Source organism: Staphylococcus parequorum, from assembly GCF_039237145.1.
Taxonomy (GTDB): domain Bacteria; phylum Bacillota; class Bacilli; order Staphylococcales; family Staphylococcaceae; genus Staphylococcus; species Staphylococcus equorum_A.
Genome location: NZ_CP150682.1, coordinates 1095757 through 1152669 on the forward strand (window position 1 = coordinate 1095757; position 56913 = coordinate 1152669).

The 56913-nt window shown below is 33.8% G+C and carries 72 protein-coding genes (2 of these 72 cut by a window edge); 60 read left to right on the forward strand and 12 right to left on the reverse strand.

Annotation, left to right across the window (positions count from 1 at the left end):
• Positions 1-160: the final stretch of an MBL fold metallo-hydrolase gene (locus AAA453_RS05040; protein ID WP_427706713.1), read on the forward strand. It extends 671 nt beyond the left edge of the window; 160 of the gene's 831 nt are visible here — the last part of the coding sequence; the start codon falls outside the window, past its left edge; it ends in the stop codon at positions 158-160.
• 96 nt (positions 161-256) lie between these two features.
• Here AAA453_RS05040 and cudC read toward each other — a convergent pair whose 3' ends face one another.
• A complete protein-coding gene (gene cudC, locus AAA453_RS05045; RefSeq protein ID WP_046465843.1) occupies positions 257-811 on the reverse strand; it encodes a choline uptake/conversion transcriptional regulator CudC in 555 nt (184 codons plus the stop codon).
• A gap of 272 nt (positions 812-1083) precedes the next feature.
• Here cudC and AAA453_RS05050 point away from each other — a divergent pair, with 272 nt between their 5' ends.
• The gene (locus tag AAA453_RS05050; protein WP_046465842.1) at positions 1084-2088 is read left to right on the forward strand and encodes a ThiF family adenylyltransferase; all 1005 of its coding nucleotides are present in this window, start codon (positions 1084-1086) and stop codon (positions 2086-2088) included.
• Positions 2089-2100: 12 nt separating this feature from the next.
• A complete protein-coding gene (locus tag AAA453_RS05055) occupies positions 2101-2601 on the forward strand; it encodes a MogA/MoaB family molybdenum cofactor biosynthesis protein (RefSeq protein ID WP_046465841.1) in 501 nt (166 codons plus the stop codon).
• A 190-nt stretch (positions 2602-2791) separates the two neighbouring features.
• Here the strand turns inward: AAA453_RS05055 and moaC are convergent, their stop codons facing one another.
• Positions 2792-3277: a cyclic pyranopterin monophosphate synthase MoaC gene (gene moaC / locus AAA453_RS05060; protein WP_046465840.1), complete on the reverse strand. Its 486-nt coding sequence runs from the start codon at positions 3275-3277 to the stop codon at positions 2792-2794.
• A 64-nt stretch (positions 3278-3341) separates the two neighbouring features.
• On the opposite strand from moaC, the gene AAA453_RS05065 reads away from it, so the two are divergent.
• The 7 genes from AAA453_RS05065 to AAA453_RS05095 all read left to right on the forward strand — a co-directional run bounded on the left by AAA453_RS05065 (position 3342) and on the right by AAA453_RS05095 (position 8217).
• On the forward strand, positions 3342-4601 hold the full coding sequence (locus tag AAA453_RS05065; RefSeq protein ID WP_427706715.1) for a molybdopterin molybdotransferase MoeA: 1260 nt from the start codon (positions 3342-3344) through the stop codon (positions 4599-4601).
• Positions 4598-5080 carry a molybdopterin-guanine dinucleotide biosynthesis protein B gene (mobB, locus tag AAA453_RS05070; protein ID WP_427706717.1) on the forward strand — a complete coding sequence of 161 codons (483 nt, stop codon included), beginning with the start codon at positions 4598-4600 and terminating at the stop codon, positions 5078-5080. The genes AAA453_RS05065 and mobB overlap by 4 nt, the downstream gene beginning before the upstream one ends.
• A gap of 5 nt (positions 5081-5085) precedes the next feature.
• A complete protein-coding gene (locus AAA453_RS05075) occupies positions 5086-5538 on the forward strand; it encodes a molybdenum cofactor biosynthesis protein MoaE (protein WP_427706719.1) in 453 nt (150 codons plus the stop codon).
• Positions 5535-5768: a molybdopterin converting factor subunit 1 gene (gene moaD, locus AAA453_RS05080; protein WP_046465836.1), complete on the forward strand. Its 234-nt coding sequence runs from the start codon at positions 5535-5537 to the stop codon at positions 5766-5768. Before AAA453_RS05075 ends, moaD begins: the two co-directional genes overlap by 4 nt.
• A 7-nt stretch (positions 5769-5775) precedes the next feature.
• Entirely contained in the window at positions 5776-6384 is a 609-nt protein-coding gene (gene mobA / locus AAA453_RS05085; protein ID WP_427706721.1) for a molybdenum cofactor guanylyltransferase MobA, read from the forward strand.
• A gap of 15 nt (positions 6385-6399) precedes the next feature.
• Positions 6400-7422: a GTP 3',8-cyclase MoaA gene (gene moaA / locus AAA453_RS05090; protein WP_046465834.1), complete on the forward strand. Its 1023-nt coding sequence runs from the start codon at positions 6400-6402 to the stop codon at positions 7420-7422.
• Between the two features lie 444 nt (positions 7423-7866).
• Positions 7867-8217 (forward strand): SarA family transcriptional regulator, encoded by a 351-nt coding sequence (locus tag AAA453_RS05095; RefSeq protein ID WP_427706723.1) that lies wholly within the window; start codon positions 7867-7869, stop codon positions 8215-8217.
• Between the two features lie 78 nt (positions 8218-8295).
• On the opposite strand, the gene AAA453_RS05100 is transcribed toward AAA453_RS05095, so the two are convergent.
• Both AAA453_RS05100 and AAA453_RS05105 read right to left on the reverse strand, forming a co-directional pair.
• Positions 8296-9495 carry an MFS transporter gene (locus tag AAA453_RS05100; RefSeq protein WP_427706725.1) on the reverse strand — a complete coding sequence of 400 codons (1200 nt, stop codon included), beginning with the start codon at positions 9493-9495 and terminating at the stop codon, positions 8296-8298.
• A 1-nt stretch (position 9496) separates the two neighbouring features.
• Entirely contained in the window at positions 9497-9931 is a 435-nt protein-coding gene (locus AAA453_RS05105) for a MarR family winged helix-turn-helix transcriptional regulator (RefSeq protein ID WP_427706727.1), read from the reverse strand.
• Positions 9932-10151: 220 nt separating this feature from the next.
• On the opposite strand from AAA453_RS05105, the gene AAA453_RS05110 reads away from it, so the two are divergent.
• From AAA453_RS05110 to AAA453_RS05120, 3 genes are all read left to right on the forward strand, one after another.
• On the forward strand, positions 10152-10913 hold the full coding sequence (locus tag AAA453_RS05110; protein WP_046465830.1) for a VOC family protein: 762 nt from the start codon (positions 10152-10154) through the stop codon (positions 10911-10913).
• A gap of 367 nt (positions 10914-11280) precedes the next feature.
• The gene (locus AAA453_RS05115) at positions 11281-12531 is read left to right on the forward strand and encodes a lipid II:glycine glycyltransferase FemX (protein ID WP_046465828.1); all 1251 of its coding nucleotides are present in this window, start codon (positions 11281-11283) and stop codon (positions 12529-12531) included.
• Positions 12532-12740: 209 nt separating this feature from the next.
• Positions 12741-15941 (forward strand): efflux RND transporter permease subunit, encoded by a 3201-nt coding sequence (locus AAA453_RS05120; protein WP_427706729.1) that lies wholly within the window; start codon positions 12741-12743, stop codon positions 15939-15941.
• A gap of 212 nt (positions 15942-16153) precedes the next feature.
• Here the strand turns inward: AAA453_RS05120 and mspA are convergent, their stop codons facing one another.
• Together mspA and AAA453_RS05130 are read right to left on the reverse strand one after the other, a co-directional pair.
• Positions 16154-16471 carry a membrane stabilizing protein MspA gene (mspA, locus tag AAA453_RS05125; RefSeq protein ID WP_046465826.1) on the reverse strand — a complete coding sequence of 106 codons (318 nt, stop codon included), beginning with the start codon at positions 16469-16471 and terminating at the stop codon, positions 16154-16156.
• 64 nt (positions 16472-16535) lie between these two features.
• Positions 16536-16712 (reverse strand): SE1832 family protein, encoded by a 177-nt coding sequence (locus AAA453_RS05130; protein WP_002511448.1) that lies wholly within the window; start codon positions 16710-16712, stop codon positions 16536-16538.
• A gap of 149 nt (positions 16713-16861) precedes the next feature.
• Here AAA453_RS05130 and AAA453_RS05135 point away from each other — a divergent pair, with 149 nt between their 5' ends.
• Positions 16862-17770, forward strand: coding sequence for an AEC family transporter (locus AAA453_RS05135; protein WP_427706731.1), 909 nt, complete (start codon positions 16862-16864; stop codon positions 17768-17770).
• A gap of 75 nt (positions 17771-17845) precedes the next feature.
• Here the strand turns inward: AAA453_RS05135 and AAA453_RS05140 are convergent, their stop codons facing one another.
• The 3 genes from AAA453_RS05140 to AAA453_RS05150 form a co-directional block, all read right to left on the reverse strand.
• Entirely contained in the window at positions 17846-18637 is a 792-nt protein-coding gene (locus AAA453_RS05140; RefSeq protein WP_427706733.1) for a glucose 1-dehydrogenase, read from the reverse strand.
• 168 nt (positions 18638-18805) lie between these two features.
• Positions 18806-19663: a RhaT/GlcU family sugar-proton symporter gene (locus AAA453_RS05145; RefSeq protein ID WP_427706735.1), complete on the reverse strand. Its 858-nt coding sequence runs from the start codon at positions 19661-19663 to the stop codon at positions 18806-18808.
• Positions 19664-19909: 246 nt separating this feature from the next.
• The gene (locus AAA453_RS05150) at positions 19910-20779 is read right to left on the reverse strand and encodes a GNAT family N-acetyltransferase (RefSeq protein WP_427706737.1); all 870 of its coding nucleotides are present in this window, start codon (positions 20777-20779) and stop codon (positions 19910-19912) included.
• 121 nt (positions 20780-20900) lie between these two features.
• Between AAA453_RS05150 and AAA453_RS05155 the strand changes: the two genes are divergently transcribed.
• Both AAA453_RS05155 and AAA453_RS05160 read left to right on the forward strand, forming a co-directional pair.
• On the forward strand, positions 20901-23039 hold the full coding sequence (locus AAA453_RS05155; protein WP_427706739.1) for a DNA topoisomerase III: 2139 nt from the start codon (positions 20901-20903) through the stop codon (positions 23037-23039).
• A 110-nt stretch (positions 23040-23149) separates the two neighbouring features.
• The gene (locus AAA453_RS05160; protein WP_046465820.1) at positions 23150-24484 is read left to right on the forward strand and encodes an NCS2 family permease; all 1335 of its coding nucleotides are present in this window, start codon (positions 23150-23152) and stop codon (positions 24482-24484) included.
• 314 nt (positions 24485-24798) lie between these two features.
• Here AAA453_RS05160 and AAA453_RS05165 read toward each other — a convergent pair whose 3' ends face one another.
• A complete protein-coding gene (locus AAA453_RS05165; RefSeq protein WP_427706742.1) occupies positions 24799-25185 on the reverse strand; it encodes a hypothetical protein in 387 nt (128 codons plus the stop codon).
• A 359-nt stretch (positions 25186-25544) separates the two neighbouring features.
• Between AAA453_RS05165 and rpsJ the strand changes: the two genes are divergently transcribed.
• The 36 genes from rpsJ to AAA453_RS05345 all read left to right on the forward strand — a co-directional run bounded on the left by rpsJ (position 25545) and on the right by AAA453_RS05345 (position 45294).
• Complete coding sequence (gene rpsJ, locus AAA453_RS05170; protein ID WP_002482611.1) at positions 25545-25853, forward strand: 30S ribosomal protein S10; 309 nt, start codon at positions 25545-25547, stop codon at positions 25851-25853.
• A 27-nt stretch (positions 25854-25880) separates the two neighbouring features.
• Positions 25881-26540 carry a 50S ribosomal protein L3 gene (rplC, locus tag AAA453_RS05175; RefSeq protein ID WP_021338403.1) on the forward strand — a complete coding sequence of 220 codons (660 nt, stop codon included), beginning with the start codon at positions 25881-25883 and terminating at the stop codon, positions 26538-26540.
• A 26-nt stretch (positions 26541-26566) separates the two neighbouring features.
• The gene (rplD, locus tag AAA453_RS05180) at positions 26567-27190 is read left to right on the forward strand and encodes a 50S ribosomal protein L4 (RefSeq protein WP_002506965.1); all 624 of its coding nucleotides are present in this window, start codon (positions 26567-26569) and stop codon (positions 27188-27190) included.
• On the forward strand, positions 27190-27465 hold the full coding sequence (gene rplW / locus AAA453_RS05185) for a 50S ribosomal protein L23 (protein WP_002506966.1): 276 nt from the start codon (positions 27190-27192) through the stop codon (positions 27463-27465). The genes rplD and rplW overlap by 1 nt, the downstream gene beginning before the upstream one ends.
• A gap of 28 nt (positions 27466-27493) precedes the next feature.
• The gene (gene rplB / locus AAA453_RS05190) at positions 27494-28330 is read left to right on the forward strand and encodes a 50S ribosomal protein L2 (RefSeq protein ID WP_064783527.1); all 837 of its coding nucleotides are present in this window, start codon (positions 27494-27496) and stop codon (positions 28328-28330) included.
• A 64-nt stretch (positions 28331-28394) separates the two neighbouring features.
• The gene (gene rpsS / locus AAA453_RS05195) at positions 28395-28673 is read left to right on the forward strand and encodes a 30S ribosomal protein S19 (protein WP_002482616.1); all 279 of its coding nucleotides are present in this window, start codon (positions 28395-28397) and stop codon (positions 28671-28673) included.
• A 28-nt stretch (positions 28674-28701) separates the two neighbouring features.
• Positions 28702-29055, forward strand: a complete 354-nt coding sequence (rplV, locus tag AAA453_RS05200; protein WP_002482617.1) for a 50S ribosomal protein L22 — start codon at positions 28702-28704, stop codon at positions 29053-29055.
• A 23-nt stretch (positions 29056-29078) separates the two neighbouring features.
• A complete protein-coding gene (gene rpsC, locus AAA453_RS05205; protein ID WP_046465817.1) occupies positions 29079-29735 on the forward strand; it encodes a 30S ribosomal protein S3 in 657 nt (218 codons plus the stop codon).
• 2 nt (positions 29736-29737) lie between these two features.
• A complete protein-coding gene (gene rplP, locus AAA453_RS05210) occupies positions 29738-30172 on the forward strand; it encodes a 50S ribosomal protein L16 (RefSeq protein WP_021338400.1) in 435 nt (144 codons plus the stop codon).
• Entirely contained in the window at positions 30162-30371 is a 210-nt protein-coding gene (gene rpmC / locus AAA453_RS05215; RefSeq protein ID WP_002506970.1) for a 50S ribosomal protein L29, read from the forward strand. Before rplP ends, rpmC begins: the two co-directional genes overlap by 11 nt.
• 26 nt (positions 30372-30397) lie before the next feature.
• Complete coding sequence (gene rpsQ, locus AAA453_RS05220; protein WP_002506971.1) at positions 30398-30661, forward strand: 30S ribosomal protein S17; 264 nt, start codon at positions 30398-30400, stop codon at positions 30659-30661.
• Positions 30662-30691: 30 nt separating this feature from the next.
• Positions 30692-31060, forward strand: coding sequence for a 50S ribosomal protein L14 (gene rplN, locus AAA453_RS05225; protein WP_002506972.1), 369 nt, complete (start codon positions 30692-30694; stop codon positions 31058-31060).
• 41 nt (positions 31061-31101) lie between these two features.
• Positions 31102-31419 (forward strand): 50S ribosomal protein L24, encoded by a 318-nt coding sequence (gene rplX / locus AAA453_RS05230; protein ID WP_002506973.1) that lies wholly within the window; start codon positions 31102-31104, stop codon positions 31417-31419.
• Between the two features lie 25 nt (positions 31420-31444).
• Entirely contained in the window at positions 31445-31984 is a 540-nt protein-coding gene (gene rplE / locus AAA453_RS05235) for a 50S ribosomal protein L5 (RefSeq protein WP_046465816.1), read from the forward strand.
• Positions 31985-32005: 21 nt separating this feature from the next.
• The gene (locus AAA453_RS05240) at positions 32006-32191 is read left to right on the forward strand and encodes a type Z 30S ribosomal protein S14 (RefSeq protein ID WP_002482625.1); all 186 of its coding nucleotides are present in this window, start codon (positions 32006-32008) and stop codon (positions 32189-32191) included.
• A 30-nt stretch (positions 32192-32221) separates the two neighbouring features.
• Positions 32222-32620, forward strand: coding sequence for a 30S ribosomal protein S8 (rpsH, locus tag AAA453_RS05245; RefSeq protein WP_002506975.1), 399 nt, complete (start codon positions 32222-32224; stop codon positions 32618-32620).
• A 27-nt stretch (positions 32621-32647) separates the two neighbouring features.
• Positions 32648-33184, forward strand: a complete 537-nt coding sequence (gene rplF / locus AAA453_RS05250) for a 50S ribosomal protein L6 (protein WP_046465815.1) — start codon at positions 32648-32650, stop codon at positions 33182-33184.
• 31 nt (positions 33185-33215) lie between these two features.
• The gene (rplR, locus tag AAA453_RS05255; protein ID WP_002506977.1) at positions 33216-33578 is read left to right on the forward strand and encodes a 50S ribosomal protein L18; all 363 of its coding nucleotides are present in this window, start codon (positions 33216-33218) and stop codon (positions 33576-33578) included.
• Positions 33579-33598: 20 nt separating this feature from the next.
• The gene (gene rpsE / locus AAA453_RS05260) at positions 33599-34096 is read left to right on the forward strand and encodes a 30S ribosomal protein S5 (RefSeq protein ID WP_002506978.1); all 498 of its coding nucleotides are present in this window, start codon (positions 33599-33601) and stop codon (positions 34094-34096) included.
• Positions 34097-34112: 16 nt separating this feature from the next.
• Positions 34113-34292, forward strand: coding sequence for a 50S ribosomal protein L30 (gene rpmD / locus AAA453_RS05265; RefSeq protein WP_021338399.1), 180 nt, complete (start codon positions 34113-34115; stop codon positions 34290-34292).
• A 16-nt stretch (positions 34293-34308) separates the two neighbouring features.
• Entirely contained in the window at positions 34309-34749 is a 441-nt protein-coding gene (rplO, locus tag AAA453_RS05270) for a 50S ribosomal protein L15 (protein WP_046465814.1), read from the forward strand.
• Positions 34749-36041, forward strand: a complete 1293-nt coding sequence (gene secY / locus AAA453_RS05275) for a preprotein translocase subunit SecY (protein ID WP_046465813.1) — start codon at positions 34749-34751, stop codon at positions 36039-36041. The genes rplO and secY overlap by 1 nt, the downstream gene beginning before the upstream one ends.
• 17 nt (positions 36042-36058) lie before the next feature.
• Positions 36059-36709, forward strand: coding sequence for an adenylate kinase (locus AAA453_RS05280; protein WP_002506982.1), 651 nt, complete (start codon positions 36059-36061; stop codon positions 36707-36709).
• A gap of 172 nt (positions 36710-36881) precedes the next feature.
• On the forward strand, positions 36882-37100 hold the full coding sequence (gene infA, locus AAA453_RS05285; RefSeq protein ID WP_001118443.1) for a translation initiation factor IF-1: 219 nt from the start codon (positions 36882-36884) through the stop codon (positions 37098-37100).
• 31 nt (positions 37101-37131) lie between these two features.
• On the forward strand, positions 37132-37245 hold the full coding sequence (gene rpmJ, locus AAA453_RS05290; protein ID WP_002482634.1) for a 50S ribosomal protein L36: 114 nt from the start codon (positions 37132-37134) through the stop codon (positions 37243-37245).
• A gap of 21 nt (positions 37246-37266) precedes the next feature.
• Positions 37267-37632: a 30S ribosomal protein S13 gene (rpsM, locus tag AAA453_RS05295; RefSeq protein WP_002506983.1), complete on the forward strand. Its 366-nt coding sequence runs from the start codon at positions 37267-37269 to the stop codon at positions 37630-37632.
• A 23-nt stretch (positions 37633-37655) separates the two neighbouring features.
• Entirely contained in the window at positions 37656-38045 is a 390-nt protein-coding gene (gene rpsK / locus AAA453_RS05300; RefSeq protein ID WP_002506984.1) for a 30S ribosomal protein S11, read from the forward strand.
• Positions 38046-38122: 77 nt separating this feature from the next.
• Positions 38123-39067 (forward strand): DNA-directed RNA polymerase subunit alpha, encoded by a 945-nt coding sequence (locus AAA453_RS05305; protein WP_002506985.1) that lies wholly within the window; start codon positions 38123-38125, stop codon positions 39065-39067.
• Between the two features lie 18 nt (positions 39068-39085).
• Positions 39086-39454: a 50S ribosomal protein L17 gene (rplQ, locus tag AAA453_RS05310; RefSeq protein WP_002506986.1), complete on the forward strand. Its 369-nt coding sequence runs from the start codon at positions 39086-39088 to the stop codon at positions 39452-39454.
• Between the two features lie 415 nt (positions 39455-39869).
• On the forward strand, positions 39870-40679 hold the full coding sequence (locus tag AAA453_RS05315) for an energy-coupling factor transporter ATPase (protein WP_427706744.1): 810 nt from the start codon (positions 39870-39872) through the stop codon (positions 40677-40679).
• Positions 40676-41539, forward strand: a complete 864-nt coding sequence (locus tag AAA453_RS05320; RefSeq protein ID WP_427706746.1) for an energy-coupling factor transporter ATPase — start codon at positions 40676-40678, stop codon at positions 41537-41539. The genes AAA453_RS05315 and AAA453_RS05320 overlap by 4 nt, the downstream gene beginning before the upstream one ends.
• Positions 41529-42335 (forward strand): energy-coupling factor transporter transmembrane component T family protein, encoded by an 807-nt coding sequence (locus AAA453_RS05325; protein WP_069817644.1) that lies wholly within the window; start codon positions 41529-41531, stop codon positions 42333-42335. The genes AAA453_RS05320 and AAA453_RS05325 overlap by 11 nt, the downstream gene beginning before the upstream one ends.
• Before the next feature lie 6 nt (positions 42336-42341).
• Complete coding sequence (truA, locus tag AAA453_RS05330; RefSeq protein WP_046466036.1) at positions 42342-43145, forward strand: tRNA pseudouridine(38-40) synthase TruA; 804 nt, start codon at positions 42342-42344, stop codon at positions 43143-43145.
• 207 nt (positions 43146-43352) lie between these two features.
• Positions 43353-43790, forward strand: coding sequence for a 50S ribosomal protein L13 (gene rplM / locus AAA453_RS05335; RefSeq protein WP_002506991.1), 438 nt, complete (start codon positions 43353-43355; stop codon positions 43788-43790).
• A gap of 19 nt (positions 43791-43809) precedes the next feature.
• A complete protein-coding gene (gene rpsI, locus AAA453_RS05340) occupies positions 43810-44202 on the forward strand; it encodes a 30S ribosomal protein S9 (protein ID WP_002506992.1) in 393 nt (130 codons plus the stop codon).
• 213 nt (positions 44203-44415) lie between these two features.
• Entirely contained in the window at positions 44416-45294 is an 879-nt protein-coding gene (locus AAA453_RS05345) for an alpha/beta hydrolase (RefSeq protein ID WP_427706748.1), read from the forward strand.
• Between the two features lie 67 nt (positions 45295-45361).
• Here the strand turns inward: AAA453_RS05345 and AAA453_RS05350 are convergent, their stop codons facing one another.
• Complete coding sequence (locus AAA453_RS05350; protein WP_427706750.1) at positions 45362-46360, reverse strand: LLM class flavin-dependent oxidoreductase; 999 nt, start codon at positions 46358-46360, stop codon at positions 45362-45364.
• A 147-nt stretch (positions 46361-46507) separates the two neighbouring features.
• Here AAA453_RS05350 and AAA453_RS05355 point away from each other — a divergent pair, with 147 nt between their 5' ends.
• From AAA453_RS05355 to AAA453_RS05380, 6 genes are all read left to right on the forward strand, one after another.
• Entirely contained in the window at positions 46508-47515 is a 1008-nt protein-coding gene (locus AAA453_RS05355; protein ID WP_427706752.1) for an NADP-dependent oxidoreductase, read from the forward strand.
• Positions 47516-47536: 21 nt separating this feature from the next.
• The gene (locus AAA453_RS05360) at positions 47537-48556 is read left to right on the forward strand and encodes a zinc-binding alcohol dehydrogenase family protein (protein ID WP_427706754.1); all 1020 of its coding nucleotides are present in this window, start codon (positions 47537-47539) and stop codon (positions 48554-48556) included.
• Positions 48557-48818: 262 nt separating this feature from the next.
• A complete protein-coding gene (locus AAA453_RS05365) occupies positions 48819-50447 on the forward strand; it encodes a BCCT family transporter (protein WP_427706756.1) in 1629 nt (542 codons plus the stop codon).
• Between the two features lie 126 nt (positions 50448-50573).
• Positions 50574-51110 (forward strand): alkaline shock response membrane anchor protein AmaP, encoded by a 537-nt coding sequence (gene amaP, locus AAA453_RS05370; protein ID WP_046465804.1) that lies wholly within the window; start codon positions 50574-50576, stop codon positions 51108-51110.
• A gap of 12 nt (positions 51111-51122) precedes the next feature.
• A complete protein-coding gene (locus AAA453_RS05375) occupies positions 51123-51362 on the forward strand; it encodes a DUF2273 domain-containing protein (RefSeq protein WP_002506999.1) in 240 nt (79 codons plus the stop codon).
• A 68-nt stretch (positions 51363-51430) separates the two neighbouring features.
• Entirely contained in the window at positions 51431-51931 is a 501-nt protein-coding gene (locus tag AAA453_RS05380; protein ID WP_427706758.1) for an Asp23/Gls24 family envelope stress response protein, read from the forward strand.
• 373 nt (positions 51932-52304) lie between these two features.
• Here the strand turns inward: AAA453_RS05380 and AAA453_RS05385 are convergent, their stop codons facing one another.
• Positions 52305-54266: an IucA/IucC family protein gene (locus AAA453_RS05385; RefSeq protein ID WP_427706760.1), complete on the reverse strand. Its 1962-nt coding sequence runs from the start codon at positions 54264-54266 to the stop codon at positions 52305-52307.
• A gap of 430 nt (positions 54267-54696) precedes the next feature.
• On the opposite strand from AAA453_RS05385, the gene AAA453_RS05390 reads away from it, so the two are divergent.
• Complete coding sequence (locus AAA453_RS05390) at positions 54697-56454, forward strand: IucA/IucC family protein (RefSeq protein WP_427706762.1); 1758 nt, start codon at positions 54697-54699, stop codon at positions 56452-56454.
• Between the two features lie 2 nt (positions 56455-56456).
• Positions 56457-56913, forward strand: the 5' end (the start) of a protein-coding gene (locus AAA453_RS05395) for an alanine/ornithine racemase family PLP-dependent enzyme (protein WP_427706764.1). It continues 605 nt past the right edge of the window; the window shows 457 of its 1062 coding nt (coding positions 1-457); its start codon is at positions 56457-56459; its stop codon lies beyond the right edge, outside the window.

Below are 56913 nucleotides of genomic sequence, written 5' to 3' on the forward strand. Positions count from 1 at the left end.
TAAAATTGCTAGAGAAATAAATGCGACACACACTTATTTTACACATATAGAATCCACGGAAGGCCTCACTATGGATGATACTAAAGTGCTAGAACAACGACTATTACATAGTGGATTATCATGCACCATTGCTTACGACGGATTAAAAATCCAAACATAAAAAATTCAGCTTGAAACATTTAGGATTATCATGCATTCTATAGATACAAAAACGCCTCCTATCATGAAATAGGGAGGCGTTTTGTGTTGCTATCGATTATGATTTATTTTCCGGAATTGGAAAATAATCAAATATTTCTCCTGAATTGAGCGCATCAGTTAGAGTAGATAACCAAGCATAATAGAGTTTAGAATGTTCTATTTGCTCAAAAATTTCTTGTGCTTCTTCAATGATTTCAGGTGTAGCAGTTTCTGAATGAATAATGGGATTCAATAAAGATTCAGCTTTATATATTGCTTCTGAATTCAATTTGATTTCACGTTTCCATTTTTGTGAAAAGAAGTTTCCAAAAAACGTAAAAAAGTCTTTTTCAGCAGTAAAGTGTTGTTTTCTACTTCCTCGAACAAACTCTTGTTTTACGCCATCAAATTCTTGCAGTCTTTTAACACCTGCACTCATACTGGGCTTACTCATTTGTAATTCATAACGCATTTCATCTAGTGTCATACTACTTTGTTCAAAAACCATCGTGCCATATAGATTACCTACACTACGATTGACTCCATAAAGATCCATCGTTTCTCCAATTGAATTGATGACGATATCTTTTGCTTGCTCCAATAGTTGTTCATAGTCTTTTGAACGTGCCATTGATTCACCTCCATGTAATAGTTAACTTATTGTAACACGAACATATATTTAAAGGATATGCTTTATAAGTAACGTGCGCCATGATTTAGAGCGTATTAAGTGTATTAATAAAATCTTTAACCATTTCTAGTTATATCGAGCATTGTGAGTGCTCAAAATCAAAAAACTACATAGGGAATTCACTACTTTTTGTAATATTGATGGCAAACCGTTGTTACTATCGCATGCAAGATTTATAATGGATACAATGATGTATAGAGAGGGTTATTGTAGTGACAAAAGACCGCTATTCAAGACAAACGTTATTTAAACATATAGGTCCTGAAGGACAAGATAAAATCATGAATTCACACGTGCTCATTGTAGGCATGGGGGCACTTGGCACACACCTTGCTGAAAGTTTAGTTAGAGCAGGGGTTGGTACACTAACTATTGTAGACAGAGATTATATTGAATATAGTAATCTTCAAAGACAAACGTTGTTTAATGAAGCCGATGCGCTAGAAGGATTGCCCAAAGTTGTTGCTGCTAAAGAAAAATTATTAGATATTCGACAAGATTTGAAGATTCATAGTTATATTGCACATGTAAATCGTCAGTTTTTAGAGGATAATGCTGGTTCAGCTCAACTGATATTAGATGCAACAGATAACTTTGAAACGAGACAGTTGATTAATGATTTTGCTTTTCAAAAAGGCATACCGTGGATTTATGGCGGTGTAGTCCAAAGTACTTATGTAGAAACTGCTTTTATTCCAGGACACACACCATGTTTTAATTGCTTAGTGCCACAGTTACCAGCTATAAATATGACATGTGATACGGTAGGTGTAATTCAACCTGCAGTGACGATGACAACAAGTTTACAGATGAGGGATGCGCTGAAAATTTTAACAGAACAACACGTGCCGACTAAAGTAACGTATGGAGACTTATGGGAAGGGACGCACTTTACATTTGGGTTTAGTAAACTACAACGGAGCGATTGCAAAACTTGTGGCTGCAACCCTACATATCCACATTTAAATGAAACGAAACGACAGTTTGCTAGTTTGTGTGGTAGGGACACAGTGCAATACGAAAACCCTAATATTTCCCAGGAAATGCTAGAATCATTTTTAACTCAGCAAAATATTGCATACCGACGTAATCCTTATATGATTCACTTTGAATATAATGGTTATCGCATTGTTAGCTTTAAAGGCGGGAGATTACTGATTCATGGTATGACAAACCCTCAACAAGCGATTACTTTAATAAACCGATTATTCGGCTAAAGGGGTGTAAAAATGCATACAAATGTTAAGTTAGATCAAGATATAAGATGTGCAGTATTGACAGTTTCTGATACAAGAGATTATAAGACTGACAAGGGCGGTAAATTAGTAATAGAACTGTTATCGGAATTGAATGTTTCAATTGATAAGGCGCATTATAAAATAGTGAAAGATGAACAAGAAGCGATTCAAATGCAAGTTGAGCAATGGTTAAGTGAAGACATCGATGTGATTGTTACTACAGGAGGCACTGGTATTGCACAAAGAGATGTAACTATAGAAGCAGTATCCTCATTTTTCACTAAAGAAATTGAAGGATTTGGAGAGTTGTTTAGATATCTCAGTTATGCTGAGGATGTAGGTACGAGAGCATTATTGTCTCGAGCAATCGCGGGGACAGTAGGTGACAAGTTAATTTTTAGTATCCCAGGATCTACTGGAGCTGTTAAATTAGCATTGGAGAAGTTAATAAAACCAGAATTAAATCATTTAGTTAAAGAAATAACTAAATAAAAGAGGGTGACAAGAATCAAAATATGAAATTTGAAGTCTGTCCCCCTCACAAGGTTTACTAGAAAAAGGAATACAAGAGCTTGAAACAAGTACATTTAAATGTCAGACAGCTACTACAAATATAATAGTTGATGCTGAGATATGTAGTTATGCCCTAGAGACTTTATTCGAGTTGAACGCAAATATTAAATTATGCTTTACGTTGAAAATCACCAGATTTACCACCAGATTTAGAGAGTAAATAAGTTTCGCCAATGACCATACCTTTGTCTAAAGCTTTTGTCATGTCATATACAGTAAGTGCTACAGCAGTTGCAGCAGTTAATGCTTCCATTTCGACACCTGTTTTTCCAGTAGTAGACACGGTTGCTTGGATATTCAAAGTGAAAGATTGCGCATGCTTCTGCCACTGAAATTCAACATCAATACCTGTTAATGGTAAAGGATGACACATTGGAATAATATCAGCAGTGTTTTTAGCAGCCATAATACCTGCAATTTGTGCAGTGTTAAGCACATTTCCTTTTTTATTTGTATGATCAACAATTTGTTGATAGATTTCTGGGTTTACGGTAATGCTTGAATGTGCAATTGCAGTACGTTTCGTAATGTTTTTTTCAGAAACATCTACCATTTTAGCATTGCCCTGTTCATTAATATGTGTAAATTCAGACAAACATATCCCTCCTAATCGTTTTCTAGTATATCACGAAATTAATTAATATAAGGAGTAGATTTAGATGCCAGTTGAGAAAAGAAATCCAATTCCAGTCGGTGAAGCCATTGAACGTGTTGTGAGTCAAAATATTTATATGGATGAGACTACAGTGCCTCTAGATGCCAGCTTAAACCATATATTGGCTGAAGATATTGTTGCTACATACGAAATTCCACGTTTCAACAAATCACCTTATGATGGTTTTGCCATTAGAAGTAAAGATACAACGAATGCAAGTGGTGCGCACCGTCTCACTTTCAATGTGATTGACCATATTGGCGCCGGTACTGTTTCAGATAAAAAAGTTGGTGCGTTTGAAGCAGTTCGAATTATGACAGGTGCAGCGATGCCTGAAGGTGCAGACGCAGTTGTCATGTTAGAACAAACAGTAGAACAAGGACAAAGTTTCACATTACGTAAAGCATTTAAACCTAATGAGAACGTCTCTTTAAAAGGTGAAGAAACTCAAATAGGTGATGTTATTTTACAAAAAGGACAACAAATTAATCCTGGTGCCATTGCAGTATTAGCTACATATGGCTATGCACAAGTTCCTGTTTTTAAAAAACCAAGCGTAGCCGTAATTGCTACCGGCAGTGAGCTATTAGATGTAAGTGATGATTTAGAACCTGGAAAAATTAGGAATTCTAATGGACCAATGATTACTGCATTGGCTAATAAATTAGACTTACAAGTAGAGCGTTATCAAATACAACAAGATGATTTAAAAAGTAGTATCCAAGTGGTTACTGAAGCAATGCAACAACATGATATCGTCATTACTACAGGTGGTGTATCAGTGGGGGATTTTGACTATTTACCACAAATATACGAAGCATTAAATGCTGAAGTCCTTTTTAATAAAATTGCTATGCGTCCAGGAAGTGTGACGACAGTGGCAGTAGCAGAAGGTAAGTATCTATTTGGTTTATCTGGAAATCCATCAGCATGCTTTACCGGCTTTGAATTATACGTTAAGCCAGCAGTTCAACATATGATGCATGCAAATGCACTCTATCCTCAAGTCGTGCAAGCTACATTGATGGAAGATTTTACAAAAGCAAACCCATTTACGAGATTTATTCGCGCTACGGCCACTTTTAACGGGAAAGAAATGACAGCAGTTCCTTCAGGATTTAACAAATCAGGTGCAGTTGTTGCAATTGCACATAGTAATGCAATGATTATGTTACCAGGTGGAACAAGAGGATATAAAAAAGGTTATACGGTAAATGTAATATTAACTGAATCACAAGCTTATGAAACGGAATGCTTTATATGATTTTACAAATTGTTGGATTGAAAAACTCTGGGAAAACGACATTAATGGCACATACAATTCAGGTGTTAAAAGAACATCATCTCACAGTAGCAACGGTGAAACATCATGGACATCATAACTCTGAAGATTATCATGATATCACATTGCAAAATAATCATGTTGACCATATGAAACACTTTTATGCAGGTGCAGATCAAAGTATTGTTCAGGGTAATGCTTACCAACAAAGTGTCACCAGAACACAAAACAAAACGCTTGATGAAATCATAGATGAATCTGTTACAATAGACAGTAACGTAATATTAGTAGAGGGTTTTAAAGAAGCAAGTTACGATAAAGTGTTAGTCTACCGTGATGAAAATGACCGTAATGCACTAAATCATTTAACACATATTAAGTATGCCATTAATATATCAAAACCAGAGGCTTTACGTCAGTATGACCAATGGTTATTATCTTTTTTAATATCAAAGGAATGAATTAAATGAAGCAATTTGAAGTGACAAGCGAGCCAATACAGACAGAGCAATATAGATCTTATGTACTGAACGAACATCAAGGTGCAGTTGTTGTTTTTACAGGTCATGTAAGGGAATGGACAAAAGGAATTAAAACAGAGCATTTAGAGTATGAAGCCTATATACCTATGGCAGAAAAAAAGTTAGCTCAAATTGGCGATGAAATTTCACAGCAATGGCCAGGTACACAAACAGCAATCGTGCATAGAATAGGCCCGTTAGCTATTTCAGATATTGCAGTACTCATCAGTGTTTCTTCACCACATCGAAAAGATGCTTATAGAGCAAATGAATATGCAATTGAGCGTATCAAAGAAATCGTACCTATTTGGAAAAAGGAAATATGGGAAGATGGTGCACAATGGCAAGGACATCAACATGGAAGTTATGAGGATGCGATTGAAGGAGGACAATCATGAGAGTGCTTTATTTTGCAGAGATAAAAGAAATATTAGCAAAACAATCAGAAGACATCGATTTAAGTTATGATATTACTGTAGATGAATTTATTACAGATTTATTTAAACGTTATCCTAGTATTAGCGATAAAAAATTTCAAATAGCGGTAAATGAAGAATTTGTGAAAAATGATGACATTGTCCAACCTAATGACACTGTCGCATTGATTCCACCAGTTAGCGGAGGGTAAAGAAGAGATGAAAGCAATTATACTTGCCGGAGGACAGTCAGAGAGATTCGGTAAACCTAAGGCTTTTGCACAAATTGAATCGCAAGCATTTTATGAGCGAATTATAGATGTGTTAGAAGCAACGAACATGTTTAATCAAATTATTATAAGTACCAATGAAAATCTTGCGACACAATTTGATTACCCTAATATAATTATAGATGAACACCAGAATAAAGATAAAGGGCCTTTGGCAGGTATTAGATCAGTCATGAGCCAATACCTAGAGGAAGAACTATTCTTTGTTATTTCCGTTGACACACCTATGATTACTCAAAAAGCGATAAGTAAATTATACCAATTTATGGTGGAACACCTTATTGAAGACCAGTTAGATATTGCAGGTTTTCAAGAAGCGGGTAGACCGATACCTACACTTGCTTTTTACAGTCCACATACTTTAACTTACATTGATAAGGCACTGGATTCAGATGATTATAGTTTAAAGAATGTTTATACTAAAGTTGCGAGCGACTGGTTAGATGTTAACACAATTGAATCACCTGAATATTGGTATAAAAATATTAATTTCCAGCATGATTTGGACGCTTTACAACATGAAATTATAAATAGATAAAGGGGGGCTAACGATATGGTAGAACAAATCACTGATAAACTCGGGCGTCCGATACGTGACTTAAGATTGTCAGTTACAGATCGATGCAACTTTCGTTGTGATTATTGCATGCCTAAAGAAATATTTGGCGATGATTTTGTTTTCTTACCTAAAGACGAGCTTCTTACATTTGATGAAATGGTACGTATTTCGAAAGTATACACACAATTAGGCGTGAAAAAAATACGTATTACAGGCGGTGAACCGTTACTCAGACGTGATTTATATAAATTAATTTATGAATTAAATCAGATTGATGGTGTAGAAGATATTGGTCTAACGACAAATGGCTTATTATTAAAAAAACACGGTCAAAAATTATACGATGCAGGTTTAAGACGTATTAATGTGAGTTTAGATGCAATCGAAGACAAAGTGTTTCAAGCGATTAATAATAGAAATATAAAAGCTTCTACAATATTGCAACAGATTGATTATGCAATTTCCATAGGATTCCACGTGAAAGTAAATGTGGTTATACAAAAAGGTGTAAATGACAATCAAATTTTACCTATGATTCAATATTTCAAAGAGAAAGATATTGAGATTAGATTTATAGAATTTATGGATGTTGGAAACGATAATGGATGGGATTTTAGTAAAGTGGTAACAAAAGATGAAATGCTAAATATGATAGAAAATGAATTTGATATTGAATCTGTTGAGCCAAAATATTTTGGTGAAGTTGCTAAATATTATCGACATAAAGATAATGGCGCACAGTTTGGCCTTATCACTAGTGTATCTCAATCTTTCTGCTCTACATGTACACGTGGGAGATTGTCATCAGACGGTAAGTTTTATAGTTGTTTATTTAGTACAGTAGATGGTTTTAATGTGAAATCATTTATGCGTGCTGGAGCAACGGATGAGGAGCTATTTGAACAGTTCAAAGTACTGTGGAATGTTAGAGATGATAGATATTCAGATGAACGTACAGAACAAACCGTAGCAAATAGAAAACGCAAAAAAATTAATATGAACTATATTGGTGGTTAGTATCATTAAGTAATTGTAAATCTTACAATTAGGTTCGATATAGTTTTGACACTGATATAACATTTAATACCACGAAACGCTGAGGCAGCTTAATTAAATATGCTTTCAGCGTTTTTTGTATTAAATCACAAGGTAAATAAAAATCACTCTATTTATTTAACAAAAAAGCAGTTAATATTAACAATTTTGAATTTTAAAATAAAGCATTTTTTAAGATAATCTATTAATAAAAAATGTTTATATTTACTTTAGGGATTTAAGTAAAACAAAAAAATGCTTGGTATGTATAAGAAACGATATAAATGAAAGACAATAGTAAAAAAAATTTATCTATTACTTTTAAAATAATAGATTTAATGAAGAAAATGTTATATAATATTTTCGAAGCTTATTCATTATAAAGCCATTAAAACAACAAGAAAAGACGATGAGGAGGCCATTATTATGGAAACTAAAGTATCTTATTTTATAACTTCTGAAAGAGCATTGAGTCAATTAAAGCATTGGTTGAAAACAGTTCATCATTTATCAATTGAAGAATTTGTTGTGTTGTATAAGGTTTATGAATCTAAAAAAATCAGCGGAAAGGAATTGAGAGATACACTTCATTTCGAAATGTTATGGGATACGAGCAAGATTGATGTGATTATACGAAAAATTTATAAAAAAGAACTTATGTCTAAAGTTCGTTCTGAAACAGACGAAAGACAAGTTTATTATTATTTCAATGATGTTCAAACTAAAATTTTTGATGACATTATTCAAGAAATAGAAAATATTAAAGTAGCACAATAATAAAACATACATAAAAAAGAGAGCGGGACTACGAAATCAACATTTGATTCCTTCCCGTTCTCTTTTTATTGTAATGAGTTAAGTTGTTTTAACTTTTCTGCCATGTAAAAAGAAATAAATTATAGCTGCTATGAGTACGATGACGGCCATAATAGCATATAATTGTGCATAAGATACGGAGGATGTCATGAATCCTAAAACATATGGTCCAAATCCAACGCCTAAGTCTAGTCCGATAAAATAGGTTGAAGTTGCTATACCATATTTAGCAGGTGGTGATACTTTAATGGCAATAGCTTGCATACAGGATGAAATATTTCCATAACCTGCACCTAAGAACAAGCCGGCAAGAATGAGTAACCAACCATTATTTGTAATACTTAAAGTAACGAATGTAAGGATTAAGAATACAAAGGCAGGATATGCAATGACATTCTCATTTTTTTGATCCATAAGTCGACCTGCAATTGGTCGAGTAATCAGTGATGCAATGGCATAGAATATAAAGAAGTAACTAGAAATCGTTACTAAATTTATCTCTTGAGCAAAGAATTGCAAGAATGTAAGTATTGAAGAATAAGTTAAACCTGAAATCAACATAATTATTGCAACCGGAATAGCTTCTTTTGCAATGTAATTATTGATGTTGAATTTTTTACTCGTTGTTTTTTGAGTAGTTGTATCAGTCGTATCGAGTTTAAATTGTAAGTTTACAAAGAAAGAAATTAATAAGCTTACTACACCACAAATGAGACAAATTAAGAATAATATCTTAATTGGAAAAGCATTAATTAAAAGTAATCCAAGGAAAGGACCAATAGCTGCACCCATGACAAGACTTAAAGAAAATAAACTAATGCCTTCACTTTTTCTATCATTAGGTGTGACATAAGCGGCGATGGTACCTGTTGCCGTTGTAGTAATTCCTGTAGCGATACCGTTGATTAATCTAGTAAACATGAGTAATGCTAAAGAACCTTCTATAAAATATAATAATTGGGTAATGAGTAAAAATACTAATCCAATTAATAATATACGTTTAGGACCAACTTTATTTACATATTTACCAGTTACAAAACGTCCGATTAAAGAACCTATGATAAAGAGCCCTGTTACTAAGCCAGCGGTGCTATCTGAAACATTATATTCAGATTTAGTATAGCTGGCGATAATTACTATAAGTAAGTACATACATAAGTATATTAAAAAATTGGTTATAAAGTTTATATTAAAACTTTTTGTCCATATGGGTGATTTTGTTGTTATAGCTTGGTTCATATTACGCTTCCTCCATTTTTGTTATAGCTTCATGTATTGATTGAATGGTCTTAATTGCCTGTTTAAGATCGTCTTCAGATAATCCTGTTTCATTAATAAGCTGATCTTGCACCTTATCAACTCGAGCACTCATATTGTCATATAATAGCTGCCCTTCTTTTGAGAGCGTTAATAACTTCTCCCTTTTATCAATACCAGGTTCAATTGAAAGCAATGATTTTTCAGAAAGTACTTTTAAAATCTTACGTGTTGTCGGTTTCTCAATGGCACGGCGCTTTGATATTTGTACCAAAGTAGTAGGCGCATTGTAAGCTATATCTTTAAATACCAACCATTGAGCAGGATATAGATCAAACGCTTCAAATATAGGTTGAAACAATTTGGTGTATGGTCTATAAATGCCAATAAGGTTATTAAAAACAAGATTGTTTTCCATAATGACCTCCTAATATAGTTAGCTTTGCTAACTTAATTTATAGCATACTTATTCTATTCTTTTTTAATAAAAAAATCAATAGTAGGCGATGTAAAAACATTAAAAATTAAAGAAAAAGTTTATGGAGATAAGAAATTTATTCCGTAGCGTTAGTTAAGACAAGTAAAGTGGTATACAATTTGTTAAGATATAGTCAAAGCTAAAATAAGGGAGATACCTAATGCAGTATTTAAAATTAGACCATATGATTCATTATATTCATCAATTAGATAACTTTAAATATCCGGGACATTTGTTTAAATTACATCAAGGTGGCAATCATGAAAGATTGGGAACTTATAACAGATTAGCCTATTTAAATAATGCATATATAGAGTTATTAGATGTGTATAAACCTGACGTATTATTAAAAATGATAAAAACAGATGAAGGACGTGTATCGTTTCCTTCAAAAATAGTGCAAGATAATTATAGTCAAGGTATAAAGACGCTGGCATTTCGTACGCAAGATATTCATCAATTGAAAAAAGATTTGGAAACGAGAAATATAGAGGTCATCGGCCCTATAGATATGCATAGGGAAAATGTGAAAGGTGATAAAACATCTTGGAAATTGCTTTATATTGCAGATCCAGATTATAGAGTAAAACCACCATTTTTTATCCAGTGGAATGAAGCTGAAGAAGTGAGAAATGCAAAATTAGAACCGTTGCAACAAAAAGAATTTACGATTAAAACAATTAATTTACACAGCACAGAACGAGAGCATACTGTAAAAAAATGGGAATATTGGTTTGATATGGAAAAAATAAGTGAAACTAAAACGTATACTGCATTAAAATTAAAAAATGATGATGTCGTTTACCACATTTATGATGGTGAACACTCAGGGTATAAATCAGTCACATTACGAGACGATAAAACTTCATCATCTTATACTTTAATTATTCGAGGAACAAGTTACCAATTTGAGGCAGATTAATAAATATAAATATACGCGCTATGTGCAATAATGAAAATGTGTATCAATGAAATAATAAGTGTTAAAATAGTTAAATACGTGGCGACTTTATGTGTGCGCAATAATAATAAGTATACGCATATAACAAAAGACAACGCCGCTAAAATAACTCTTAAGCTTAAGTATGATATTGACAGTGGTTCGATAAAAGCTTGAACTACAAAGATTAAATTAATAATCAGTAATAATCCAATAATAAAAATACGCATGAAAACACCTCGCTTTTTCTTTTAATATAGTATAGCAAATGAACTGTTTATATGTGAAATTATGAGCGAAGCAATGTATAATATCAAAGTATTGAATTGGTAAAGGAGACATTAGTTGTATGGAAAAGATGAATATCACAAATCAAGCACATGATGCGTTTGTTAAATCGCACCCACAAGGTGATTTATTACAATTAACAAAATGGGCAGAAACAAAAACACTAACTGGATGGTATTCAAAACGTATCGCAGTTGGAGAAGAGGGCGAAGTAAAAGGCGTTGCTCAACTGTTATTCAAAAAGGTACCTAAGTTACCATATACGTTATGCTATATCTCTAGAGGTTTTGTTACAGATTACAGTAATAAACTCGCATTAGAAACGCTTTTAGAGTACGCAATGCAAATTGCAAAAGAAGAAAAAGCCTATGCTATTAAAATTGATCCAGATGTTGAAGTAGATAAAGGTGCTGACGCATTAACAAACCTAAGATCACTAGGATTTAAGCACAAAGGATTTAAAGAAGGTTTATCTAAAGATTATATACAACCAAGAATGACAATGATTACACCAATTGAAAAGTCAGATGAAGAACTTATACAAAGTTTTGAAAGACGTAATCGTTCAAAAGTCAGATTAGCTTTAAAACGTGGTACGACTGTTGAGCGTTCTAATAGAGAAGGTTTAAAAACATTTGCCAACTTAATGCAAATTACAGGTGAACGTGATGGCTTTTTAACGCGTGATATTAGTTATTTCCAAAATATCTACGATGCTATGAATCCAGATGGCGATGCAGAATTATTCTTAGTTAAATTAGAGCCTAAGCCAGTACTCAAAGATTTAAGAGAAGACTTATTACAACTTGAGCAAGAAAAAGTTAAATTAGCTGAAAAAAAACAAGATAAAAAAACACTAAATAAAATCAACGATGTAAATAATAAAATCGTTAAAACCCAAGAATTAATTGAAGATATGGAAAAATTAGAACTATCTCACCCTGAAGGTATGTATCTGTCAGGCGCGTTGTTAATGTTCGCAGGTAACAAATCATACTACCTATATGGTGCTTCTTCAAATGAATATCGTGATTTTCTACCAAACCACCATATGCAGTTTGCTATGATGCAATATGCTAGGGAACATGGTGCGACAACTTATGATTTTGGTGGTACTGATAATGATCCTGATAAAGACTCTGATCACTATGGCTTGTGGACATTCAAAAAAGTTTGGGGCACATATTTAAGTGAAAAAATAGGTGAGTTTGACTATGTATTAAACAAACCACTTTATCAAATAATTGAAAATGTAAAACCAAAGCTTACTAAAGCGAAAATTAAAATATCTCGTAAATTAAAACGTAAGTAAAAGCTAGTAAATTAATTAAACGTAAAAATACACAATATAAAGTTTTGAATTAAAATTTATAAAACTTTATGCTGTGTATTTTTTTATTGTTGAATAGATTTAAAAATTCAAAATATTTTATAAAATTATTAGCATGTATGATATTGTAAATTAGAGACTTATGGTAAATTGGATATAGCGAAATGAAAGTACGAGAGGAGATTAAGTGCATGATAAAAAAATTACTACAGTTTTCATTAGGAAATAAATTTGCAATATTCTTAATGGTCTTGTTAGTTATATTAGCTGGCATATACTCGAGTTCCAAAATGAAACTCGAACTATTACCCGATGTTGAACCACCAATGATTACAATACAAACAGCATTACCGGGTGCGACTCCAGAAACAGTAAAGGAAGACATTAGTGATAAAATAGATAGTCAAGTTAGGTCTATGTCTGATGTTAAGAGCGTGAGCGCTCAATCTATACAAAATGCTTCAATGGTAACTGTAGAATATGAAGAAACTGCAGATATGGATAAAGCAGAAAATGATTTACAGAAAGAAATCGATAAGATTAAATTTGATGAAGAGGTTGAGGAACCAGAACTAACAAGAAGTTCAATGGATGCATTTCCTATCGTAGCTTATTCATTTAGTAATAAGGAAGATAACCTCAAAGATACGACAAGTAAAATTAACAACGAACTGATTCCACGTTTAGAAACAATTGAAGGTATACAAACTGCACAACTTAACGGTCAAACGTCACGAGAAGTATCTGTGAAATTTGATCAAGAAAAATTACAGGAAAGTGGTTTGAGTGCAGAAAGTGTTCAACAATTTCTAAAGAGTGCTACAAGTGAAACACCTCTCGGGTTATTCCAATTTGATAAGACAGAAAAGTCTGTTGTCATTGATGGTCAATTTACATCCGTAGATGCATTGAAAGATTTAGAAATCCCACTAACTGCAGGTGCTGGATCTAGCGCTCAAGGACAAAGTGCAAGTGATTCAGGTCAACAAGGTGCAGCACAAAGTCAAGGTGGTGCGGGAGCTTCTTCACAAGGTTCTGCAATGCAAGGTGCCGGAGCAAGTAGTGGCTCAGGTGGTGAAAGCGTACCATCAGTGAAGCTAGATGATATTGCTGACGTCTCTGTAGGGGATGTACGTGAATCTATTTCAAAAACAAATGGTAAAGACGCGGTGAATGTACAGGTTACTAAATCACAAGACGCCAATACTGTAAAAGTAGCTGAAGATACCAAAAATGAAATCGATAAATTTGTTAAAGAAAATCCTGATGTCAATTCAACTAAAGTCATGGATACAGCGAAACCTATTCAAGACTCTCTTTACACTATGATTGAAAAAGCAGCCTTAGGTACAATGGTTGCGATTATCGTTATCTTACTATTCTTAAGAAATATTAGAACGACTGCAATTTCAATCGTATCCATACCAATGTCTATCTTAATAGCGATGGTGGCATTAAAATTATCAGATGTTTCATTAAACATTCTTACTTTAGGCGCATTAACTGTTGCCATAGGGCGTGTAATTGATGATTCAATTGTAGTAGTAGAAAATATATACAGACGTTTGTCAGATAAAGATGAGAAATTAAGCGGAGATAAATTAGTTATAAGTGCTACAAGTGAAGTATTTAAACCAATTTTATCATCTACTATAGTGACAATTATTGTATTCTTGCCACTTGTCTTTGTAACAGGTTCCGTAGGTCAAATGTTTAGACCATTTGCCCTAGCAATTGCTTTTAGTTTATTAGCATCACTTCTTGTTTCTGTAACGATTGTTCCAGCATTAAGTGCAACATTCTTTAAAAAGGGAATTAAACAACGTAGAGAAAAGAAATTAGGTTTGATAGGTAGTAATTACAAAAAAGTATTAAACTGGTCATTAAATCATAAATGGATTGTAATTATAATTAGTACACTCATTTTGATAGCAAGTATTGGACTGGGTGCTGCTAAACTTGGAACAAGCTTTATTTCCACAGGGGAAGATAAGTATATGGCACTTACATATACGCCGGAACCCGGTGAAACTGAAGAAGGCGTTCTAAATCACGCAGAAGAAGTACAGAAATATTTAAATAAAAAAGATAAAGTGAATACAGTTCAATATTCAGTGGGTGGTGCAACGCCGACAGATCCTACTGGAAGTTCAAATAGTATGGCAATAATGGTGGAATATGATTCCAACACACCAAATTTTGATGAAGAACCTGATAAAGTGCTTAGTCATATTGAAGAATATAAACACCCTGGTACTTGGGGTAACCAAGATATGGGCACCGGCACAGACAACAAAGCATTAGAAATTGCAGTAACTGGTCCATCATTAGATTCAATTGAAGGAACTGTAAAAAAAGTTGAAGACGAAATGAAAGATGTTAAAGGACTAGCTAATGTTAAGTCAGACTTATCACAAACTTATGAGCAATATAATATCAAAGTCGATCAAAATAAAGCTTCAAGCTATGGCTTGTCAGCTTCGCAATTAGCAATGACATTAAATCAAAATACACCTGAACAAACGGTTACGACTGTTAAAGAAAAAGGTAAATCCATAGATGTAAAAGTTAAAGAAGATAAAGATAAAAACTGGACAGAAGAAAAATTAGAAAGCACAGAAGTACAAACACCAACAGGTCAATCTATTGAGTTAAGTGAGATTGCCGATTTAGAAAAATCATCTACACCTAATAAAATTGAAACAGAAGCCGGTGATTACACTGCAACAGTTTCTACAAAAGTAACAAACGATGATGTCGGTGGCATGGCTCAAAAAGTAATATCTAAAGTAAACGATATAGATAAGCCTAATAACGTAGAAACAAAAGTAGGCGGGGCTAATGAAGATATAAGCAAAGCTATATCACAATTAGTATTAGCAATGATAGCAGCAATAATAATTGTTTATTTAGTGCTTGTTCTGACGTTCAAAGGCGCACTCGCACCATTTACAATTCTATTCTCTCTTCCATATACTGTTATAGGTGTAGTAATCGCTCTTGTCTTAACGGGTGAAACGATATCCGTACCAAGTATGATTGGTATGCTCATGCTGATTGGTATCGTAGTAACAAATGCGATTGTGTTGGTAGATAGAGTTATTAATAAAGAAAAACAAGGTCTGGAAATGAAAGAAGCGTTATTAGAAGCTGGTGGTACGCGTATTAGACCGATTCTTATGACAGCTATAGCTACAATTGGCGCATTATTACCAATGTTGTTTGGTGAAGATAGCTCAATTATTATTTCAAAAGGTATGGCAGCGACAGTTATAGGTGGATTAATTTCATCTACGCTATTAACGTTAATTGTAGTACCTGTTATATACGAAATACTATTTAGCTTGAAAGATAAAATTATTAATAAACGTAATAAGAAAAACAAATCATAGATAAATCATATTAGGATGTATGAATGAATTCCTACAGAAAAACTGCTTACACAGTCTTATAACATGTGTAAGCAGTTTTATTTGTTTTTATATAAAAGGGACGGTATAAATCATTTTTCTTAGTACTTATCTTGTTAGTTAACTGAAAATAATGCACTATGCAAAAAGAGTATTGAAATAGATAACTACTTCAATACTCAATATTTAAATAATTAATATAATACTAATGCTAAAATAGCGTATACCACAAATAGTATAACGGTAATAATATTTAAGATCTGAACGCCTTTAGAATCTTTTTTACCGTTTTTGAAAGCTGTGATTTCTACATTGCCAACGATAAGTAATAGTACGATGAATACCCACCAGTTTATTGCAGGGAAAGATAATGTTGTAATTGCTACAACAAATAATAAGAGCAAGGCCATAATAATACGTAAAATGCGTGTAATGATTGTCGGCATTTTAAATATACTGATGTAGCTTACTATAAGATATAATATTGGTAAAAAGATAAGGTACAGTTGCATTGAATTACATCCTTTCTATGTATGCACTTAATCTTAGCATGTAAAAAATTGATTTACTAGGATGTTATTTACGTTCTTTTTGACTAATTTCTGAACGTACAGATGCAATTTCTTTTTCTATGTCTTCAAGTTGTCGTAATAATGGGTCAACTTGTTGATTAACGGATTCTCTTTTTTCAAGGTCACCTTGTAGTCTCACGTAATCATATTTTAGTTCAGCTAATTTTTCTTTTAAATCCATTTTTACACACTCCTTTTGTATGCGGCATTGGCCACACTGTTTTAGTTTAAATTATAACATGAAATTGAAAGCTTCTAAAATAACCGAGTTATATGTTAAAGTATGAAAATGGAATGAAAACGAAACGATGTAATGAAAGAAGGTTTATTGTGACTCAACAATTTATCATAATTATTTTACTTATTGCATTAGGTTATGCACTTAAAAGAATTAATTACTTTAAGGCAAACGACAGCCAAGTTTTTGCAACATTAGTTCTAAATGTCACATTACCTTCACTCGTGATAGTTAATTTAAACGAAGCAGATTTAGATATATCACTTTCTATCTTACCTATAATGATGATTTTGTATGGTGCTATAACAAAAATAATCATGGTATGGTTCTTCATGAAATATGACAACCAAATACGAGGGACAACGGGTATGATGATGGCTTCTCTAAATATAGGCTTATTTGCATATCCATTGGTAGAAGCAATATGGCCCAATACTGGTATGATTTATTTTGGTATGGTAGATATTGGTGGCGCGATTATTATGTTTGGAGTTACTTACTTTGTTGGAAGCTATTTTAGTAGTTCAGGTGATAGCTTTGATTTTAAATATCTAGCGAAAAATCTTCTTAAATCAGTGCCGTTAATGACATATATCATCATGTTTATTTTAAATATGCTCAATATTCATTTTCCGGATCCAGTAATTGATTTCTTCTCTGTATTATCAGGCGCTAATATGCCATTATCAATGATTTTGATAGGGTTAATGTTGAATTTTAGTATAGATAAACGATTTTTACCAATCGCAATGAAGTACATTTTATTACATTACGGTTTAGGTATTATCGCTGGGTTACTCGTATATTTCTTTTTACCAGTTGATGATCAAATGGTAAAAACAACACTACAAGTTGCATGGTTATTACCAGTAGGTGTAGCAATAATACCTTATGCGATTCAATTTAAATATAAGACATTACCACTGGTTGGCATGGTCACTAATTTAACAATTGTTATTAGTATAATTATATTATATATTTACCAAGCTTTATTTGTATAAATAAAAGCACTCCTGTTATTTTACAGGAGTGCTTTTTGCTGTCTCTAATGACTGATAACCAGATTAAATGTTAGCTTAACCTTTACCACCCATAAATGCAGGATAATTAGTCATGCCACCATCGACATATATTGTTGTGCCATGAATATAATCCGCTAAGTCAGAAGCTAAAAATCTTGCAACGTTAGCAACTTGACTAGCTTCTCCAATAATCTTAGATGGGATCATTTCTAATGTTTCTTCACGTGTTGTTGGATCAGAGAATTTTTCTTTCGTGTGTTCAGTAACGATAGCTCCCGGTGAAATATTATTAATACGAATACCATATTGTGCATATTCCATCGACATTGTTTCCATCATTAATTTTAATCCGCCTTTACTTGCTGCGTAGTTTACATAGTTTGGCCATGGAATTTTATCATGAACACTAGATGTGTTGATAATTACACCTTTTTTATCTTCTTTTAAAAATTGGTTTATAGCTGTTTTTGAACCTATAAATGCACCAGTCAAATTGACGTCAATTACTTTTTGCCATTCTTCTAAAGGCATTTCGTGTGTAGGGATAGGTTTTTCAAATCCAGCGTTATTAATTAAGATATCGAGTGTACCAAATTGATCTACAGCAGATTGAATTAAACGTTCTACATCATCTTCTTTTGATATATCAGCTTGTACCTTGATTGCCTTGCCGCCTGCATCTTCAATTAATTGGATAGTTTGAGACACTACTTCTAAATGGCGTTCCGAGCGATAATTTATAACGACATTAGCTTTTTCATCACCAAACTGTTCTGCCATAGCTTTTCCAATACCGCTACCAGCACCTGTAATCACTACAACTTTACCTTCTAAGTCCTTAAACATAATGTATGACGCCTCCTTGATAGTAATAGTATAAAACAAAAAGTTTAAGACAAATATTAAATGATTAGAGATGAAAGTCACTAATCATTCAATATGCAATGAAAAATTGTCGTTGCCTTAAACTTAATGTTGTTTATCTATTTGTAAAATGATGTTTGATTGTTAATGTTAACCTTTAATATTTCCGAGTACAAAGGCAGCAATGACAATGAGAACAATACCAGCCCATATGCCAGTCATTTGACGTTTGTCTTTACGCTCACCTAATAGGAAAATACCGCCAAGTGTAGATACGATGACTAATAATTGGGATAATGAAAAACTCGTTGCTACACCGACTTTGGGTTGTGAATAGAACATAAATAAATTACCTATCCCCCAAATTACACCAGGAATTAAATTCCATGCAGTACTTTTTATTGATGTTTCGTGTTTAGCTGATAGTATTAAGCCACCAATCGCCATACCTATAGATTGGAAGAAAAGGGCATTCATTCCATCTACACCGAAGATTTGAGCTACAACTACATACACGACGTAACCAACAGTAGAAATTAGTAATATAGGCATTGCTTTACCAAAGTTTTTCGTGTTTTCTGATGCTTCATTTTTGCCTTTAATAGACGTCATAGCAATACCAATAACGAGTAATACCATAGCGAGTAGGCCTAATGTAACTTGAGTACCAGTACTCCATTCACCTAAAAATACAGCACTAAATAATGTTGTACCTACTAATTGTAAACCAGTAGAGATAGGCATAGTTTTAGACACACCAATTAAACTAATTGATTTCAATTGGTAGCCCTGACCAAGTGCCCAAAAAGCACCTGAAATTAAACCGACAATAATAATAGTGGGGTCACCAAATTCAGCATTGCCAGTTAATAATAAAATAATACCAATGATTAATGCACCAAATGTAGTACCTCTAATTTGGTTATAGGGGCCACCACCAACAAGCACATTAATTAAAACAACACTCCCCCAAAATAACGCGGGTAAAAGGGCAATTAATATATCCATACTTTATATTCACTCTCTCTCTATTTAAATAATACTTTCCTTTCAAAACAACTACTTAGATTGCCCTTGTATGGTATTTTAAAGCAAAATATTAATATAGTAAAAAATATTAGATTATATGCAAAATTATTTTGTATCATTGTGAAATATAACCATTATCGGTTTTTGGCATTAAAAAAAGAATAATTAAAATAAGCTTAAAATTTGGAGATATTCCAAACTTTAAGCTTATAAAGGTATAGCGAATTAAATATGAGCAGCGACGTATTTAAATTTTTTATATTCATAATTGATATTAAAGCCTAGCTCATTAAAACGTTCAACGAGTGTCGTGTTTTTACTACGTATTTTGAAAAAAACTTTTTCTATATCGTGATTAGTAAACGCGATGTGTATGGCGTGTGATAGTAAATCAAATGCTATGCCTTTAAGTCTATAATCAGAGTGCGAAGAAAAATATTTGATTTCTGCTTTATGACTATTTTCAAATATTTGAAGGTAGAGATAACCTTTCAGTAGTCCCTCAGACATAAACATAAATAGGCGATGATGCTCATCTAGTGATTCAACAATTTCATCAGCAGTCATTACATCATGTTTAAATGTGTGTTCATGCAATTTACTAAATAAACGATAGTAAGCTGGCTGATATTCTGTGATGTTTTGTGCGTGCTCAATTTCACCAATATCTTGTGATGCTACTAAATAATAATCTGTAAAGCTATAAGAAGATTGGATAGCTTTCATAAAATCTAAATAATTTTGTTCTGTTTCTTCAAAAGAAAAGTTGAAACTCGTAGATTCAGATTTGCTCTGTGCTAATGTTTCAAATAAGTTTTGAAAGGCTGAAACTGATGGTGTAACTGATTTATTTACGAAAGGGCCAAGAACTTTATATTTATTTTGCTCATATTGAAACGCTGATATTAACATGATGATTTGATCTTGATCATCCATCTGTGCATAGACGCCTGGGTCTTCGATGAGTTGCTTTATATTAGTTGTAATATCTTTATGTGCTGGTGGTAATTTGTATAAATAAGAAGCTGAACGATAATCTGCGTTAATTATAAACTGTTCTATCTGGTCATAGTCGTTTAATTTGATAGTTTTCATAAAATACCTCCGTCTGTAAACTATTAAGTTAATTATAGGAACTTTTTGATATAAATGGAAGTTTCGATGTGCTATATACATGTTACAATAAATATTATATTGAAATTGAAAGGGCGAAATTATGAAATCACTAATTATAGCTGAAAAACCTTCAGTAGGTAGAGACATTGCAAATACTTTGAACGTTAATGAAAAGCGCAATGGCTATTTTGAAAATAATAAATATATAGTTACTTGGGCGTTGGGTCATTTGGTAACGAATGCAACGCCAGAACAGTATGATAATAATTATAAAGAATGGAAACTTGATGTTTTACCCATTATACCAAATAAAATGAAAACTGTTGTTATAAGTAAGACAAGAAAGCAATTTTCAACAGTGCAATCTTTAATTAAGAACAATAATGTTAAAGACATCATCATTGCAACTGATGCTGGTAGAGAGGGCGAACTTGTAGCGCGATTAATATTAGATAAAGCACATAATCAAAAACCAATTAAACGTTTATGGATTAGTTCTGTAACAAATAAAGCAATTAAAGATGGTTTTAATAAACTGCAAGATGGACGTAAATATGACAATTTATATCACGCTGCATTAGCACGCAGTGAAGCAGATTGGATTGTTGGTATCAATGCAACAAGAGCATTGACAACCAAATATGACGCGCAATTGTCACTGGGTCGTGTGCAAACACCAACAATACAATTAGTACAAATGAGACAAAATGAGATTAATCAATTCAAACCACAGACTTATTTCACAATGAAATTGAATGCAGGTGGCCTTAACTTCCAATGTACTAAACCTCAATCACATCCTGATAAAACTGTTTTTGAAGGTATCAAGAAGGAAATTGAAGGACAAGTAGCAACGATTGAAACAATAACTAAAAGTCATAAAAAATCATATCCACAGCAATTGTTTAGTTTAACTGATTTGCAACAAGAAGCTTATAAACGCTATCACTTAGGGCCTAAAGAGACTTTAAATACATTACAGGCGTTGTATGAAAGACATAAACTTGTGACGTATCCACGTACAGATTCAAATTATTTAACTGATGATATGGTAGATACGCTCAAAGATCGTTTGCAAGCAATTATGGCTACAACTTTAAAAGACATAGCAAAAGGGCAAATGTCACAATCGTTTTCTGCTAAACAAAGATTTGTAAATAACAGTAAGGTATCAGATCATCACGCTATCATACCAACAGAAGTACGTCCTGATATGAATCAATTAAGCCAACGAGAATCAAAAATATACATGATGATTGCGCAAAGATACTTAGAAAATCTAATGCCACCTCATGAATACGAAGCAGTTTCTATAGAATTAAATGTGGGTGGATATAACTTTACTTTTAAAGATAAAATCACTACAAAATTAGGTTTTAAAGCAGTCTATGATACTCAAGAAAAAGCAAATGAACAAATTGCTCAAATGCAAAAAGGTGCAACACTTAAAATCACTCGTGTGAACATAGAGCAACATGAGACAACACCTCCAGCGTATTTTAATGAAGGAACTTTACTCAAAGCGATGGAAAGCCCTCAGAAATTCTTTGCATTAGATGATAAAAAACATAATGATACATTAAAAGAAACAGGCGGTATTGGTACTGTAGCAACCAGAGCGGATATCATAGAAAAATTATTTAATATGAATGCGATTGAAGTACGTGATGGCAAAATAAAAGTAACTTCTAAAGGAAAACAAATTTTAGAATTAGCACCAAAAAAACTTACTTCTCCGTTACTGACAGCAGAATGGGAAGAAAAACTTTCACTCATTGAACAAGGTAAATATGATGTGAAACAGTTTATATCAGAGATGAAGCAATTTACGAACGACGTTGTATCTGAAATTAAGGAAAGTGAACAAAGCTATAAACATGACAATTTAACTACAACTGAATGTCCAACTTGCGGTAAATTTATGATTAAAGTTAAAACGAAAAATGGACAAATGCTAGTTTGTCAGGATCCTACGTGCAAAACGAAAAAGAATGTTCAAAGAAAAACTAACGCACGTTGTCCTAATTGTCATAAAAAAATGACGTTATTCGGAAGAGGGAAGGACGCTGTTTATCGCTGTGTTTGTGGTCATACTGAAAGTCAGACTCAAATGGATAAACGACATAAAAATAAAAAGTCAGATAAAATAAATAAAAAAGATATGAAAAAATATATGAATAAAGATGAAGGTATAGAGAACAACCCATTCCAAGATGCACTAAAAGGCCTTAAATTCTAAAATAATCGAACAAACGAAATATATATTTTAACAAAGTTCGTGTTTGCTATTGTAAAATAGTTAAATTGATATTAAAATATGTAGGTATTTTAAAAAAAGGAGAACTAACTGTGAAAAAGTATTTCAAGTTTGATAAACATGGAACAAGCTATAAGAAAGAGATACTTGGTGGGCTAACGACTTTCTTATCTATGGCATACATTTTAGCTGTTAACCCTCAAGTACTTAGTTTAGCAGGCGTTGAAGGCGTGTCTGACGATATGAAAATGGATCAAGGTGCTATTTTCGTTGCCACAGCACTTGCAGCTTTTGTTGGCTCACTATTTATGGGGCTAATTGCACGATATCCGATTGCTTTAGCACCTGGTATGGGCTTAAATGCATTCTTTGCATTTACTGTTGTATTAACTATGGGCATTCCTTGGGAAGTCGGTTTAACTGGAGTACTATTTTCTGGTTTAGTATTTGCAGTCCTCACAATGACGGGGCTACGGGAAATAATCATAAACGCAATTCCTTTTCAGATGAAAATGGCAGTGTCTGCAGGAATCGGGTTATTTATCACATTTGTAGGGTTACAAAGTTCAGGTATTATTGTTGCCAATGATTCTACGTTAGTTACATTGGGGCAAATTACTGACGGACCTGTACTCTTAACTATATTTGGTATCATTATCACTGTTATACTCTATGCAGTTAGAGTGCCAGGAGCAATATTTATTGGTATGATGCTTACATCTATTCTTGGTATGATTACTGGTCTTATACATACGCCAAGTGGCATTGTAGGTCAAGTGCCAAGTATTGAACCAACTTTCGGTGCAGCTTTTGAAGCCTTTAAAGATCCATCGCAATTATTTACTGTTCAATTTCTAATTGTTATCCTAACATTCTTATTCATAGATTTCTTTGATACAGCAGGAACTTTAGTAGCAGTAGCTAGTCAAGCTGGTATGATGAAAGATAACAAACTTCCAAGAGCTGGACGTGCACTTTTTTCAGACTCATTAGCGACAATTGTAGGTTCGATTTTTGGTACCACAACAACGACTACATATATTGAATCAACATCAGGTGTTGCTGTCGGAGCACGGACAGGATTTGCAAGTGTAGTAACAGGTTTTTGTTTCTTATTAGCGATATTCTTTAGTCCGCTTATGGAAGTAGTGACGAGTGCAGTTACCACACCTGCATTAGTTGTAGTTGGTGTCTTAATGGCTTCAAACTTTGCAGAAATAGATTGGAAGAAATTTGAAGTTGCAGTACCAGCTTTTGTCACAATAATCATGATGCCTTTATCATATTCAATTGCGACAGGTATTGCTTGCGGATTTATATTCTATCCAATTACAATGTTAATCTCTAAAAGACATAAAGAAGTACATCCTATCATGTATGGTTTAATGGTATTATTTATTCTCTATTTCGTGTTTGTTCACGGATAAATCAAAAGCACATTGTTGAACGTCAAAGCGACGCAACAATGTGCTTTTATATTTTACAAATAATTAACTTGGAACTGTTTAGAAATCGTATAAGGTATTATACATCAAATACATATTATACAAGAAGTAAAAACAAGTTTCTTCATTATAATAGCAATTTATGAAAAGGTAATAAAAGTTATGCTGTTAATAAAGAATCGATTTACCCAATTGGTATGATTTAACCAAACAAAGACTCATATAATATACGCTCGATGAAAAATAGTTAATCCTAACTAACAGAACTTATAAAAAAATTTAAAAAGAAAGACTAATTATTTTTGAGTTTCTCTATATTCTGTATATACTACTTTTGCATTTTTGTTAGCTACATACAGAGGAGTTGAAAAGAGTACGAATATAAAGAAAAGCATTAAAAAGAATAAAATCCAATGCACAACCATACCGATGAAAGGTAAAAATGCAATGAATGAACCAATAACACCTAATAATGGAATAACCATCATTGGTTTAATTGAGTTTTGTTTATCTACTATGAGTATTATCATAGTTACAAGGTATAATAGGGCGTTAATGAGTAATGGTTGCCAACCAAAACTAAGAATAATGCTACCACCAAGAAATGGAATACCATAAACAAACTCTCCTATTAGGAGTATAAAGCTCAAAATTATAAGCGTAGTACGAATACCCCTTTTCATATCATATCACCACCTAATATCTACTATTATAAAACAAACCAATGGATTTCAATAACAATAAGTAATAATGAATTCTAGAGATTCAAAAAGATTTTTAAAAAGATTTCAAAAAAGGTTGAAGTGATTAGCGTATTCAAGTACAATAACAAAGTATGTGTTAGACAAAAAGTATAAAAACTTTTGCAGAAAAGCTTGATTAATCACTGCTTTTCATGTAACATATCTAATGTTGGACTTTAAGAACACGCGATGAAGCGAAAGGTTACTGACACACCCGGCCGCTTTGCCATGGCGCTGTGTGAGATAGTTTTCGTGGAGAAGTCTATCACTTAAATGTAGACGAATAAGGAGGGAAAATTATGGCAAAACAAAAAATCAGAATCAGATTAAAAGCTTATGATCACCGCGTAATCGATCAATCAGCAGAAAAAATTGTTGAAACAGCAAAACGTTCTGGTGCAGATGTATCTGGACCAATTCCGTTACCGACTGAAAGATCAGTTTATACTGTAATTCGTGCCGTGCATAAGTACAAAGATTCACGTGAACAGTTCGAACAACGTACACATAAACGTTTGATCGATATTGTTAACCCTACACCAAAAACAGTTGATGCTCTTATGGGCTTAAACTTACCATCTGGCGTAGACATCGAAATCAAATTATAATAGAAAAATTTAGGAGGTGGACTTTCGATGACCAAAGGAATCTTAGGAAGAAAAATCGGGATGACACAAGTTTTCGGAGAAAACGGTGATTTAATCCCAGTAACAGTAGTAGAAGCAAGCCAAAACGTTGTATTACAAAAGAAATCTGAAGAGATTGATGGTTACAACGCAATACAAGTAGGCTACGAAGATAAACGAGCTTATAAAAAAGGTAGTAAAACAAGCAAATATGCTAACAAACCAGCTGAAGGCCATGCTAAAAAAGCAGGCACAGCACCTAAGCGCTTCATTCGTGAATTCAAAAACGTTAATGTTGATGAATACGAAGTAGGTCAAGAAGTCTCAGTTAATACATTTGAAGCTGGAGACGTAATTGATGTAACAGGCGTATCTAAAGGTAAAGGTTTCCAAGGTGCCATTAAACGTCATAATCAAGCACGTGGTCCAATGTCACATGGTTCTCATTTCCATAGATCACCTGGTTCAATAGGTATGGCATCAGATGCTTCAAAAGTCTTTAAAGGACAAAAAATGCCTGGACGTATGGGTGGAGACACAGTAACAGTTCAAAACTTAGAAGTAGTTCAAGTTGACACTGAAAACAATGTAATTTTAGTTAAAGGTAATGTACCTGGACCTAAAAAAGGTTTCTTAGAAATCACTTCATCAATTAAAGGTAATAAATAATATAGAATGAAAGGAGGATATGCATAATGGCAAATTATGATGTATTAAAAGTAGATGGAACTAAATCAGGTTCAGTTGAATTAAACGATGCAGTATTTGCAATCGAACCAAACAATAGTGTTCTTTTTGAAGCAATTAATTTACAACGTGCTTCATTACGCCAAGGTACACACGCTGTCAAGAACCGTTCAGCAGTACGAGGCGGCGGAGCTAAACCATGGAGACAAAAAGGTACAGGACGTGCGCGTCAAGGTACAATCCGTGCTCCACAATGGCGTGGTGGTGGTATCGTATTCGGACCAACACCAAGAAGCTACTCATACAAAATGCCTAAGAAAATGCGTCGTTTAGCATTACGCTCAGCATTATCTTATAAAGTACAAGAAAAAGGTTTAACTGTTGTTGATACATTAAACTTAGAAGCTCCAAAAACTAAAGAGTTCAAAACTGTACTTTCAAATTTAGAACAACCTAAAAAAGTATTAGTAGTTACTGAATCAGAAGATGTAAACGTAGCATTATCTGCTCGTAACATTCCTGGTGTACAAGTTACTACAGCTCAAGGTTTAAATGTTCTAGATATCACAAGCGCTGACAGTGTAGTAATTACAGAATCAGCTGCTAAAAAAGTTGAGGAGGTGCTAGGATAATGGAAGCAAGAGACGTTCTTAAGCGCCCCGTAATCACTGAAAAATCATCTGTCGCTATGGCAGAAGACAAATACACATTCGACGTTGATACTCGTGCTAATAAAACACAAGTTAAAATCGCTGTTGAAGAAATCTTTGACGTAAAAGTTGCTAATGTAAACATCATCAACTACAAACCAAAGAAAAAACGTATGGGCCGTTACCAAGGCTATACAAATAAAAGACGCGTAGCAATTGTAAAATTAAAAGAAGGATCAATCGATCTATTCAACTAAAACATTACCAATAAGGAGGTAAACGACAATGGCTCTAAAAAAATACAAGCCAATTACTAATGGTCGTCGTAATATGACTGGTTATGATTTCTCAGAAATCACTGAAACAACTCCAGAAAAATCATTATTACAACCGCTACCGAAAAGAGCGGGACGAAATAACCAAGGTAAATTGACAGTTCGCCATCGCGGTGGAGGACATAAACGTCAATACCGTGTTATTGATTTCAAACGTAATAAAGACGGCATCAACGCTAAAGTTGATTCAATACAATATGATCCAAACCGTTCAGCAAACATTGCATTATTAGTTTATGCTGATGGAGAAAAACGCTATATCATCGCTCCAAAAAACCTTAAAGTAGGTCAAGTATTGGAAAACGGTGAAAATGCAGATATCAAATTAGGTAATGCATTACCATTAATTAACATCCCAGTAGGTACAGTAGTACACAATATCGAGTTGAAACCTGGTAAAGGTGGACAAATCGCTCGTTCAGCTGGTGCTAGTGCACAAGTACTTGGTAAAGAAGGTAAATATGTTTTAATCAGATTAAGATCTGGTGAAGTACGTATGATTCTTTCAACTTGCCGTGCTACTATTGGTCAAGTTGGTAACATCCAACATGAACTTGTTAACGTTGGTAAAGCAGGACGTTCTAGATGGAAAGGTAAACGCCCAACAGTTCGTGGTTCTGTAATGAACCCTAACGATCACCCACACGGTGGTGGTGAAGGACGTGCACCTATCGGTATGCCATCTCCAATGTCACCTTGGGGTAAACCTACGCTTGGTAAGAAAACTCGTCGTGGTAAAAAATCTTCAGACAAACTTATCGTTCGTGGACGTAAGAAGAAAAAATAAAAATGACTTATTTGCGTGTGCGGCATGATTGCTGCACGCTCACAATAAGAAGGGAGGCGCCACTATGGCTCGTAGTATTAAAAAAGGACCTTTTGCTGACGATCATCTAAAGAAAAAAGTTGAGGCTCAAAGCGGAAGCGAGAAAAAACAAGTAATCAAAACTTGGTCACGTCGTTCAACTATTTTCCCTGATTTTATCGGACATACATTCGCAGTATATGATGGACGTAAACACGTACCTGTATTCGTAACTGAAGATATGGTTGGTCATAAATTAGGAGAATTCGCACCAACACGTACTTTTAAAGGTCATGCAGCAGATGACAAAAAAACTAGAAGATAACTTCTAACAAGTAGAGGAGGAAATTCGAATGGAAGCAAAAGCGGTTGCTAAAACAATAAGAATCGCACCTCGTAAAGTTAGATTAGTATTAGATCTAATTAGAGGCAAGAGCGCTGGTGAAGCTATAGCGATTTTAAAATTAAAAAACAAAGCTTCATCACCAGTAGTTGAAAAATTATTAATGTCCGCTTTAGCAAATGCTGAACATAACTATGACATGAACACTGATGAATTAATAGTTAAAGAAGCTTATGCTAATGAAGGACCAACATTAAAACGTTTCCGTCCACGTGCACAAGGCCGTGCAAGTGCGATCAACAAACGTACAAGCCACATTACAATCGTCGTAAGTGACGGTAAAGAAGAAGCTAAAGAAGCTTAATAATCTTTTAAGGAGGGAACACTGTGGGTCAAAAAATTAATCCAATCGGACTTCGTGTTGGTATCATCCGTGATTGGGAAGCTAAATGGTATGCAGAAAAAGACTTCGCATCATTATTACACGAAGATTTAAAAATCCGTAAGTTTATTGATAACGCATTAAAAGAAGCATCAGTTTCTCAAGTTGAAATTGAGCGTGCTGCTAACCGTATCAACATCGCTATTCATACTGGTAAACCAGGTATGGTAATCGGTAAAGGCGGTTCAGAAATTGAAAAATTACGTAATAAATTGAACTCATTAACAAGCAAAAAAGTACACATCAACGTTATTGAAATCAAGAAAATTGATTTAGATGCTAAACTTGTTGCTGAAAATATTGCAGTACAATTAGAAAACCGTGCATCGTTCCGTCGTGTACAAAAACAAGCTATTACTAGAGCTATGAAAAATGGCGCTAAAGGTATCAAAACACAAGTTTCAGGTCGTTTAGGCGGAGCTGACATCGCTCGTATTGAGCAATATTCAGAAGGAACTGTTCCACTTCATACACTACGTGCCGACATTAGTTATGCACATGCAGAAGCTGACACTACTTACGGTAAATTAGGTGTCAAAGTATGGATTTATCGTGGAGAAGTTCTTCCTACTACTAAGAACACTAGTGAAGGAGGAAAATAATAATGTTACTACCAAAACGTGTAAAATATCGTCGCCAACATCGTCCTAAAACAACTGGTCGTTCTAAAGGCGGTAACTATGTAACATTTGGTGAGTATGGTTTACAAGCAACTACAACTTCTTGGATCACATCTCGTCAAATCGAATCAGCTCGTATTGCAATGACACGTTTCATGAAGCGTGGCGGGAAAGTTTGGATTAAAATCTTCCCACATACACCTTACACTAAAAAACCTTTAGAAGTACGTATGGGTGCTGGTAAAGGTGCGGTTGAAGGCTGGATTGCAGTAGCAAAACCAGGTAGAATTTTATTTGAAATCGCAGGCGTTGACGAAGAAGTTGCGCGCGAAGCATTACGTTTAGCTAGTCACAAACTTCCAGTGAAAACTAAGTTTGTAAAACGTGAAGAATTGGGTGGTGAAACAAATGAAAGCTAAGGAAATTAGAGACTTAACCACTTCAGAAATCGAAGAACAAATTAAATCTTCAAAAGAAGAGCTTTTTAACCTACGCTTTCAGTTAGCAACAGGTCAATTAGAAGAAACTGCACGTATTCGCACGGTAAGAAAAACGATTGCACGTCTAAAAACTGTTGTTCGTGAAAGAGAAATTGAACAAGGTAAAGCTAATCAATAATTTAATTTAAAGAGGAGGTTACTATAGTGAGCGAAAGAAATGATCGTAAAGTTTATGTAGGTAGAGTCGTTTCCGATAAAATGGATAAAACTGTAACTGTACTTGTTGAAACATACAAAATGCACAAATTATATGGTAAACGAGTAAAATACTCTAAAAAATACAAAACTCATGATGAAAACAACTCAGCTAAATTAGGGGACACAGTAAAAATACAAGAAACACGTCCTTTATCAGCAACTAAACGTTTCCGTTTGGTAGAAATTGTTGAAGAATCAGTTATTATTTAATAAATAGTGAAGATAAAGGAGGTTTAACTCATGATCCAACAAGAAACACGATTAAAAGTAGCAGATAACTCTGGTGCACGTGAAGTTCTTACAATTAAAGTATTAGGTGGATCTGGTCGTAAAACAGCGAATATTGGTGACGTTATCGTAGTAAGTGTTAAAAATGCTACACCAGGTGGCGTTGTCAAAAAAGGTGAAGTAGTTAAAGCTGTTATCGTACGTACTAAATCAGGCGTACGTCGTAACGATGGTTCATACATCAAATTTGATGAAAATGCATGTGTCATTATTCGCGACGATAAAGGCCCACGCGGTACTCGTATCTTTGGACCTGTTGCACGTGAATTACGTGAAGGCAACTTCATGAAAATTGTATCATTAGCTCCAGAAGTACTTTAATAATACATTTATAAATATATAAATTTAAGGAGGTGCCACACATGCATATCAAAAAAGGTGACAACGTAAAAGTTATCGCAGGTAAAGACAAAGGTAAAGAAGGTAAAGTTGTTGCAACTGAACCTAAAAAAGACCGTGTCGTTGTGGAAGGTGTCAATACAATCAAAAAGCACCAAAAACCAACTCAATTTAATCCTGAAGGTGGAATCTTAGAAACAGAGGCAGCAATCCATGTTTCTAACGTACAATTATTAGATCCTAAAACGAATGAACCAACACGCGTAGGTTATAAATTCGAAGATGGCAAAAAAGTTCGTATCGCTAAAAAATCAGGCGAAGAAATCAAAACTAATAATTAATAACTAATTGAAAGGAGGATCCACTGTGAACCGTTTAAAAGAAAAATTCAACTCTGAAGTTACTCAAAACTTAGTGAAACATTTCAACTATAGTTCAGTAATGGAAGTGCCGCAAATTGATAAAATCGTAGTAAATATGGGTGTCGGTGACGCTGTACAAAATACTAAAGTATTAGATGATGCTGTAGAGGAATTACAAGCTATCACTGGTCAAAAACCATTAATCACAAAAGCTAAAAAATCTGTTGCAACATTCCGTTTACGTGAAGGTATGCCAATTGGTGCTAAAACAACTTTACGTGGTGAAAGAATGTATGACTTTTTAGATAAATTAATTTCTGTATCACTACCTCGTGTACGTGACTTCCGTGGTGTATCTAAATCTGCATTTGATGGCAGAGGTAACTACACTTTAGGTGTTAAAGAACAATTAATTTTCCCTGAAATCGACTATGACCGAGTAAGTAAAATACGAGGAATGGATATCGTTATCGTAACAACTGCTAACACTGACGAGGAAGCTCGTGAATTGTTAACACAATTCGGTATGCCATTTCAAAAATAATCTCTAAAGGAGGCTAATTAAGTGGCTAAAACTTCAATGGTTGCTAAGCAACAAAAAAAACAAAAGTTCCAAGTACGTGAATATACTCGTTGTGAACGCTGTGGTCGTCCACATTCCGTATATCGTAAATTCAAATTATGCCGTATTTGTTTCCGTGAATTAGCTTATAAAGGCCAAATCCCTGGCGTTCGTAAAGCTAGCTGGTAATATAAAAAGTCTGAAAGGAGGCAACAATCAATGACAATCAACGATCCAATTGCAGATATGCTAACTCGTGTAAGAAACGCCAACATGGTGCGTCACGATAAATTAGAATTACCTGCTTCAAACATTAAAAAAGAAATTGCTGAAATTTTAAAAAGTGAAGGTTTCATTAAAAACGTAGAATTTGTTGAAGACGATAAACAAGGGGTTATCCGTTTATTCCTTAAATATGGTCAAAACAATGAACGTGTTATCACTGGATTAAAACGTATTTCTAAACCAGGTTTACGTGTTTATGCTAAAGCTAACGAAGTACCTAAAGTACTTAACGGTCTTGGCATTGCATTAGTTTCTACTTCAGAAGGTGTTATCACTGATAAAGAAGCAAGAAAACGTAATATCGGCGGAGAAATCCTAGGTTACGTTTGGTAATAATAAATAACAAGGAGGTGCGATAACATGAGTCGTGTTGGTAAAAAAATTATTGACATCCCTAGTGACGTAACAGTAACTATTGAAGGCAATACAGTAACTGTTAAAGGTCCTAAAGGTGAATTGTTTAAAACTATGGATGAAAGAATGACATATAAACAAGATGAAAGTACTTTAGAAGTTGTGAGACCATCTGATTCTAAAGATGATAAAACAGTACATGGTACAACTCGTACTTTAATTAATAATATGATCATCGGTGTTAAAGAAGGATACCAAAAAACATTAGAACTAGTAGGTGTAGGTTACCGTGCTCAAATGCAAGGTGAAAACTTAATCCTTAATGTTGGCTATTCACACCCAGTTGAAATTAAAGCTGATAATGGTGTTAGTTTCGCTGTTGAAAAAAATACTAAAGTTACAGTAACTGGTATTTCTAAAGAAGCAGTTGGCGCTATCGCTTCAAACATTCGTGCAACAAGACCACCAGAACCGTATAAAGGTAAAGGAATTCGCTATCAAGGAGAATTCGTTCGCCGTAAAGAAGGTAAAACTGGTAAATAATAAATAACTTTCAAAAGAAAGGAGTAATAAAATGATCAGCAAAATTGATAAAAACCAAGTGCGTTTGAAAAGACATGCTCGTGTCCGTAATAAATTGTCAGGCACAGCTGAAAAACCACGTTTAAACATCTATCGTTCAAACAAACATATTTACGCACAAGTTATCGATGATGTTAATGGCAAAACATTAGCACAAGCATCAACACAAGAAAAAGACTTAGCAAATGAAACAGGTTCAAAAGTTGAACTTTCAGCTAAAGTCGGCGAAACTGTAGCTAAAAGAGCTAGCGATAAAGGTATTAAAACAATTGTTTTTGACCGTGGAGGATATTTATACCATGGCCGTGTTAAAGCCTTAGCAGATGCAGCTCGTGAAAATGGATTAGAATTTTAATTTGAAGGAGGGACATTTACATGGCTCGTAGAGAAGAAGTGAAAGAATTTGAAGAACGCGTTGTTACAATTAACCGTGTTGCTAAAGTTGTAAAAGGTGGTCGTCGTTTCCGTTTCACTGCTTTAGTAGTGGTTGGAGATAAAAACGGTCGCGTTGGATTCGGTACTGGTAAAGCACAAGAAGTGCCAGAAGCAATCAAAAAAGCAGTAGAAGCAGCTAAGAAAGATTTAGTAGTTGTTCCACGTGTTGAAGGTACAACACCTCACATTATTAATGGTCGTTTCAGTTCAGGTAATGTTTTAATGAAACCAGCAGCACCAGGTACTGGTGTTATTGCAGGTGGCCCTGTTCGTGCGGTATTAGAATTAGCTGGTATCACTGATATCTTAAGTAAATCTTTAGGATCAAATACACCAATCAACATGGTTCGTGCAACAATTAATGGATTAAAAAACCTTAAAAATGCTGAAGAAGTTGCGAAATTACGCGGCAAATCAGTAGAAGAATTATACAATTAAGGAGGGAAAATAAGTTATGGCTAAAGTACAAATTACCCTCACTCGTAGTGTTATAGGTCGTCCAGAAACACAACGTAAAACTGTTGAAGCTCTAGGTTTGAAAAAAACGAACTCTTCAGTAGTTGTTGAAGATAACCCTGCTATTCGTGGGCAAATCAACAAAATAAGTCACTTAGTGACAGTAGAAGAAAAATAATTAAGGAGGTGCCGAAATGAAATTACATGAGCTAAAACCGTCAGAAGGTTCTCGTAAAGTACGTAACCGTGTTGGACGTGGTGCAGCTACTGGTAACGGTAAAACTAGTGGTCGTGGACAAAAAGGTCAAAAATCACGTTCAGGTGGTAGTGTAAGACCAGGTTTCGAAGGTGGTCAATTACCATTATTCCGTCGTTTACCAAAACGAGGTTTTACTAACATTAACCGTAAGGAATATGCTATTGTTAACTTAGACCAACTTAATAAATTTGAGGATGGTACTGAAGTAACTCCTGCTTTATTAGTAGAATCTGGTGTAGTTAAGAACGAAAAATCTGGTATTAAAGTACTAGGTAAAGGTTCACTAGACAAAAAGTTAACTGTGAAAGCTAACAAATTCTCTGCGTCTGCAGTAGATGCTATTGATGCAAAAGGCGGAGCACACGAGGTGATCTAATGTTTCAAACGCTTGTGAGCTTCTTTAAAACTAAAGAAGTTCGTAACAAGATCTTTTTTACTCTCGCAATGTTAGTTATTTTTAAGATAGGTACTTATATTCCAGCACCTGGTGTAAATCCAGCTGCTTTTGACAGTAGACAAGGATCTCAAGGTGTCACTGATTTGTTAAATACATTTGGTGGCGGAGCCTTGCAGAATTTCTCAATCTTTGCCATGGGTATAATGCCTTACATTACTGCATCAATTGTGATGCAGCTATTACAAATGGATATTGTTCCGAAGTTTTCTGAGTGGGCAAAACAAGGTGATGCAGGTAGAAAAAAACTTACTAACATCACACGTTATTTTGCTATTGTACTTGCCTTTATCCAATCAATTGGTATGGCGTTCCAATTTAATAATTATCTAAAGGGTCAATTGATTATTGATCAATCAATCCTTAGTTATTTATTAATCGCTGTTGTATTAACAGCTGGTACAGCATTCTTGATTTGGATGGGTGATCAAATCACTCAATTCGGTGTCGGTAATGGTATTTCAATTATCATCTTTGGTGGTATTTTGTCATCACTACCTTCATCATTAATTCAGTTCTATCAACAGTCATTCGTAGGTCAAGATGATACTACAATGGCATGGTTAAAAGTTCTAGGATTAGTTATTGGAATGGTATTATTAACAGTCGGTGCAATATTTGTATTACAAGCTATTCGTAAAATTCCAATTCAATATGCGAAAAAGCAATCAACACAACGATTAGGTTCACAAGCAACATATTTACCTTTGAAAGTTAACGCTGCTGGGGTTATCCCGGTTATCTTTGCAATGGCATTCTTCTTGTTACCTAGAACATTAACATTGTTCTTCCCTGACGCTAGTTGGGCGCAGAAGATTTCAGACGTGGCAAATCCATCGAGTAATATCGGTATGATTGTTTATGTGGTGCTTATTATTGCATTCACATACTTCTATGCATTTGTTCAAGTCAATCCTGGAAAGATGTCAGATAATCTCAAGAAACAAGGAAGTTATGTTCCAGGTATTAGACCTGGTGAACAAACAAAAAAATATATTACTGGAGTTCTCTATCGTTTAACATTTGTAGGGTCAATATTCTTAGCTGTAATTGCGATTCTGCCAATCATTGCTACTAAAGTAATGAGCTTACCTCAATCTATTCAGCTTGGTGGTACTAGCTTACTTATCGTAATTGGTGTAGCAATTGAAACAATGAAGAGTCTTGAAGCTCAAGTGACTCAGAAAGATTATAGAGGCTTTGGTGGTAGATAAATTGTAGGAGGGCACTTATGAATATCATTTTAATGGGTTTACCTGGTGCAGGTAAAGGAACTCAAGCGAGTGAAATTGTAAAGAAATTCCCAATTCCACACATATCTACTGGCGACATGTTCAGAAAAGCGATTAAAGATGGAACAGATTTAGGCAAAGAAGCTAAATCATTCATGGATCGTGGAGAATTAGTCCCTGATGAAGTAACTGTGGGCATCGTTAAAGATAGAATTTCTGAAGACGATGCAAAAAAAGGATTCTTACTTGATGGCTTTCCTCGTACTATTGAACAAGCTGAAGCATTAAATGAAATTATGCAAGAATTAGATAGAAAAATTGATGCTGTTATCAATATAGAGGTAGCTGAAGAAGAATTAATGAACCGCCTAACTGGTCGTAGAATTTGCGAAAAATGCGGAACAACTTATCATCTTGTATTCAATCCTCCTAAAGTTGAAGGTATTTGTGATCTTGATGGTGGTAAATTATACCAACGTGAAGATGACAACCCAGAAACAGTTGCAAATCGTTTAAATGTCAATGTTAAACAGTCTAAACCTATCTTAGAATTCTATGATAATAAAAAAGTATTAAAAAACATTGATGGTTCAAGAGATATTAAAGTCGTTACTGAAGACGTTATCGATATCTTAGAAAACTTAAAATAATATCAACTTGTACGGTCTATGGAATGTCGAAAGTATAATTGAATAAGAGTGACAATGCGATATAGTAATTCATTTTAATTTTGTTAAACTTATTAACAACACTTATAGACTCGTATGGTTAGAGTTGATTGTTGACGATAACCAACTATTGCAAAAAGGGGGAAGTTAATAAATGGCTAAACAAGATGTTATTGAATTAGAAGGTACTGTGTTAGATACTTTACCAAATGCAATGTTTAAAGTAGAATTAGAAAATGGTCATGAGATTTTAGCTCACGTAAGTGGTAAAATCAGAATGAATTATATTCGTATTCTGCCTGGCGACAAAGTAACTGTAGAAATGTCTCCGTACGATTTAACACGCGGAAGAATTACGTATCGTTATAAATAATCGTCACTCCATAATATAGGGAGGTATTAAAATGAAAGTAAGACCATCAGTAAAACCAATTTGCGAAAAATGTAAAGTCATTAAACGTAAAGGTAAAGTAATGGTAATTTGTAGCAACCCAAAACATAAACAAAGACAAGGCTAATAAAGAGAGGTGTAAATAATTATGGCACGTATTGCAGGAGTAGATATTCCACGTGAAAAACGTATTGTTATTTCATTAACTTATGTATATGGTATCGGTACTACTACAGCGAATAAAATTGCTGAAGAAGCTAACGTTTCACCAGATACACGCGTTAACGAATTAACTGATGATGAATTAGGTCGTATCCGTGAAGTAGTAGATAGCTATAAAGTAGAAGGTGACTTACGTCGTGAGCAAAACTTAAACATTAAACGTTTAATGGAAATCTCATCATACCGTGGTATCCGTCACCGTCGTGGCTTACCAGTACGCGGACAAAAGACTAAGAACAATGCTCGTACTCGTAAAGGCCCAGTTAAAACTGTAGCTAACAAGAAAAAATAATAGGTAAAGGAGGCAAAATTTAAATGGCACGTAAACAAGTATCTCGTAAACGTAGAGTGAAAAAGAATATTGAAAATGGTGTGGCTCACATCCGTTCAACATTCAATAATACAATCGTAACAATTACTGATGAATTTGGTAATGCGTTATCATGGTCATCAGCAGGTGCACTTGGATTCAAAGGATCAAAAAAATCAACTCCATTCGCAGCTCAAATGGCATCAGAAACTGCTGCTAAATCAGCTATGGAACATGGTTTGAAATCTGTTGAAGTCACTGTAAAAGGCCCAGGTCCTGGTCGTGAATCAGCTATCCGTGCGTTACAATCAGCTGGATTAGATGTAACTGCAATCCGTGACGTTACTCCAGTTCCACATAATGGTTGTCGTCCACCAAAACGTCGTCGCGTATAATTTTATTGTTATTGTCGCAGGTCACTGAGAAATTACAGTACAAATCAAGTCGACGTAATCAAGGAGGATATTTGTAAATGATTGAAATCGAAAAACCTAGAATTGAAACAATTGAAATTAGTGATGATGCTAAATTCGGTAAGTTCGTTGTTGAACCACTAGAACGTGGCTACGGTACTACACTAGGAAACTCCTTACGTCGTATCCTACTATCTTCATTACCAGGTGCAGCCGTTAAATACATTGAAATTGAAGGCGTATTACATGAATTCTCAGCTATAGATAATGTTGTTGAAGATGTTTCTGCAATTATTATGAACATCAAAAAACTAGCATTAAAAATCTATTCTGAAGAAGAAAAAACTTTGGAAATCGATGTTAAAGATGAAGGCGAAGTAACTGCAAGTGACATTACTCATGATAGTGATGTAGAGATACTGAATCCTGAGATTAAAATTGCAACTGTTTCTAAAGGTGGACATTTAAAAATCCGTCTCGTTGCGAATAAAGGTAGAGGCTACGCATTAGCAGAACAAAATAACACTAGTGATTTACCAATTGGTGTAATTCCAGTTGATTCATTATATTCACCTGTAGAACGTGTTAACTATACTGTAGAAAACACGCGCGTAGGTCAAAGTAGTGATTTTGATAAATTAACGTTAGATGTTTGGACTAATGGTTCTATAACGCCACAAGAGTCTGTTTCATTAGCTGCAAAAATCTTAACTGAACATTTGAATATCTTTGTTGGATTAACTGATGAAGCACAAAATGCTGAAATCATGATTGAAAAAGAAGAAGATCAAAAAGAAAAAGTTCTTGAAATGTCAATTGAAGAATTAGATTTATCTGTACGTTCTTACAACTGTTTAAAACGCGCAGGTATCAACTCTGTACAAGAGTTAGCTGATAAATCAGAAGCTGACATGATGAAAGTCCGTAATTTAGGTCGTAAATCTTTAGAAGAAGTTAAATATAAACTTGAAGATTTAGGTTTAGGCTTAAGAAAAGAAGATTAATATAAAGGAGGTTAACTCATGGGTTACAGAAAATTAGGTCGTACTTCTGATCAACGTAAAGCTATGTTACGCGATTTAGCTACTTCACTTATCGTTAGTGAACGTGTTGAAACTACAGAAGCACGTGCAAAAGAACTACGTAGTGTTGTTGAAAAATTAATCACTTTAGGTAAAAAAGGAGATTTAGCTTCTCGTCGTCAAGCTGCTAAAACTTTACGTAATGTTGAAATCTTAAATGATGATGAATCAATTCAAACTGCACTACAAAAATTATTCGGTGAAGTTGCTGAACGTTATACAGAACGTCAAGGCGGTTACACTCGTATTCTTAAAGTAGGCCCTCGTCGCGGTGACGGAGCTGAATCAGTAATTATCGAATTAGTTTAATTTAAATATACGTACTACTATGTATAAAGCAAATGAGTGCAACGATAATGTTTGCCACATACAAATATTGTCTAGCTCAGAGTACCCCATCAAACTTAATAAACTTTAAAGCGTGAACTCAAAAATATGATGGGGTGCGCGCTTTTTTTATTTATAAGGCCCCCTCAATTCTGTATGAATTGAGGGGGCCTTATGCAATTGAAAATCAATTGTGAACCTCTGATATTAACACATTAGCAAAGGTTGAACACTTACACTAATGCGCAAATGTCAAAAGAGCTATATTATAAAAGTTTTAAAGTACTTCTTTATAGCAGTGTTTCTTTAGACTTTACTAGTGCTTCTTTAGAAAGTTTCATGTAAAATAGGATAAGTATACAACAAAGATGAATATAAATTTTGGGAGGCAATTGATATGGAAACGCGAGATAATATTATTACATTTAATCATGTTTCATTTAAATATAATAGTGATGAACGATTTGCGTTAAATGATGTATCTTTTGAGATTCCAAAAGGACAATGGACATCAATTGTAGGACATAATGGCTCAGGTAAATCTACTATCGCCAAACTTATGATAGGCATAGAATCACCATTTGATGGTGATATTTATTTGCGTAATAGATTAGTTCACGAAGATAATTTGAATTACCTAAGACAGCACATTGGCATTGTGTTCCAAAATCCTGAAAATCAATTTGTAGGGTCTACAGTGGAGTATGACGTTGCATTTGGTTTAGAAAATAATGGCGTAACATATGAAAGCATGCAGACTATTGTGCCTGAAGCATTAGCTGACGTAGAAATGTTAGAACGAGCTACATACGAACCCCAGTCTCTCTCAGGAGGCCAAAAGCAACGTGTTGCAATTGCAGGGGTTCTCGCTTTGGATACAGATATCATTATATTAGACGAAGCTACATCTATGTTAGACCCTGCTGGTAGAAATGAGTTACTTTCATTGATTCATCGTTTAAAAGACGATAAAGATGTTACGATTATTTCTATTACACATGATTTGTCAGAAGCAGTAGAGGCCGACCATGTAGTGGTGTTAAATGAAGGTACTGTATATCAATCGGGCTTACCACAAGAAATTTTTAGTGATGGTAATGAACTCACAAAGATTGGTTTAGACCTTCCATTTTCAATGCGGATGAATCAGCAGTTATTAGGCGTTACTGATTACATAACTTATGAAGGGTTGGTAAGAAAATTATGACGGTTCATTTTAACCAAGTTAGTTATGTATATCAAAATGGCACACCGTTTGAGTATCTCGCGTTGGAAGACATTGTCACATCATTTGAACAAGGAAAATACTATGCTGTGATAGGACAAACTGGTTCTGGTAAATCAACATTGATTCAGCATTTCAATGGCCTTTTAAAGCCAACTAATGGTGCGTTAGAAGTAGATGATATAACAATCACCCATAAGACTAAAGATAAGTTTTTAAAGCAAGTACGTAAACGAGTAGGAGTTGTATTTCAATTCCCAGAGTCACAGCTATTCGAAGATTCGGTTGAAAGGGAGATTCTTTTTGGTCCTCAAAACTTTAATATGCCTCTTAACGAAGTAAAAGAACGTGCGTTTCGTTTACTATTAGAATTTGGTTTTAATAGGGATGTATTGCAGCAGTCTCCTTTTCAAATGTCAGGTGGTCAAATGAGAAAGATTGCAATTACATCAATATTGGCAATGGATCCAGATATTGTTATTTTAGATGAACCTACTGCAGGCCTTGATCCAAAGAGTAGAAAACAAATCATGGAATTAATAAAAAAACTTCAAGTAGAACAACAAAAAACAATCATCCTTGTAACGCATGAAATGAATGATGTAGCCAAATATGTAGATGAAGTTAAAATTATGAGCAATGGCAAACTTATTGATTCATGTACACCACGTAAACTATTTAGTGATACGAATTACGTGAATCAAATGCATTTAGATGTACCAAACATTGTGAAACTGCAAAGAGATATTGAAGATAAACATCAATATTATTTTAATAAAATCGCATTAACTGAAGCAGAATTTATTGAAATGTATAAGGAGTGGCAACAAAATGAGAGATAAATTTATCATAGGTCGCTATCTTCCGTTAGATACAATAATCCATCGTTTGGACCCTCGTTCAAAATTGATATTTGTCTTCTTATTTATTGTATTAATCTTTTTTGCACATTCGTTTGCTACTTATTTTTGGTTGTTTCTATTAATATTAAGTTTTATGAAGTTAGCCCATATTAAATTATGGTTTTTAGTAAAAGGATTGACACCAATTTGGATATTTCTCATCTTTACCTTTCTAATGCATTTGTTTCTAACCAAAGGTGGTACAAGAATATTTGAGCTTTCATTTATCTCCATCGATACAAATGGTATTTTAGAGGGTATTTATATTGTCTTGAGACTTATGTTCATCATTATGATTTCAACGATATTAACGCTAACGACAAGTCCTATTGACTTAACAGACGCATTTGAAAGGCTATTATCACCATTGAAACTTGTTAAAATACCTGTACATCTGTTGAGCATGATGATGTCGATAGCATTGCGATTTATACCAACACTGATGAATGAGTTAGATAAAATTATTTTAGCTCAAAAATCTCGTGGCTCAGAAATAAGCGCTGGAGGATTGGTTAATCGAGTAAAAGCATTTATACCATTATTAATACCATTGTTTATTTCTGCGTTTCAAAGAGCAGAAGATTTAGCTATCGCCATGGAAGTAAGAGGCTACGATACTAAAAAACAACGTACGAGTTATCGTAAGTTGCAATGGCGATGGACAGATGTATTAGTACTCACATTACTAATACCAATAGCAGTGATATTGTTTGTTTTAAAATATATAGGAGTGTAATGCATGATGCGTGTTTTAGTAAATATTTCATACCAAGGAAGTCAGTTTCTTGGTTTTCAAATACAACAAAATGGTAGAACGGTACAACAACAGTTTGAGAAAATACTTAAAAGAATGCATAAACGTCATGTGCGAATTCACCCAAGTAGCAGAACAGATAAAGGTGTGCATGCACTAGAGCAATATTTTCATTTTGATACGGAATTAAACATCGCTGCACCGCAATGGAAGTACGTAATGAATCGCGCTTTGCCTGATGATGTATATGTGAATGATGTAACCTTCGTGGACGATGATTTTCATTGTAGATATGATTGTGTCGGTAAGTCTTATCGTTATAAAATTTATCAATCTGAGCATAAGGATCCTTTTCAATGTGGTTTAAAAACATATATTACTGATTCATTAGATATTGAAAAAATGAATAGGGCAGCCCAATTATTTGTGGGAACGCATGATTTTACGGGTTTTTGTTCACAAAAAACAGAAGTAGAGAGTAAAGTTCGCACATTGTATGAAAGTCGAATTAAAATTACAGAAAATGGTCTAGATTATATTGTCACAGGCTCAGGATTCCTATATAATATGGTACGTGTGCTTATGGCGTTTCTATTAGAAGTTGGCAAAGGAAAGCGTAATCCTGAAGAGGTACCTGAACTATTAATGATGAAAGATCGTAATCAGGTGCCGTATACTGCACCATCAGAAGGATTATATTTAGAGCGGATTTATTTGACACCTTCAGCGTTAATCAATGACTTTGGTAGTAATATAAAAATACATCAAAAAAAATCATCACAAAATGATTAAATAAGATTGACAAAACGGCTTAAAAATTATACGATTACTAACGGTATTGTTTTATATCACCCACGATAAGCCCCGGAATCTTATTGTGTAACAAGATATAGAAGCACGTAGAACAAGAACAAAAAATTAACAAAATAAATGACATCTAAACTTAAAAGTAATAACTATTAAACAAGAAACATTTATTTATTCTAGGAGGACAATTATATGCGTCAAACATTTATGGCTAATGAATCAAACATTGAGCGCAAATGGTATGTTATTGATGCTGAAGATAAAACACTTGGTCGTTTATCTTCAGAGGTAGCAACTATTTTACGCGGTAAAAATAAAGCAACTTATACACCACACGTTGATACAGGTGATTATGTAATTATCATCAACGCTTCAAAAATACATTTTACAGGTAACAAAGAACAAGATAAAATGTATTATCGTCACTCAAACCACCCAGGCGGAATTAAATCAATTTCTGCTGGTGAGTTAAAAGCTAAGAACCCAGAACGTTTACTTGAAAATTCAATTAAAGGTATGCTACCAAGCACGCGTTTAGGTGAAAAACAAGGTAAAAAATTATTTGTATATGGTGGCGCTGAACATCCACACGCTGCACAACAACCAGAAAACTACGAGTTACGTGGTTAATTAAAAGGAGGAAATTACATTGGCACAAGTTGAATATAAAGGCACAGGCCGTCGTAAAAACTCAGTAGCACGTGTACGTTTAGTACCAGGTGAAGGTAACATTACTGTTAACGGCAGCGATGTACGTAGCTACTTACCATTTGAATCATTAATTTTAGATATAAACCAACCGTTTGATGTTACAGAAACTAAAGGTAACTATGATGTTTTAGTTAACGTTCACGGCGGTGGATTTACTGGACAAGCTCAAGCAATCCGTCACGGTATTGCTCGTGCATTATTAGAAGCAGATCCTGAATACAGAGGTTCTTTAAAACGCGCTGGATTACTTACTCGTGATCCTCGTATGAAAGAACGTAAAAAACCAGGTCTTAAAAAAGCTCGTCGTTCACCACAGTTCTCAAAACGTTAATATTACTACTGCAACTGTTGCGAACTTATTCGCTTCCAGATACAGTACGCAAATTAGTGTAGACAGTTTGTGTTCGATATTAAAAAGCACTTTCCAATTATATTGGAAAGTGCTTTTTTTGTATTACAAAATAAAAATTTATTTTAAAACGTTAAGTATGATAAGATGTTGGGTAATTAAAGAAAATAACTCTATAATATAAGGCGTGATTACATGGAAGATAAAAAGAACTCTCGTAATTTCTACACAGTACTACTTATCATTTTGCTCGTTGCCTTATTAAGTGTAGCTATTTTAGTAATTAAATATTATGGAAATAACGAATATCCTGTCAGAAGTGATTCCGAGGAAGCGATACCTACATTTTATCTTCATGGATATAAAGGCTCAGCTGATTCAGGAAATTTTCTAGTAAATTCAGCTATTAAGTCAGGTGCATCAAAAGAGGTTATTCAAGCATATGTTTCATCTGATGGAAAGGTGACATTCGATGGAAACTTAACAAGTAAATCTAAATATCCAATTATTAAAATTAAGTTAGAAGATAATAATAATGAAAATGTAGAAAAAAATGCAAAATGGATAAGAAATGTCATCATTGCTACGAACTATCAATATAACTTTGAAAAATTCAATTTTGTCGCACATTCTATGAGTAATAAATCATTTAGTTACTATATGTTAAATTATGGAGACGATGAACAACTACCTACTTTAAATAAAGTAGTAAATTTAGCTGGAAACTTTAATGGTGAGGTAGATGTAGATGGTAAAAAATTAAATGTTGAATTAGATAAAAATGGTAAGCCTAATAAAATGATGGATGATTATAAAGAATTACGAGCAATGAAACATAAATATACTGATAACGTAAATGTGCTAAATATATATGGAGACATAGAAGATGGCACAGATTCAGATGGTAGGGTGACTAATGTATCTTCAAGGTCATTAAAGTATTTATTAGGTGACAGCGTAAAATCATATGATGAATTTAAAGTGCATGGCCCTAATGCAGAGCATGGAAAACTAGCAAATAATAAAAAAGTGCAAGATAAAATAAATGAATTCTTATGGGATAAAGATCTTTAAATTAAAATATCATGCAAAAAAGCAACATATCAGCCGACAGTTAAATGTGTGCGATATGTTGCTTTTATTATTTTGTCATATTTTCCTTGGCAATTAACTCTAGCAGTGTTTTCCGCTGTGTTTCACCAAAAACGTGGGGTTGAATCATAATTTCATCAGCATTAAATCCTAGAACAACATCATTCAGTGCTTTCATAACATCATTAGGTAAACCTGAAATCACTCTATTTTGGTTAAAATTCTTTTTATCTTGTTCACGTGTTGAGAGCTGTCGATGCATTGCAAATTCAATTGAAGGATAAAACTCAGGCTGATCCAAATAGCCAATGCGCACTAACCATAAATGAAATGCATGCTCTAATTGCGTTATTTGTGATTGCTGTTCTGCAGTAATTACAAACGTAGAAATAATAACAGAAGATTTGCTTTCAGGATGAAATTGTTCAAATAAGCCACGATAATGGTTAATAACATTTTCAATATTGTGGTTAGCTTGACCCATAAGCGCAACTACGAAAGGTAATCCTTTTTCCGCAGCAATGGCAGCACTTTGTTTACTCATACCTAATATATACATACTTGGCTTCGTATCGATTAATGGCGTCGCTTGTAAGCCTTTAAAACGATGATTATGAGTATTGTCATCATTAAAATAATGCATTAAATCATTAATTTGTGTTTTGTAACTTATATCCTTTGTTTTAGACTCATTTAAAGCCTGATTTACATTTTTGAAGCTAGGTGAGTGTCCTGTGCCTAAATCGACGCGTCCAGGGTGACGTGCTTCCATTAATTTAAATTGTTCTGCAATTTTATATGCACTATAATGAGGCAGCATAATACCGCCACTTCCAATATGAATAGAAGATGTTTGTTCTAAGAGTGACATCATAACCATTTCAGGCGCACTAGAGGCTACAGAGAACACTTGATGATGCTCTGCAACCCAATAGCGATAAAAGCCTAATGACTCAGCTAATTGAGCTAATTCAACGGTATGATTTAAAGCTTGTGTCGCGTTGCGGCCTTCAAAAATTGGAACATAATCTAAAATACTTAGTTTCACTTAAATATCTCCTTATTACTTTATATCGGTCAGTATATGAATTTAAAGTAAGCATAACATGACCGTATAGAGTTGAATAAGCGATTTGATTGATTGCACCGTTGTATCACTATAAAATGAAAGAAAATAGTGAATGGAGGCAATATAATGAATACAGAACAAATCGTATTAGCTAAGAGACCTGAAGGTATTCCTTCAGATGAGGTATTTAAATATGAAACTGTTGAAATAGATGTGCCGAAAAAAGATGAAATTCAAGTAGAAGCGTTATATATATCAGTGGATCCATATATGCGCGGACGTATGGATGATAGTGACTCTTATATCAAACCATTCCAAATTGATGAACCTTTATCAGGCCATGTTGTTGGGAAGGTCATTGAATCAGAAGCAGATGGTTTTGAAAAAGGTGACATTGTTACTGGACAATTCCCTTGGCAAAAACTAAGCAATGTCCCAGCAAAGCATGTTATTAAGGTATCTAACACAGATGTTCCACTACATTTATATTTAAGTGTGTTAGGCATGCCGGGTCAAACAGCATACCATGGGCTATTAAAAATTGGACAACCGAAAGAAGGCGAAACAGTTGTTGTATCTGCAGCATCTGGCGCAGTTGGGTCTGTGGTAGGACAAATTGCTAAATTAAAAGGTGCTTATGTTGTAGGTATTGCAGGTGGCCCTGAAAAAACAACATACTTAACAGAAACATTAGGTTTTGATGTGAGTGTGGATTATAAATCAGATGATTTTTCAGAACAATTTGCTAAAGCAGTACCGAATGGTGTAGATGTCTATTACGAAAACGTAGGTGGATCAATCGCTGATGAAGTAATGAAACACTTAAATCAATTTGCTCGAATTCCTGTTTGTGGCGCAATTTCTGGATACAATGATGCAACGATTGAACATGGTCCACGTATTCAACCCATCCTGATAAAATCACAAGCGTTAATGAAAGGCTTTATTGTGGCAAATTATGCAGATGATTTTGCAAATGCGAGTAAACAACTTGCACAGTGGGTTCAAGAAGATAAGATAAAAACAAAAACGTCAGTCATGAACGGATTTGAAAATATACCAGAAGCATTTAGAAATTTATTTACAGGCGATAACTTTGGGAAACAAGTAGTACAAGTGTCAGACAATATCTAAACATTAAAGGAGATATGTAATATGAAAGCAATAGGTGCAGATACTCGTTTTGATCTAGATGAAGGAAATCAGTTCTATGAATTTGAAGTTGAACGACGGGAACCAACGCAATACGAGCTCTTAGTACGCGTACAAGCTATTAGCATTAATCCTGTAGACACGAAAATAAGACAGTCTCCTGTTGACCAGCCACCAAGAATTCTAGGGTTTGATGCTGTCGGTGTGGTAGAAGCAGTAGGTGAAGAGATTAATCATTTTAAAGTTGGCGACGAAGTATTTTATTCGGGTTCTCCTGCATATCAAGGTTCTAATCAAGAATACCAACTTGTTGACGAGCGTCTTGTTGCTAAAAAACCTAAGAATATAACTGCGACTCAAGCTGCTAGTTTACCTTTAACAGGACTAACTGCATCAGAGACATTATTTGATATATTTAAAATTTCGCATAATCCAGAAGATAATAAAGGTAAGTCTATTTTAATTATCAATGGTGCAGGTGGCGTAGGAAGTATTGCAACACAAATAGCCAAACACCATGGACTCCATGTCATCACAACTGCTTCACGAGAAGAAACGTATAATTGGTCTAAGGATATGGGTGCGGATATTGTGTTAAATCATAAAAATGATTTAATTAAAGAGTTTGAAAAATATGAAATAAGTGAAGTTGATTATATTTTCTGTACGTTTGATACAGACCAATACTATGAAAAAATGATCGAACTCGTAAAACCAAGAGGAATCATTGCAACCATTGTCGCTTTTAAAAATAAACAAGATTTAAATTTACTAAAAGACAAAAGTATTACATTTACACATGAATATATGTATTCAAGACCACTACATGAAACTGAAGATATGACTTTACATCGTGAATATTTAACGGATATTTCTGAAAAAATAGAAGCTGGCGTATATCAACCTACATTAAATAAAGTGATAGATGGTTTAACAGCAAATAGTCTGTTCGATGCACATAAGCAACTTGAAAATCAAAACATGATTGGTAAATTAGTAATTCAACTCAATCAAGAATCATAAGTTATAAATATTAAAATCTGTCATGTTACTGTGTTATGAAGTTAATACGCTAGATAAGCCTTCCAAACAATTACCTTATTGGTGAATAATTGTTTGGAAGGCTTTTAAATATGTTATTTTATTATAATTTAATTTTTAGTAAATCGAATTACAGTGTTTAAATAAGTTTTTATAATCCTTAAAAGTGGTTACAATTATGGATTATATTAAGTATGATAGGGTATGTATGTTACATAAAATAAAGGGAGTGTGTATTTTTGTTATGCATTTTAAAAAAATGACGGTAGTATTTTGGGTGGCATTAGCTATTTGTACGTTATTTGTGCTCTATGGCGCAATATTGCCGAAACAATTAGAATCAGTTACTCAAACTATTACAAATTTTATAGCAGTTAATTTTGGTTGGTATTATTTATTACTTGTATTAGTCATATTAATTGTATGTATTTATCTATTATTTTCTAGATATTCATCTATTACATTGGGTGAAGAAGGCGAAGACCCTGAATTTTCATTAAAATCATGGTTCGCAATGTTATTTAGTGCAGGCATGGGAATTGGTTTAGTCTTTTGGACGACTGCTGAACCTATCAGTCATGCATTTACTTTAACGCCATTACATAAAGCAGGAACACAAACTGCAATTAACGATGCGATGCAATTTTCATTCTTTCATTGGGGCGTGCACGCATGGGCTGTATACGGTATCGTGGGACTCGTTTTTGCGTACTTTAATTTCCACAAAGGTTATCCGGGATTAGTCAGCGCTACGTTAATACCTGTTTTAGGTAGTAAAATGATGAAAGGTCCTATCGGTGGGGCGATAGATGTCCTTGCAATTATCGCTACTGTAACTGGTGTTGCTGCAACACTTGGTTTTGGTGCGTTACAAATCAATGAAGGATTGAACTTCTTATTTGAAATTCCTTCTAATTTTGGGACTCAAGTGATTATCATTATCGTAGCAACCTTATTATTTACTTGGTCAGCTTGGTCAGGTATTGATAAAGGTATTAAGAACTTAAGTAATATTAATATGGCATTAGCATTCATTGTATTACTCTTATTGTTCTGTGTAGGACCTACACTAACGATATTAAATACATTTACCAATTCATTAGGTGATTATATTGCTAATTTCTTTAATATGAGTTTACGTATACCGCAATCAGGTGGCGAAAAATTCCAGTGGCTACAACAATGGACGATCTTCTATTGGGCTTGGTGGATTTCATGGGCGCCATTTGTTGGGATCTTTATCGCTCGTGTGTCTCGTGGTAGAACAATTAAAGAATTTATATTAGGGGTGCTATTTGTACCGGCACTTGTATGTTTCCTATTTTTCGCAGTGTTTGGTGCATCAGCAATTTATTTACAACAAAATGGTATTGCGAATATCGCGAAAGAGGCAACTGAAACGGCGACCTTTGCCACGTTGGAACATTTCCCATTAGGATTTGTATTAAGTATTGTTACGCTAATAGTTATTATGATTTTCTTTGTAACATCAGCTGACTCAGCAACATATGTATTAGGTATGTTGAGTTCTAAAGGTAGTATTAATCCTTCTGGTTTAGTCAAAGTCAGTTGGGGCATTATATTAGCACTATTTGCAATGATCATGATTTACACAGGTGGAACACAATCGATTCAAAACCTGTTAATTATTGCAGCCTTACCATTCTCCATCGTCATTATAATAATGATATGGTCACTCTTTAAATCCTTAGCCATAGAAAAGCCGAGACCTAGTAATAAATTACTTGTCACGGATAATCAGCTTTTACAATATCGTAAAGCAAATCAAGAGGATTCAGAAAATCAAGAAAATAAAGCAAAACAAGACGATAAAGAAATAGAAACAACTGAAGATCATAAGAGAAATAGCTAGAGCAAACTTATTTTGCCATAGAAATTATTTAAAATATACAATAAAAATGTTTCTAAGATTTTTTAAAAGGGTATTAGTCTTATATGACAAGTACATAATCTAGAAACATAGGAGGTGTCATACGAGGTGAAGCGACTTAAAAATTTCATATTAGGACTTTTAATTGTAGTAATCGTTGGTGTTTTACTGTTTATGTATATCAAAGATTCTAGAATTACTCAGTATCAAGATTACTTAACTCAATTTAATTGGTTTCAACCGACCTTAATAACTTTAGCAGCGTTACTTATTTTAATTGGTCTGATACTACTATTCAGCTTGTTTAAACCTACGTATAGAAAACCCGGACTTTACAAAGATTTCAATGATGGTCATATTTATGTATCGAGAAAAGCAGTTGAAAAATCAGCATACGATACACTTGTACAATATGAACAAATTCGTCAACCGAATGTGATTGCAAAATTGTATAACAAGAAGAAGAAATCACATATTGCTTTGAAAGCAGATTTCTTTGTGCCAGGTGATGTTCAAGTTAAATCATTAACGGAAGAAATTAGAAATGACATTAAGCAGAACGTAGAACACTTTACTGAATTACCAGTATCAAAACTAGAGGTCAACGTTAGAGATCAAAAAACCTCAGGCAAACGTGTGTTGTAAGGGAGGGTTATCATGACTAATAATAATCACCAAAATGGACAAGATTCTACACAAGAAGTTGTTGATTTCTTAAAAGTATTTAAATGGAGAATCATTGGATTCTTAGCATTCTTGATTATCGCAATATTATTCTTAACTCTTGGTTTCTGGAGTACAATATTAATCTTAGTGTTATGTTTGATTGGAATTGCAATCGGGTATACTAAAGACCGTAAGCAAGACTTTTTAAATTTCTTAAATCGATGGAGTTAGTATTTTCAAATATTGAAAAGGCTTAAAATTAAATTTTTTAAAATTGAGAAGACAAAGGAGATTTTAATATGGCAGTAGATAATAACAAAGCAAAACAAGCATATAATAATCAAACTGGAGTTAATGAACAAGAAGTAGAAAAACAACAACAACAACAACAACAAGAACCGGAATTTTCAAATAAGTTATCATTTTCTGATGAAGTAATTGAAAAAATTGCAGGTATCGCAGCGCGTGAAGTAAGTGGTATTTTAGAAATGAAAGGCGGATTCGTCGATAGTATTTCTAACTCATTCGGAAGCAACGAGAACGTTTCAAGAGGCGTAAGCGTTGAGGTTGGAGAAAAACAAGCAGCTGTAGATTTGAAAGTAATATTAGAATATGGTGAATCAGCACCTAAAATCTTCCGTAAAGTAACAGACTTAGTTAAAGAACAAGTTAAATATATTACTGGTCTTGACGTAGTTGAAGTTAACATGCGCGTTGAAGATGTAATGACTAAAAAAGAATGGTCTCAAAAAAATGAAAAAAGCCAAAGCTCAAATAACGAGGAAAAAGGCTTACAATAATTAATTGAGTATCAAACTAAATAAAAACCGCTAAAGTAATTTGCTTTAGCGGTTTTAAAATGTCGAAAAACCAATTACTATAAAAGTAATTATTTTGTGTTTATAGATATTATTCTCTTGAGACTATCTTTGTTCATTCATTTCACTGTTTAAAGCTTATATGAAATGAATATTTTTTGCTAATTCAATTATACTCATTTCTATGTGTGTTGGCCTTTATAAGAATACAATCAATGAATCATAATATTATTTAAAAAATGGCAGTGATTTGGTCCGACTCCTACGGGAAAAATACTGGCCGAAGACTACAGGCTGAGACATATATTTTGTCTCAGCCTGTTTTAATTATTAATAAAGCCTTGATATACTGTTTTTAATGAGATGCATGACTCCGATGTAAGGGGTTATTCACTTGTATATAAGTATAAATATCTGCTTCATCTTCTAGCCTCATCGTTGTTACACATTTATAGTCAATTTTAGGCGCAAATAATAGTGCTCGAATTGCATCAATTCTTTTAGGATCATCCATAGTATCAGCAATGACATTTAACTTGTTAGCCAATAGATCACTGACAGTTGACCAGATACTTTGTTCTAAATCATTAATAGCACTTGATTTTGCTAAACTACAGATCAATTCTCCAAGATGGTTTTGAATACTAGAATAAAATACTTTATTAAAAACAGTTTGTGATTGATTCGTTAAAATTAAGGATTTCTCATGAAAATTTTGAGTGTTATATCCCTGGTGATTCAAATAAGCTTCATCAATACGTAAGCCTTCAAAATCACGAACATATAATTTGTTTAATGAGCCATCACTATTAAATGTAGCGATAGTATTTTGTAAATGTGCTTCGAGAGCGATGCCGTATTTAATGTATAAAGGTAGCGTAATATCAATTAGTGCTTGGCTATAATGTTCCATCCAAGCGATACATGCTTCTTTATAAGAATCACAAGTATGTGTTTGTGCATACTTTTTGATAAGTGTATTGATCGGTGTTTCATAGTTATAAGCATAGTTGGCGACTAAACTTGATGGAATCATAGGCGTTGTTTTATTATCAATAAGATCATAAATATTAGTTCTAAATAACGAACCTAATTGTTCACTTCTAATAGTTTGGATATCACGTGAATCGTCTGTTTTAAAAAAGTGGATGCCAGCAATTTCATCAATCGTATCGCCAGCAATATTATGAAATAAGGTATCGTTATGTTTAATATCATTTAAAATTTGTGTGACTTGAGGGCCATTAATTGTTGTTTGTTCTGATAAAGTTCTAATTTCACCTGTGATGTGCACATTAGTGGATAGTTTAATGTGGGGTGAAGTTATAGGTAGTTTTGGCATGAGTGTTCTAAACGATAGACCAGCGTGATAATCAAGTTGGTAGCGTATTGGAATGATTCGTTTTTCTTTAAGCTCATTGGCATATTGATTGGTTAATATTTTATTATACTGCCATGGATGTACGACCATGATATAGTATGTATCAATAAACTCAGAACCAACCTCTTTTAAAACTTCAGAATATAAGTCTTCGAATAAACCATATAAAGTTTCATTGTAATTTTTGGATAATGATTCAACTTTTGCAATATCTTTATGCATTAAGATAAATTTTAAGCCTATAGCATTGTTGAACTCAGAAGAATAATTAATTGTAGTTTCGGGTGTCATGCCTTTACGCAATTTTGCACCAGGATGTAAGGGATGTCCTTCAACGACTGCTTGTTCGGATCTTAAATAACTATCTTCTGCTTCCATAATTACTTGACCAAGAGGTAAAGTTTCATCGGCTAAGGTAATCGTTTGAAAGCTAAGTGAAATAGCCATATTAGCTACGCTATTATTTATATCTTCTCTAAATTGATGACTCGCATCATTATCAAGTGTTGGTGCTTCGGTTAAAATACAAGTTAATATCTCTTCTGGATGTAAAATCCTTTCAAAATTATCCTTATTTTCAAAATAAAATGGTCCTTCAACATCAATTCTATCGAATGCATGTATTCCAGTAATAGGTGCATATAAAGTTTTTTGAGTGTGTGGGAAAGCTATTTTTAATGTTTGTACCTGATTAGTTGCTAAGTTTACTGGTGCATCTTTTGTTGCAATTATGTGACTATAATCGCGACTATTAATTAAGTTTTCTCGATGTAAAGAAGTGATGAGTCGCTGGGATATTTTATCTCTACTGACTAATAACGTTTTAACAAATGCATCACGCCATTCATCGTTGATAGATTCTAAATAGGTTAAGGCATATTGTTCATCATTAGTTAGTTTGTTAATTGAATTGTTAAAGTCTATGTTTGAATTCATAAGGCACCTCTTAAAATTATTTTACAAAAGCATAAGGTATTTATATAATCTATATTAGTTGCATTGATAATTGTTATCAATTATCAAATTAAGTGCGGATTTTAGCATAGTATTATTTAGCTAAATTGTATGAAATATGAAAGATAACAGTTTCATCATTTATATTTACCACTCTTCTATGTATTTTAACATCTCAAAGTGAATGAACACCGTATCATTTATTTTTCAGTACCGTGTTGATTTTGGAAAATAGAGGGAAAATAGGGAATATTAAAATGAAAAAGTAGAAGTACATTACTTTAAGTACAATAATCATGCGCTTTACAATAGAATTTTTAGATATGATTAGCATAATAGAATTGAATACATTTGTGAATACAATATGATTCAGTATTATAAATAGACCGAGAAAAAATGGGGGCAATCTTGTATGACGGATCAGACACGGCAAACTGCAGATAAAAACGTACAGTACCGTATTTATAACGCGATTATTAAGGAACATATTTTTCCTGATAAAATGATAGTTAATGAGTTTGAAGATTGTATTGAATTACAATATCACGGACAACTTTTACAAGTGGATAAAGTACGTAAAAGTGATATGGAAAGATATGTATTTAAAGGAAAGATACGTTATATCAAAGGTAACACTAGAATGACAATCGAAACTGTAGAACAATTACTCGACGTATTGGACAACCAATTTGATATACCAATTAGCAACAGATTGAGAGAAGAACTGATTTCTAGTAGAGATGGCTTTGTATGGACGTATGATCATTTTTCTCATAGACAAGCATTGATTCATGCAACATTGAAATTTTCGAGAATGCCTGAAACTATTAATTTCTTTACCTGGTTAAAACATTTTGAGGATTCAGAAGAAATTAATGATTTAACTTATTCGGAGAGTATAGTTGTAGAAGGACATCCGACGCATCCCTTGTCTAAAACGAAATTGCCTTTAACAAAGGAAGAAGTGAAATTATATGCGCCAGAGTTTGAAAAGATTATTGGATTAAAAGTAATGCTTATTCATAAAGCAGATTGTATTACAACGTCAATGGAAGATGATGAACAATATATTTTGAATCATATTATTCCTGAATATCGTTATAAACTTAAAGCATTTTTAGAACCATACCAGTTTGAGCTAGAGGATTATAGAGTAGTACTCGTACATCCATGGCAATATGACAATGTGATTGTGCATCAATTTGCGAAGTGTATTAAAGAAGGAAGATTATTACCCACACCATTTGAAATAGAATCCAAAGCAACTTTATCATTTAGAACAATGGCATTAATCAATAAACCATTCCATATTAAATTACCAGTAAATATTCAAGCTACAAGTGCCATTAGAACCGTTTCTGCTGTGACGACAGTAGATGGGCCTAAACTCAGTTATGAATTACAAGATATGTTAGATCTATACCCACAATTACAAGTCGCCTTGGAGCCTTATGGTATTCATGTAAATATAGATGACGAAGCTGCACGTCAATTGGCTTGCATAGTGAGACACAAACCTTATATTGCAGATAATGGGACGACATTGGTGACAGCTAGTTTAGTTAATAAAAATCCAGTTGATAACCAAGTCATTGTAGACAGTTACTTGGAGTGGATGGGAGTAGGACCTACATCAATCGCCATCAAACAATTTATGTGTAGTTATGCGAAAACTTTAATCAAACCATTAATTGCATATATACAAGATTATGGTATTGCCTTGGAAGCGCATATGCAAAATACTATTGTAAATCTTGGACCGAATAATCAAATGAAATTTATCATCAGAGATTTAGGTGGTTCAAGAATAGATTTAGAAACTTTAAAGTATAAATTACCTCATATTGATATAACGAATACAAGTCTCATTGCTGAAAATATTGAAGCGGTGATCGAAAAATTTCAACATTCAGTAATTCAAAATCAAATCGCAGAACTGATTCATCATTTTTCAAAATATGATGAAGTAGACGAGAGGGCGTTATTCGAAGTAGTAGGTGACATAGTATACGAAGCAATAGATCCACAAAAAGCACATGCTCAAGTGTTGAAAGCAGTTTTGTTTGGACCTAAGATTTCAGTCAAAGCATTGTTGCGTATGAGAATGGAAAATAAAGTGAAACAGTACGTAACGATAAAATTAAAGAATCCATTATATAAAGAGGTGTAAACATGGCACAATTACAGATTAATTTATCTAAAATTCAATATAACGCCCATGTATTAAATGCCTTGTGCAGTCAAAATAATATTTGTTTTACACCTGTAACCAAGTGTGTGGCTGGCGATAGCAAAATTATAGAAGTGTTAAAAGACATCGGTATTACACACTTTGCAGACGCCAGAATTGATAATATTACGAAGAGTAAAGATCCAAATATATCTTTTGCAATGATAGGCACTACAAATCAATATGGACTTGAAGATGTAGTACGTTATACGAATATAAGCATTCAAACTGAGATAGCGACGATTCGACAATTAAATGACCTTGCAGGTAAACAAGAAGTGAAGCACCAAATTTTACTCATGGTGGATTGGAAAGATGCAAGAGAAGGCATCTTAACTTATGATGTAATTGATTATATTAAAGAAATAATTCAGATGCATCATCTTAATCTTGCAGGGT

What these genes read in the sequence shown, in the direction of transcription:
- AAA453_RS05360 (WP_427706754.1), top strand. Translation starts at nt 47,537, where the DNA reads ATGAAAGCAATAGGTGCAGATACTCGTTTTGATCTAGATGAAGGAAAT.
- AAA453_RS05380 (WP_427706758.1), top strand. Translation starts at nt 51,431, where the DNA reads ATGGCAGTAGATAATAACAAAGCAAAACAAGCATATAATAATCAAACT.
- AAA453_RS05355 (WP_427706752.1), top strand. Translation starts at nt 46,508, where the DNA reads ATGAATACAGAACAAATCGTATTAGCTAAGAGACCTGAAGGTATTCCT.
- AAA453_RS05390 (WP_427706762.1), top strand. Translation starts at nt 54,697, where the DNA reads ATGACGGATCAGACACGGCAAACTGCAGATAAAAACGTACAGTACCGT.
- rplC (WP_021338403.1), top strand. Translation starts at nt 25,881, where the DNA reads ATGACCAAAGGAATCTTAGGAAGAAAAATCGGGATGACACAAGTTTTC.
- rplP (WP_021338400.1), top strand. Translation starts at nt 29,738, where the DNA reads ATGTTACTACCAAAACGTGTAAAATATCGTCGCCAACATCGTCCTAAA.
- AAA453_RS05065 (WP_427706715.1), top strand. Translation starts at nt 3,342, where the DNA reads ATGCCAGTTGAGAAAAGAAATCCAATTCCAGTCGGTGAAGCCATTGAA.
- AAA453_RS05155 (WP_427706739.1), top strand. Translation starts at nt 20,901, where the DNA reads ATGAAATCACTAATTATAGCTGAAAAACCTTCAGTAGGTAGAGACATT.
- AAA453_RS05320 (WP_427706746.1), top strand. Translation starts at nt 40,676, where the DNA reads ATGACGGTTCATTTTAACCAAGTTAGTTATGTATATCAAAATGGCACA.
- rplD (WP_002506965.1), top strand. Translation starts at nt 26,567, where the DNA reads ATGGCAAATTATGATGTATTAAAAGTAGATGGAACTAAATCAGGTTCA.
- rplQ (WP_002506986.1), top strand. Translation starts at nt 39,086, where the DNA reads ATGGGTTACAGAAAATTAGGTCGTACTTCTGATCAACGTAAAGCTATG.
- rplR (WP_002506977.1), top strand. Translation starts at nt 33,216, where the DNA reads ATGATCAGCAAAATTGATAAAAACCAAGTGCGTTTGAAAAGACATGCT.
- secY (WP_046465813.1), top strand. Translation starts at nt 34,749, where the DNA reads ATGTTTCAAACGCTTGTGAGCTTCTTTAAAACTAAAGAAGTTCGTAAC.
- mobB (WP_427706717.1), top strand. Translation starts at nt 4,598, where the DNA reads ATGATTTTACAAATTGTTGGATTGAAAAACTCTGGGAAAACGACATTA.
- AAA453_RS05305 (WP_002506985.1), top strand. Translation starts at nt 38,123, where the DNA reads ATGATTGAAATCGAAAAACCTAGAATTGAAACAATTGAAATTAGTGAT.
- AAA453_RS05145 (WP_427706735.1), bottom strand. Translation starts at nt 19,663, where the DNA reads ATGGATATATTAATTGCCCTTTTACCCGCGTTATTTTGGGGGAGTGTT.
- moaA (WP_046465834.1), top strand. Translation starts at nt 6,400, where the DNA reads ATGGTAGAACAAATCACTGATAAACTCGGGCGTCCGATACGTGACTTA.
- rpmC (WP_002506970.1), top strand. Translation starts at nt 30,162, where the DNA reads ATGAAAGCTAAGGAAATTAGAGACTTAACCACTTCAGAAATCGAAGAA.
- rpsE (WP_002506978.1), top strand. Translation starts at nt 33,599, where the DNA reads ATGGCTCGTAGAGAAGAAGTGAAAGAATTTGAAGAACGCGTTGTTACA.
- rpsJ (WP_002482611.1), top strand. Translation starts at nt 25,545, where the DNA reads ATGGCAAAACAAAAAATCAGAATCAGATTAAAAGCTTATGATCACCGC.
- rpsS (WP_002482616.1), top strand. Translation starts at nt 28,395, where the DNA reads ATGGCTCGTAGTATTAAAAAAGGACCTTTTGCTGACGATCATCTAAAG.
- rpsK (WP_002506984.1), top strand. Translation starts at nt 37,656, where the DNA reads ATGGCACGTAAACAAGTATCTCGTAAACGTAGAGTGAAAAAGAATATT.
- AAA453_RS05100 (WP_427706725.1), bottom strand. Translation starts at nt 9,495, where the DNA reads ATGAACCAAGCTATAACAACAAAATCACCCATATGGACAAAAAGTTTT.
- rplV (WP_002482617.1), top strand. Translation starts at nt 28,702, where the DNA reads ATGGAAGCAAAAGCGGTTGCTAAAACAATAAGAATCGCACCTCGTAAA.
- AAA453_RS05105 (WP_427706727.1), bottom strand. Translation starts at nt 9,931, where the DNA reads ATGGAAAACAATCTTGTTTTTAATAACCTTATTGGCATTTATAGACCA.
- AAA453_RS05120 (WP_427706729.1), top strand. Translation starts at nt 12,741, where the DNA reads ATGATAAAAAAATTACTACAGTTTTCATTAGGAAATAAATTTGCAATA.
- infA (WP_001118443.1), top strand. Translation starts at nt 36,882, where the DNA reads ATGGCTAAACAAGATGTTATTGAATTAGAAGGTACTGTGTTAGATACT.
- AAA453_RS05315 (WP_427706744.1), top strand. Translation starts at nt 39,870, where the DNA reads ATGGAAACGCGAGATAATATTATTACATTTAATCATGTTTCATTTAAA.
- mspA (WP_046465826.1), bottom strand. Translation starts at nt 16,471, where the DNA reads ATGCAACTGTACCTTATCTTTTTACCAATATTATATCTTATAGTAAGC.
- rpsH (WP_002506975.1), top strand. Translation starts at nt 32,222, where the DNA reads ATGACAATCAACGATCCAATTGCAGATATGCTAACTCGTGTAAGAAAC.
- mobA (WP_427706721.1), top strand. Translation starts at nt 5,776, where the DNA reads ATGAAAGCAATTATACTTGCCGGAGGACAGTCAGAGAGATTCGGTAAA.
- rplW (WP_002506966.1), top strand. Translation starts at nt 27,190, where the DNA reads ATGGAAGCAAGAGACGTTCTTAAGCGCCCCGTAATCACTGAAAAATCA.
- AAA453_RS05345 (WP_427706748.1), top strand. Translation starts at nt 44,416, where the DNA reads ATGGAAGATAAAAAGAACTCTCGTAATTTCTACACAGTACTACTTATC.
- truA (WP_046466036.1), top strand. Translation starts at nt 42,342, where the DNA reads ATGCGTGTTTTAGTAAATATTTCATACCAAGGAAGTCAGTTTCTTGGT.
- rpmD (WP_021338399.1), top strand. Translation starts at nt 34,113, where the DNA reads ATGGCTAAAGTACAAATTACCCTCACTCGTAGTGTTATAGGTCGTCCA.
- moaD (WP_046465836.1), top strand. Translation starts at nt 5,535, where the DNA reads ATGAGAGTGCTTTATTTTGCAGAGATAAAAGAAATATTAGCAAAACAA.
- AAA453_RS05375 (WP_002506999.1), top strand. Translation starts at nt 51,123, where the DNA reads ATGACTAATAATAATCACCAAAATGGACAAGATTCTACACAAGAAGTT.
- AAA453_RS05095 (WP_427706723.1), top strand. Translation starts at nt 7,867, where the DNA reads ATGGAAACTAAAGTATCTTATTTTATAACTTCTGAAAGAGCATTGAGT.
- rplM (WP_002506991.1), top strand. Translation starts at nt 43,353, where the DNA reads ATGCGTCAAACATTTATGGCTAATGAATCAAACATTGAGCGCAAATGG.
- AAA453_RS05130 (WP_002511448.1), bottom strand. Translation starts at nt 16,712, where the DNA reads ATGGATTTAAAAGAAAAATTAGCTGAACTAAAATATGATTACGTGAGA.
- rplX (WP_002506973.1), top strand. Translation starts at nt 31,102, where the DNA reads ATGCATATCAAAAAAGGTGACAACGTAAAAGTTATCGCAGGTAAAGAC.
- AAA453_RS05075 (WP_427706719.1), top strand. Translation starts at nt 5,086, where the DNA reads ATGAAGCAATTTGAAGTGACAAGCGAGCCAATACAGACAGAGCAATAT.
- AAA453_RS05325 (WP_069817644.1), top strand. Translation starts at nt 41,529, where the DNA reads ATGAGAGATAAATTTATCATAGGTCGCTATCTTCCGTTAGATACAATA.
- AAA453_RS05140 (WP_427706733.1), bottom strand. Translation starts at nt 18,637, where the DNA reads ATGTTTAAGGACTTAGAAGGTAAAGTTGTAGTGATTACAGGTGCTGGT.
- rplF (WP_046465815.1), top strand. Translation starts at nt 32,648, where the DNA reads ATGAGTCGTGTTGGTAAAAAAATTATTGACATCCCTAGTGACGTAACA.
- rpsM (WP_002506983.1), top strand. Translation starts at nt 37,267, where the DNA reads ATGGCACGTATTGCAGGAGTAGATATTCCACGTGAAAAACGTATTGTT.
- AAA453_RS05385 (WP_427706760.1), bottom strand. Translation starts at nt 54,266, where the DNA reads ATGAATTCAAACATAGACTTTAACAATTCAATTAACAAACTAACTAAT.
- rplO (WP_046465814.1), top strand. Translation starts at nt 34,309, where the DNA reads ATGAAATTACATGAGCTAAAACCGTCAGAAGGTTCTCGTAAAGTACGT.
- rpmJ (WP_002482634.1), top strand. Translation starts at nt 37,132, where the DNA reads ATGAAAGTAAGACCATCAGTAAAACCAATTTGCGAAAAATGTAAAGTC.
- AAA453_RS05280 (WP_002506982.1), top strand. Translation starts at nt 36,059, where the DNA reads ATGAATATCATTTTAATGGGTTTACCTGGTGCAGGTAAAGGAACTCAA.
- rplN (WP_002506972.1), top strand. Translation starts at nt 30,692, where the DNA reads ATGATCCAACAAGAAACACGATTAAAAGTAGCAGATAACTCTGGTGCA.
- rplB (WP_064783527.1), top strand. Translation starts at nt 27,494, where the DNA reads ATGGCTCTAAAAAAATACAAGCCAATTACTAATGGTCGTCGTAATATG.
- AAA453_RS05150 (WP_427706737.1), bottom strand. Translation starts at nt 20,779, where the DNA reads ATGAAAACTATCAAATTAAACGACTATGACCAGATAGAACAGTTTATA.
- AAA453_RS05165 (WP_427706742.1), bottom strand. Translation starts at nt 25,185, where the DNA reads ATGAAAAGGGGTATTCGTACTACGCTTATAATTTTGAGCTTTATACTC.
- AAA453_RS05110 (WP_046465830.1), top strand. Translation starts at nt 10,152, where the DNA reads ATGCAGTATTTAAAATTAGACCATATGATTCATTATATTCATCAATTA.
- cudC (WP_046465843.1), bottom strand. Translation starts at nt 811, where the DNA reads ATGGCACGTTCAAAAGACTATGAACAACTATTGGAGCAAGCAAAAGAT.
- AAA453_RS05115 (WP_046465828.1), top strand. Translation starts at nt 11,281, where the DNA reads ATGGAAAAGATGAATATCACAAATCAAGCACATGATGCGTTTGTTAAA.
- AAA453_RS05365 (WP_427706756.1), top strand. Translation starts at nt 48,819, where the DNA reads ATGCATTTTAAAAAAATGACGGTAGTATTTTGGGTGGCATTAGCTATT.
- AAA453_RS05055 (WP_046465841.1), top strand. Translation starts at nt 2,101, where the DNA reads ATGCATACAAATGTTAAGTTAGATCAAGATATAAGATGTGCAGTATTG.